The sequence below is a fragment of the Emticicia sp. BO119 genome (assembly GCF_013912375.1).
GTDB lineage: Bacteria > Bacteroidota > Bacteroidia > Cytophagales > Spirosomataceae > Emticicia.
The window spans coordinates 1-57671 of sequence record NZ_JACETV010000004.1 but is presented as its reverse complement, the minus strand read 5'-3'; the positions used below and the strand labels follow the sequence as shown (position 1 = coordinate 57671).

The window sequence follows — 57671 nt, the reverse complement described above, 5'->3', positions numbered from 1 at the left end:
ATGACATGGCTTATTATGCAGGCTCAAAAGGCCCTACAGGTCCTTCGGCAAGTGGTACTGGTCAAGGCGGTTCAATGGCAAGATTTACCATTTATGACGATTTCCTCTATACCGTTTCGCAGAGTGATTTGCTTCTTTTCAATATCAAGGCACCTACTCAGCCTGTTCAGGAGAGTAAGATTAATTTAGGATGGGGTATTGAAACCATTTTCCCTTATAAAGACAAACTCTTTATAGGATCAAACACGGGTATGTATATCTTTGATAATAAAAATCCGGCTAAACCAGAGCGGATAACAATGTTTGAACATGCCCGTGCCTGTGACCCTGTGGTGGTGGCTAATGATATTGCGTATGTTACTTTGCGTTCAGGTTTCTGCGGGGCATCACCTAATCGTTTAGACGTAGTCGACGTAACAAATATATACGCCCCGAGATTACTCAAAAGCTATGAAATGCAGAATCCTGCTGGGTTAGGCATTGATTTTCCAAGTCTGTTTATCTGTGAGGGGCAGTATGGTTTAAAGTCTTTTGATGCATCAAGTGCTATGGATATAAAACTGCAACAGCATATTGAAAAGATAAACGCTTTTGACGTGATTCCCTTAGGCGGAAAACATTTATTAATGGTTGGTAAAGATGGATTATATCAGTATGATACGTCAAATCCGAAAGACATGAAGTTGTTAAGTATCATTCCTGTGAAAAAAGAATCCTAAACCCCTGAACCTACTTCAATATGAAAAACATACTCATATATATAAATAAAATCAGCCTGATTTTCGTGATATTGCTCTTTGGCAGTACTGCCATAAATGCACAAGATGAAAAAGAGGGGTTCTTCCGCAAACATAAGTTTGTGAACATGACCGAATTCGGAGGACTATTTGGTAGACTTAAGTATCAGACCAATTATTACGGAGGATGGTATCCTTACCCTTATCCGGGTAACTATCCTGATCAGTATCAGATAAAGAATAAAGTAAATCTGTCGATGCAGACTTTTAACGGTGTTTATATCGATCGTAAAACGGCGGCAGGGATTACCATAGGGGTTGATGGCTATGGGGAAACTGTATTGATGCCCATAGCTTTAGGGGTACGCAGAAGCTTATTACAGAAAAAGGAGGGGGGAAGCAGTTTACAGGCAGGAATAGATGCAGGTTATTCAACCACCTGGCTGAATGAAGACAATACAGGGTTTCATACAAAGGGAGGTCTTTTAGTAAGCCCTACCATAGGCTATAGATTACCGATGCGAAATGGCTCTGCGTGGTTGATTAATATAGGGTACCGATTCCAACGGGCTGAATATAAGATGGATAGAAATGGAAATGAGGTGTATTGGTCGGAGACGAACGAGGTAAGAAAATATAAGCGGATGGTATTGCGATTGGGGATTGAGTTTTAAAAGCTCCTCTAAGAACTTCCAATAATTGTGTAATTGTTGGAGGTTCTTATGACAGATTTTTACTTTAATGGTATGTTTTTGAGGCATTTGTTTAGGTAGAAACATCTGACAACTCTGAAGCGGTCTTGATTATTGTATATTGCTATTGCCAATGTTTCTGAAAATGAACTTATTCCATTCATCATTAACTCTAAAAGGATTTGAATCTCAGCCTAAAGGTAGTACCTACATTCACAGCACTATCAACTTCAATCGTGCCACCCAGACTCTCTATTTGAGATTTAATCAAATATAGACCTAAGCCCTTGCCGTTAGGACGGTCATGAAAACGCTGATATAAACCAAAAACTTTCTCTTTCTGGCGTTCGGCATCAAACCCAATGCCATTGTCAGCAAAAGAAAGCATTATGCCTTTATCAGTCTTTTGGGTTTCAATCCTAATTCTTAACTTACGATCATTGGCTCTGAACTTAATGGCATTGGTCATGAGGTTCATCAGGATACTTTCCAGATAAGCCTCATTAAACATGACACTTGGTGCATCCACAAACAAGGTTTCGATATCAGGTTGAGCTTCCTGAATCAGAGATTTGAGTTGATTTTTTACCTGTGAAAACATCTGACCAAAACCAATCTCTTTTTGCTCAATAGAATTATTATCTCTGATTATCAGAATTTTTATGAGGTCGTTAACGGTATTATCCAGTTGAATCGTCGATGTTCTAAAGCCATCAATAATGGCGTTCAGCATTTCGTCTTCGATAGGTATATCTTCGAGCAATTGAGTAAATCCTAACAGATTCGATAAAGGTGCTCTCAAATTATGAGATGTAATAAATGAGAAGTTTCTTAAATCATTATTATTTTCATTTAGGTTAATTATCAGTTGTTCACGCTCAAGTTCCTGATTTTTCCGCTCAGTAATATCTCTGAAATTCACCACAATAGCACCCACAGCCGCATCATTCAGCAAATTTTGGCAACTGGCTTCCAGCCATTTGTACAGACCATCTTTGCAAAGGCTACGATACTCAAAGAATCTGGTTTTTTCAGGGTCATTTATCACATCTACAAAGGCTTGAGAAACAAGCTCCAGATCATCGGGGTGAATCAGGTCATATCTGGCCATTCCAATCAATTCACTGTCATCATACCCCAGAATTTTCCTTCCTGTCTGGCTTATATCAAGCATTACACCATCAATACCCAGCAGGCTCAACCCATCATGGCTGTTTTGTAAAAGGCTTCTGAAACGTCTTTCATTATTGCTGATTTTTTCTTCAGCTTTCCTTTTTTCAGAAATATCACGGGCAATTTTTGATACTCCTGTAATATTTCCTTTATTATCTTTAATAGGCGAGGCCGTTAATGATATATCCAGCAATCTTCCCCCTTTGTTTAGCCGTTGGGTTTCATAATGATTGACGGGCTTGCCTTCTCTTATCCTGCCAAAAATTTCCTCCTCTTCGTAATAACGATTAGTTGGAACTATCTGATAAATACTTTTACCGATTACCTCCTTATCGTCATAGCCAAACATCTTTTCTGCTCCCTTATTCCAGCTTAGTATATTTTTATCAGTATTAATACTCACTATGGCATCATCTGAACTATTAATAATTGATACCAGAAGAGCCTGCTGTTCTTCAAATACTCTACGTTCGGTTATATCTCTGAAATTAGCCACAAAGGCATTAATCTCAGGTTTGTGTAGCATATTGGTTATTGTTCCTTCAAGCCAGAGATAATTATTGTCTTTATTAAGTATTCTTAGAGCAACTAAAACCGGAACTTCAGGAATTGTGAAAGCTCTGTTTAAATGCGTCATTACATTTTCTAAATCATCAGAATGAATTCTATCAAGAATATTAGGTATTTCTGTTTCAGCATTCGTGTAGCCAAAAACCTTCTGAATAGCCGGACTGAGAAACTCAATTTTACCACCAGCATCAAAAAGGAACAGCAAGTCATGACTGTTTGCCAGGATAGACCTGAACTTTATCTCCCTTTTCGCTATTTCTTCCTCAGCCACTTTTCTTGCTGTAATATCCCGTCCGGCAATACACATACCTTTTATCTGCCCATTTTCAATGACAGGCCTGATGGTATAATCAATCCATAGCGTCCTATCACCTTGTATATATGGCCGATCATATTGAATAATCTCACCTTGCAATACTTTATTGAAGAATGATTGAATAATAACTTTTCTATCGTCGGCAACAAGATCTAAAATATAACGCCCTTCAATCATTTCATTGTCGGTATTGAGAAAACCAAACAATCGGGCATTAGAATTAAACGCTTTTATCAAACCATCGGTATCTAACAATACAAAGGCTTCGGAGGCATTTTCAAAAATAGCTTTCAGGTTGGCTTCAGATTGTCTGATCAGCTCTGTAGCCTTTTTGCGCTCTGTAACATCTATATAGTTCGAAACAATAGCCTGTACGTTGTCATCATGTAAAAGATTAGTGATATTTCCTTCTACCCATCTATATTCTCCGTTTTTGCATTTTAGGCGGTTTAGCCTTGGTACAGAAAACTTCGGCTGTTTCAATAAGCTTTCAAAAATAGTGTTGGTTTCTTTGACCTGCTCTTCATGCATGAATAACAGGTTCAATTTACCTATCACTTCATCGCTGTCATAACCCGTTAGTTTTTCAAATGCAGGACTCACATAAGAGATGATTCCATCCGGTTTGGTCATGATAATGATGTCCTCCCCTTTTTCAACCAAGGCTCTGAAACGGTTTTCACTTTTAATCAGTTTATCTTCGGCTACTTTTCGTCCACTGATGTCTCTGTAATTAGAAACCATAGTACCTACGTTCTCATCGTGCAGAAGGTTAGTAATAAAACCTTCAAACCACAGATAATGGCCATCTTTATGCTTTAACTTCAACAAGCGGGGAATAGGAACACCCGGCTTTTTGGTAGCTTCTAAAGAAGTTCTTATGGCGTCTTCCTGAAAATCCGGATGTAAGTTTTCCCTTAATAAGTCAGGGTTGTTTTTAGCATCCTCGAGGGTGAAGCCTGTAATTTTTTCAAATGCAGGACTCACATATTGTATAATCCCCTTTTCATTACTCAGAATAATCACATCACTTGCGTTTTCAACCAGTGCCCTGAAACGGTTTTCACTTTTAACAACCTGTGCCTCGGCTATTTTCCGTTCAGTAACGTCCCGATAATTTGAAACTACTGCCCCTACGTTTTCATCGTCCAGCATATTGGTCACAAATCCCTCCAAGTATATAGCATAACCATCTTTATGTTGAAATTGCAAAACGCAAGAGATGGGAACGCCAGGTTTTTCAAGTGCCTCCACAAAAATCTTTCTCGCCTGGTCAGCATAATCAGGATGTAAACGCAAAGAAAATGATTTCGGATTTTGTTGAAGTTCTGAATAGGTAATTCCAGTGATTTTTTCAAATGCAGGGCTTACATATTGTGTAATTCCACTTTTCTCATTTAAAATAAGAATATCAGAAGAGTTTTCTATTAAAGCTTTGAAGCGTCTTTCGCTTAGTTCTAATAGCTTTTCGCTTTTTTTCCTGATACTTATATCGCGAATAAAAGTACCAACCTTTACCTCGTCATTGATTTCCTTATAGGTAACTGATGAAAGTTCAACCGGGAATCGCTCGCCATTTTTTCTTATACCGGTAGCCTCACCATGCATCTTTCCGGTTTTATTCCTTTCCTCTAAATAACGTAAAAACTTTTCATCAGAGTGATCAATTAATACTTTTCTGTTTAATTTCTTAAGTTCTTCTTTGTTATACCCAAACATATCAACAGCAGAATCATTAACATCAAGAGCTTCACCCTCAAGATTACCCAAAAAGAACGCATCTAATGAGTTTTCGATGATTGTCCTGTACTTATTCTCATGCTTTAAGAGTTCTGATTCTGCCTTTCGAATAAAAGATATATCAAAAGCCGAGACAAAAATGCCTACAATTTGCTTCGTTTTATTATAAATAGGTTTGTACTTATTTCTACAGGTAAATATTGTATTATCGGCCATTGGTAAATCTACCTCAATTTCGAGTATTTCACCATCCAAAGCCCGCATATAAAAACTTCTGGCAATTTCTTTTCTGCCTTCGGGTGCATAGTCCAGGATACTATCACCTTTTTTCACTATCCTGCCGAAGTATTTCTGGTATTGTTCTTTAAAATTAAGGCCAAAATTGACTATGATTAAGTTTGTATCTATAATCAAAAAACTGTCTTCAGTGTAGTGGGTCAGCAAATCTTCATAATCGGGATTTTTTAATGAAGAATAAGGAAGACTCTCTTGAAAAGTGTAAGCTTTCATATAAGCAAAAGATTGTTTTAATTATCAACCTTACTAAAACAATGAAGGTGATACGAGTATTTGAGGTTAATTTCTAAGGAAAAAATAATAATAAAATTTCTACTCCCCTAAAGGCAGGGCTTTCAGTGCATGAATAGTTAGAGATTTTGATAAAAAATCAATAACCATCGGATAATTCAGCCCCTTAGCTTTTTCTGATGGCGTAGTAGAAGACGAAAGAATTACAATTCTGGTCTTATTAAACTTTGGATAGTAGTTTGTGGTAAATTCATCCAGAAATTCCCACCCATTCATGACAAGCATATTTAAATCCAGAAAAATCAGTCCAGAATAACTTTCTATGAATGTAGCAGATAATTCTGCTGTAATAATCAATTGCCTCTTTGCTATTCATTATAGTGATTGTTTCTTCAGCGAAAGAGGCCTTTGTTACCACAAGTTTAATAAAAGTTAAAGTAATTTTGTCGTCATCAACACAAAGTAATCTTTTTATTATCTATATATAGTTTAAGTAATATTCAAGCAATAATCTAATGTTTTTCTTAGGAAGCCAGGCTTTAGTAAAATCAGTCGTGGAGTCTTTAAAGAATTGCGTATGAGTTGCAGCGTTTTGGAAAATTAGGCAAATCTTGTGCCATTTACAAAGGAAAATAAGTAAAAATACTTATAAATTATACTCGTTGAAAATAGTTTAGCAATACTGATATTTTATTGCATCAAACTAATATTATTTTATCCGAATTGATGAGACAATAGCCACCTAATATATTAAGAGGGCATGATAAAACGCTGGCTTAGGTAAACAAATTAGCATTGGCATGGATTTGAATCTGGTCGAAAATCAAATATATGGTACTACAGCCTCATAAAAGCACAGATATTTTATCAATAATCTAAGTTTATCAATTATTGGCACCCAAGAGGCTCTCTGGTAAAATCATCATTTTCAATATAATAAATACTGATCTTATTTAAGCCAATGAAAATCTGGAAGAGGCAGCAAGGGGTGAACTTGTAGACGCTTACAGGTCAAAAATGAAATCCATAGAGTACAGAGGTAAAATAGCACTTTGTTGCTCAAAACAAAAGCCTTAGAATCACTTCTAAGGCTTTTACAAGTAATGATATACTGATTCAGAATCAGGCTTCGCCCATCGGGCCGCCGAAATTCATCGGAAACGGCACAGGCTCGTTGGTCTGACGGATGGTGCCAAAATTATCTTCATATTTTGAAATATTATCTTGCAGGGCAGTCAGCAAACGTTGTGCGTGTTCCGGAGTCAGAATCACACGTGATTTTACTTTTGCTTTGGGCACTCCGGGCATCAGACGAATAAAATCAATCACAAACTCAGTGTTTGAATGAGCTATCATTGCCAGATTCGCATATACCCCCTCCGCCATTTCTTCAGACAGTTCGATATTAATTTGTTGTTCCGGCTCTTCCTGAGCATCTTTCTTTTTTGCCATATGCATGAGGAGTGTTAAGTGGTTGGGAGTCATATTCTACTATAAATATAACAAAAGTAAAGAATCTTTCCTGAAAAAAAGAAATACAATTCCTATTTGTTATTTAATGGCCAAATATAGACTCAAAATGAACAATATGGTTATTTTAAGGGTATTTTAATAGCTATTTATTAGTTTTTGCGCACAGCTTCGCGTATTCTGACGAGTTTTTCCAAAAGCCTTTCTAATTTATCTAATGCTAACATATTAGCTCCATCAGACTTTGCAACTGCCGGATTCTTATGTGTTTCAATAAAAATTCCATCAGCTCCTATGGCAATAGCCGCTTTAGCAATGGTTTCTATCATAGCAGGGTTACCACCTGTTATACCTGAAGATTGATTCGGCTGTTGTAATGAATGCGTACAGTCCATTACGACAGGCACATTAAATGCCTGCATTTCGATAATATTCCGGTAATCAACCACTATATCAGAATACCCAAATGAATTTCCCCGGTCAGTTAGCATCACTTGTACATCAGGATTAACGGCATTAATTTTCTCTACGGCAAAGCCCATACCTGAGCCATGCATAAATTGTCCTTTCTTTACATTAACGGCCTTGCCTGTTTGTGCTGCTGCAATCAGCAACTCGGTTTGGCGGCATAAAAAAGCAGGAATCTGCAAAACATCAACATATTGCGCCGCAAGAGCGGCCTCGTCTGACTCATGAATGTCTGTTATGGTTGGGAGTGAGAAAGTGGTGCCTACTTCCTTTAAGATACCCAGCGCGAGTTCGTCGCCGATACCCGTAAACGAATTTAATTTGGTTCTGTTGGCTTTGCGGTAAGAAGCCTTGAAAATATAAGGTATTGCAAGACGGTCGGTAATTGCTTTTACTTTTTCAGCAATTTCAAGTGCCATATCTCTTCCTTCTACCACACAAGGCCCGGCTATAAGGAAAAAATTCCCGGAATTCTGATTTTTTAATTGATTGACTTTCAGCACTTTAATAATTTTTTAAACCTATTATTTAATTGATTTTTCGGAATTAAGTAATTGAATATTTCTATTCTCAGGCGTTTTTCCAAAACTTCTTTCGTATTTATTTGTTTTATAATAAAACAAATACAAAGTTCGGAAGTTTTCTGATACTAAAAAACTTTCGTGTATTTTGTTGTTTTCAGTTAAAAGCATTTTCTTTGCAGTCGTTTTTCACCAAACTACAGTTCAAAATGTCAGCAATTGCATCTAAAGTAACGAAAATTATCGTAGAAAAACTCGGCGTTGATGAGTCAGAAGTAACTCCAGAAGCATCATTCACAAATGATTTAGGAGCAGATTCATTAGACACTGTGGAGTTGATAATGGAATTTGAAAAAGAATTCAACGTATCAATCCCAGACGACCAGGCAGAAAATATCCAGACCGTTGGTCAGGCTATTACTTACTTGGAAGAAAATTCTAAATAATTTTCGAGTTGCAGGTTTCAAGTTTCATGATATTAGCCTGAAACTTGAAACTTTATAACTTTGAAACTTCAAATCTCATTTTATGGCTTTCAAACGAGTAGTTGTAACAGGATTGGGGGCTATAACGCCTATCGGGAATACGGTAGAAGAATTCTGGCATGGATTGTCCAATGGTGTTAGTGGCGCGGCCATTATTACTAAATTTGATGCCAGTAAATTCCGTACGAAATTTGCTTGTGAAGTCAAAAATTTTGACGTAACACAGTTTATACCGAGGCAAGACGCCCGTAAAATGGACTTATTCACCCAGTATGCGATGGTAGCGGCAGACGAAGCTATTAAGGATTCTGGTCTGGATTTAGAACAAATTAATAAAAATAAAGCCGGGGTTATCTGGGGTTCAGGTATTGGTGGGTTAAAAACTTTTGAAGAAGAAGTAATTAACTTTGCCAGTGGAGACGGTACTCCGAAGTTTAACCCATTCTTTATTCCAAAAATGATTGCCGACAGTGCCTCGGGTCAAATCTCTATCAAATACGGATTCCGTGGGCCAAACTACATTACTGTATCGGCATGTGCTTCTACCAACAATGCAATTATAGATGCGTTTAACTATATCCGCTTAGGTAGAGTTCAGGTATGTATTTCAGGAGGTTCAGAAGCCGCTATTACCCAGGCGGGTATTGGTGGTTTTAATGGCTTGCGTGCCATGTCTGAAAGAAACGATGACCCGGCAACCGGTTCTCGCCCATACGATAAAGACCGTGATGGTTTTGTATTGGGCGATGGTGGCGCGGCATTGATTCTGGAAGAATACGAGCATGCCGTAGCCCGTGGAGCCAAAATATATTGTGAAATTGTGGGTGGTGGTATGTCTTCAGATGCCTATCATATTACAGCACCACATCCTGAAGGGTTCGGTGCGTTCCTTTCTATGCAGGATGCGCTTGAAGATGCCAACATGAAACCTGAAGATGTGGATTATATCAATACACATGGTACATCAACCCCATTGGGTGATCCACAGGAAATCAAAGCTATAGAACAATTGTTTGGCGATCATACATACGAAATGAGTATCAGTTCAACCAAGTCGATGACAGGCCATTTATTAGGGGCTGCAGGTGCAGTTGAATCTGTCGCCGCTGTTCTCGCCATACAACATCAAATGGTTCCGCCAACAATAAATCTGTTTAATATCGATGAATCAATCGATTCAAGAATAGATTTAACCCCTAATGTAGCGAAATCTAAAAAAATAGATGTAGTTTTGAGTAATTGTTTTGGCTTTGGCGGACATAATGCTACGCTAATATTTAAGAAAATCTAATTTCGAATCGTGTTGTCGGAGGCTAGTAATTTTTGGGGAATTTTCAAATCAAGTTCTAAAGAACGTGAGTTTAGGAAAGCAGTAGAGCAAATTATTGGTGAAAAGCCGAGTAATCCGTTGCTCTATCAGTTAGCCTTTAGACATACTTCTGCCTCAAAAGAAACAAATATTGGTGGTTTCCGCGAATCTAACGAGCGATTAGAATACTTAGGCGATTCGGTGTTGGGTATGATAGTTGCCGAATATCTATTCAAAAAATACCCCTTTAAAGACGAGGGCTTTCTGACCGAAATTCGTTCAAGAATTGTAAACAGAGAGTCTTTGAATCAGGTAGCCCGTAAAATTGGCTTGGAAAAACTGATCCAGTTTGACGGTCAGCGTATCGCCCATAATCGTACATCGATGTACGGCGATGCCATGGAAGCCTTGATTGGTGCAATTTATTTAGATAAGGGTTTCAGGTTTACAAGGTCTTTCATTCTGAAAAAGCTGATTGCCAATTACTTCGACCTCGATACAGTTATCCAGACTAACACCAATTACAAGAGTATTTTGTTAAGTTGGGCACAACAAGAAGGTAAGAAGATTGCTTTTGAGATTGTGCAGGAAAACGGTAAACATCACCATAAGGAATTTGTGGCTCAGGTAAAAGTAAACGGCGAGGCCATTAGTACCGGTGGCGGTTGGAATAAGAAAAAAGCCGAACAGGAAGCCGCCCGAAGGGCTTGTGAAAGTTTAGAGATAAAATCATCACAATAAAGAAAAAAGACGCATTTCCTTGCGTCTTTTTTCTTTATTAGAGAGACAACAAAAGTTGAGTAAAGAACGAAATCTACGTTAAGCACCCTATTACATGAGTCAGTTACCTACCCTTGTCATAAAATTCGGAACAGCCTCTATTACCCAGAGCAATGGCGAGCCGGACGAAACCATCATTGCCGATATAGCCCGCCAGGTTTCCGAACTCCATGCGCGGTATCATATCGTCATAGTATCTTCGGGGGCCGTTGGGGCAGGTAAGCATTTTATCAGAAATTATTCAGGGGAAATTGCTGAGCGGAAAGCGGCGGCAGCTATCGGGAATCCACTTCTTTTGAATATTTATTCTAAATATTTCTCTCAATACAATATTCAGATTGCGCAGAGTTTGTGTGAGCGCCAGCATTTTGGCAATCGCGAGCAGTTTCTACAACTGAAAGAAACCTATCAGGAATTATGGGCTAATGGCATTATTCCGATTGCTAATGAGAACGACGTAGTAAGTAACCGTGAGTTGAGATTTTCGGACAATGATGAACTGGCAACCCTTATCGCCACTGGCTTCGGAGCAGAAACACTGATGATTTGTACATCGGTAGGTGGTTTATTAGATCAGCAGAAAAACATTATCAGAAAAATAGAAACGATTGATAATCAGATATTAGGTCTGGTAGATAATAGTAAATCGGCTTTAGGTTCAGGTGGTATGGCATCCAAGCTCACCTTTACCAAATTAGCAACCCGTATGGGTATCCGGGTAATTATTTTCGGCATGAAAACCGAAGAGGGAATTCTGAAAGCCATAAAAGGACAAGCAGGGACTGAGTTTTCGGCACAAACAGCCAATTTATCATCCCGTAATAAATGGTTGGCCAGTGGCAGTGTTGCAGTAGGTACTTTACAGGTTGATGCAGGAGCTGTAAAAGCCTTGCAAAAACGGAGTAGCTTATTAGCCGTAGGTATCAAAAAAGTAAAAGGAGACTTTGAAGCTGGCGAGGTAGTAGAAATAACGGATAGTCATGGAATAATGGTGGGAGTGGCCCGCATCAGAGTACCATCAGATGAATTAGAAGCCAACCTGAAAACGCAGAATTTTGAAGTAGCAAATGCCAATGATATTGTTTTAATATAATTCTTGTGGCACGAGCCGGACGACGGTCGCCTCTAACTCGCAATTTTATACTGTATTTGAGAACTTATTTAAAACAAAATTCTTTTCAACTCTTGCCATAATTCCATAGAAATTGTAATTTCATAATCAAAAACCTTATTATTATGAAAAAGATACTTCTACTACTCTTTATCTCTAATCTGACGATGGCACAAACCAAACCTGAACCAACCCTCAAATCTGTTTTGTTAGAGCAATTGAAAACAACACATACCGATAAAGACTGGTTTGTGCCTGTGAATATTGCTTTAGAAGGTGTAACGGCCGAACAAGCCAATTGGAATGATGGCAAAGGCAATCACTCTATCGGGCAATTGGCTCATCACCTGTTATTCTGGAATGGGCGTGTGCTGGCACAATTCAAAGGGCAGGATGTCGCTAAATTCGATGGAGATAACGATAAAACATTCACTAATTTTGATAAAAAAAGTTGGGAGGATGTCGTTAAACGATTAGATGGTGTTATGGTAGATTTAGAGAAATTTGTAGAAACGGCAGATGAAGCCAAGCTGAAAGAATTGTATTCAACTATAGCCCATATCGGTACGCACAATGCCTATCATACCGGACAAATTATTTTTATCCGTAAACAACAAGGCTCCTGGGAGGCTGATAAGGGTGTTAAATAGATAGAATTATGGCTCAAGTAAAAACAGAAATTATAGAGGCACTTCGGCGGACAGCCGATAAAATGCAAAACGGCAGCCAATATATGTGGGGTCACATGGGTAGCTGCAATTGTGGGAATCTGGCACAGGAAGTTACACATAGAACTAAGGCGGAGATTCATGCCTATGCCATGCAGGGGCACGGAGATTGGAACGAACAACTGAACGACTACTGTGAAACCAGTACGATGCCTATTGATCTGATAATCTTTGACCTGTTAACAGCAGGTTTCTCGATTGAAGATTTACAGAATCTGGAGAAACTTTCAGATAAAGAGATTCTCATTCGTCTGCCCGCAGAAAAACGTTATTTACGCCACAATGTTCGTGAAGATGTTATCGTTTATTTACAAGAGTGGGCAAATATGCTTGAAGAACGATTGTTAGAGACCATTAAACTGCCTGATTTTTTACAAGAAACCACAGCATTGACATATGCGTAAATTTTTTTTAACCATTACCCTCATTACTTGTGCATTTATGGCATTTTCGCAGGAAGAAGAACCACAAGAAAAAGAAAAGCCCGAATTTTTTGAGCAACCCAAGCCCGCCTGGAAAGATAAACTACGCTATGGCGGAAATTTCTGGTTAGGCTTCTGGGGAGCATTCTACATAGACGTGTCTCCGATGGTAGGTTATGAAGTAAGTAATAAAGGAACAGTAGTCGGATTAGGGGCAAACATTATATATCAGGGTGTATTTAATGGCGGCGGTGATTTTATCTATGGTCCTAAACTCTTTATTCGTCAGCCAATATTCAGGTCGATTTTTGCGCATGCCGAATATGAGATGATGAATGCCTATTCTAATAATTTTTATTCTTTTAATGCCAATACACCTGTCACTGATATAAAAAAGAAATGGGAGGGCTCACCCCTGATTGGTGCTGGATTTTATCAGGGCAGGCAAGGCCAAAGAGGAAGCTATCTTGCCTTAATGTACAATTTAGGATACCCTAACCGGGGGTTTATCAGTCCACAAGGTTTGGGAGGTAATAATTCGCCTCTTGTAATCCGTTTCGGAATTCTTCTATAAATTATAGTTTCGGTTTTTTCTAATTTGTAATTTTGTGGCTAAAACACTTAGCCACACTTGAAACAGGTTAGAAAATACTCTTTTGCCCTTATTTCATCGGTTTTCTTAACGATTGTCCCTATAGTATTCACATCAATTATTACATTGTGGGTAATTGCCCATGAAAGAGAAATTGGTGGCTATGAAGAAAAATTCTGGGTAATTATAACACTTGCCTGTTGCATTACGTCTACCATAGCAATAACTCCCCCTACATTTTTAGCATTGGTTTTTGGATATTTTCTGGGCTGGCATGCCATTCTGCCACTATTCTTGTTAAATATGGTTGCTATATTTTTAGTGAATATGGTAACCCGATGGTTAGACAAAGACCGTTTTCGAACATATTTGTCAGAGAATCAAAGAGTTCGGGAGATATTGGAAAACATTAAAGAGCAGGAATTAAAGATTATTTTCTTTGCTAAACTATCGCCTGTTTTACCGTTTGCTTTAACTAATTTTGTTTTTGCCCTGTCAGGTGCAAAACTGAAAAATATATTGTTAGGCGGCTTTTTAGGCATGATTCCACGTACGGTTTTAGCGGTCTGGACAGGCCATCAGGCAAAAGAAATCAGAAAATTATTAGAGAATCCGAATGAAGGGAATCTGCAACAAATATTGTTGATTCTACTGTTGGTAGCTTCGGTGGCAGGATTTTTTTATTTTTTGCAGCCGCGAAAGAGGAAGTAATTTAAAGAATAGTGAATCTTAAAAGTGCCTGATTTGGTAGAGACAGGGCATTGCCCTGTCTCTACTTTGTGCGTCTTTAGACTTTTGGTCTAATAACTAAATATTAACTTCTAAAATCCGAATGTCTTAAAATGATTTGGCGATATTCACAAATTCTCTTGATTTCAAAGAAGCACCACCAACTAAACCACCGTCTACATCAGGACAAGCGAAAAGTTCTTGTGCATTAGCACCATTCACGCTACCACCATAGAGAATGCTGATTTCCTCAGCCACTTCTGCACCGTATTGAGAAGCTAAATGATCTCTTAAGATTTTGTGCATTTCCTGAGCCTGGTCGTTAGAGGCTGTTACACCTGTTCCGATAGCCCAGATTGGTTCGTACGCAATTACCACTTTCTTTAAATCGTCGGCTGATAAATGGAAAAGACCATTTGTTAACTGGCCTTTCACGAAATCGAAATGGATACCTTCGTTGCGTTGGTCAAGTGTTTCACCACAACAGAAGATAGGGGTTAATCCGGCTTCAAGGATAGCGTTTGTTTTTTCGGCTAAGAAAGCATCAGATTCATTGAAATACTGACGGCGTTCACTATGGCCGATAATGATATGCCCCACACCTACCGATTGTAACATAGGTACAGAAACCTCACCGGTATAAGCACCAGAAGCTTTTGGATAACAGTTTTGCGCACCCAGAGATACTTTAGGTGTATCAATCAATTTTCCGAAAGTGCTTAGGTAAGGAAAGGGCACACAAAGTACAACCTGTACATTTGGATTAACGACTTCGTCTTTCACCATATTAACTACTTCTGACAAAAGGATTTGGCCTTCGTCGAAAGTTTTATTCATTTTCCAGTTGCCAGCGGCGATTTTTTTTCTCATTGACTTTAGAACTTTGGTTGTTTGAAAGTGCGAAGATAATAGTTTTTCACGAAAAACTATAAGTACATTTCCATCGCTACATCGGCTCTTACATAGGGAGAAGTGAAATTTTTAACCTGCGAAAATCCTAATTTTTTGTACAGATTTAAAGCAGGACTAAGACTGGAATTGGTTTCCAGATACAATCTTTTAGCTCCTGATTCTTTTGCTTTTGTGATAGCTGCCTCTCCAATAGCGTAACCTATGCCCAAGCCACGAGCCGCTTCACTTACTCCCATTTTACATAGTTCTAAGCTATCATCTCCAATAGGTTTTAAGGCGGTAGTTCCTAAAATTTCATCACCACGACAAGCTAATAAAATTGCACCACCTGTGGCTATGAAATACTTTACAGGATTTTCTAAGGAATCCAGATCGCCTTGCTCAACTTTGAAGTATTTGTTTATCCAGTCGTAGTTAATGTCTTTAAATGCCTGATAGTGCTTCAGATTACTGGTATCAAATTCAACTACTTTTATTAAAAGGCCAGTAGCAATATTTACAATAGTGTTGACTAATAAATCTAAATCTTCCAGGCGGGTACGATGATTGGTAATATTGGCACGAATAGCATATTTGCCATGAATAATAGTATAAGATGGTGCGGCAATACCCGACTCGTGCAAGCGCATCAGAATCTCCTTATTCAATTGATTCAATGCTTCTTCAGTATGGGCGCCGTCGTTGAAACGGAAACAGACTATATTCATACTTATCGGAACAAGCAATTCTAAATTCATAGCTTTAGATACTTTTTCTCCTAAATATTCAGCCTGATTGATATTCTGTTGCACCAAACGGCCATATTTCAGGATACCGTGCTCTTTCAACGACATCCATACTTTTAAAGCCTTGAAACTTCTTGATAATTCTATTCCATAATTCGTTAAAGGCTCTGGACCTGCTGCAAGTCCTCTTTCATGGGCTGATAAATAATTAGGCACTGATGAGAACGCTGCCTGATGTAGTTTTTTATCTCTGATTAAAACACAGGCAGATTCATAAGGAACGTGTAGCCATTTATGGAAATCGAAAGCCAGACTATCGGCTTTTTCTATGGTTTTTAGTTTTTCCGAGAATGAAGGGGTAAGCTTTGCCAATGAACCAAAGGCACCGTCTATATGAAACCATAAACCAAATTCCTGGCATATCTGATAGAGTTCTTCTAATGGGTCAATTGCGCCGGTATTAACCGTTCCGGCATTCCCCACTACACAAAATGGTCTGAAACCGGCTTCAATATCCTCTTTAATTTTGGTTACCAGCGCAGGAACATTTATCTGGAAAGTATCAGTTACGGGAATTATTCTTGTACGCTCACTACCAATACCTAATACTTCGGTAGCCTTTATGACACAGATATGGGTTTCTGCCGAGCAATAAACGGTTAATTTGTTGTCGGTTCCTTTTACTCTTATTTGTAAATCTTGTAGTGAGTTTCTGGCAGTTGTAAGTGCCGTGAGATTAGCCATTGTTGCGCCACTTACTAATAAACCACTGGCACTTTCTGGAAAGCCAAACATTTCTTTTGACCATTCTATCACCTGTTGCTCTACGTACATAGCCGCGTGGTCGCCGATGGTAGTATTAGGATTCATACCCGAAGCCAGCATATCAGCCAACATTCCCAACGGTGTCCCATTGCCTTGTACCCATGCGAAAAAACGAGGGTGTATATTACCTTTGTTATAAGGTAGTATATAAGAAAGAAATTCCTGATAGATCTCTTCGGCTGGCTGGCCTTCTTTTGGAAGCGAGCGATTCAATATTTCTTTTACTTCTGCGGTAGGCTGTTGCCATACGGGTTTATTGCTTAATCCTTGCAGATAATCAATCATATCGTCAATCATCTGATGGCCTAAGGCTCTTATTTCATTCCAGTTATTAGGGTCAAGTGTTTCTTCTGTTGGTTGTAAGTTTTCTGTACTCATGCGTTTGTCGATTAAGCTTCAAAAATACATATACTCAGCCTAATATATCAGTCTGTTTTTTGCTTTTTCTGCGAACATAGCAAGATTCGGTTCGACACTTATCAATCATTTACTCATTTTTGCCGAAACAAATACAAGAACATGTCAGAAACAATCGCTCAACGCATAGAAAACTTAGACTGGCCGCGTTATGCCGAAAGTCTTCATGAGAAAGGATATGCGCATTTGCCGGAAATTCTTTCAGCCAAAGAGTGTAAGGCATTAACAGCCTCTTACGATGATAATACACTTTATCGAAGTACTATTAATATGAAACGCTATCAGTTTGGTAGTGGAGAATATAAATACTTTAAATACCCTTTGCCAGATATAATTACAGATTTGCGGCATTCAATATATCCATATTTAGCAAAAGTAGCTAACGACTGGGCGTTTAAATTAGGAATAAATGAGGTCTTTCCCAACCAATTAGAAGAACTCTTAGAAAAGTGTCATCAGGCAGAACAAAATCGCCCAACACCATTAATATTAAAATATCATACAGGTGACTGGAATGCTTTGCATCAGGATTTATATGGAGAAGTATATTTTCCATTTCAGATAGTGTTCTTTCTGACCCAAGCGCAAGTTGATTATACAGGCGGAGAATTTGTGATGGTAGAGAATCGCCCTCGTATGCAATCAAAGCCTGTCGTATTGCAGCCTGATAGGGGTGAGGCTGTTATTTTTACTACTAATTTCCGTCCGGTATTGGGTACAAAAGGTTATTACCGAACAACCATGCGGCATGGAGTAAGTGAGGTAAAGACTGGTGAAAGAATTAATCTGGGAATTATCTTTCATGATGCGCAATGATAAGACACAAAGATGTAGGCAATAAAGCTTTTGCACGTTCAAAGGATTTATTATTAAAGATACAATCTGGAGAAATAGCTTTTGGTGGAAATAAAAACCTGAAAATCTATGGTCGATTAGATTGCAGGGCAGGTAAAAGAATGAAAATAGGAAACAGGATATTTTTTGAAAACGAAGCAGAGGCGATTGATTCTGGTTATCGCCCCTGTGCGGTCTGTATGAAGAAAGAATATTTACATTGGAAATCGCAACATTAAGCCCGCGCCATTTCCCAACCCAAAATTGCCTTTTTGCGGGTTGTACCCCAGCGATAGCCACCAATGCCTCCGACTTTTTGTAGCACTCTATGGCACGGAATAATATACCCTAATCGGTTACTGCCGATGGCGGTTCCTACGGCTCTTTGCGCGGTTGGCTGGCCGATGGTTTGGGCAATCGTTTCATAGCTTACCATTTGTCCGAATGGGATTTTCAATAAAGCCTCCCAGACTTTTATCTGAAAATTAGTGCCTCTTAGCAAAAGGGTGACGGGAGAATCTGTAGACTCAGTTGCGTAGAATATCTGGTCTATAAAAGGTCTGGTAAAAGCATTGTCGAAAATGATTTCAGCATTGAAAAAATCTTCTTTTAGTTCCTGAATTACCCCTTCCTTGTTTTCGTTTTCCAGAAACCGCAAATCGGTAATACCACGCCCGGTAACAGCTATCAGGCATTCGCCGAATGGTGTTTCATGAATACCATAATAAATGGTAAGTCCTTCTCCTTTAGATTTAAATTCGGCTGGAGTCATTGCCTCGTAATTGACAAATAAATCATGCAGACGGCTGGTGCTCGATAAGCCCGACTCAAAAGTAGCAGCTAATAAGTTATCGCTTTGAGCTAACTTTTCTTTGGCAAATTCTTTGGTCAGAAAACGCATGAACCGTTGCGGACTTGTACCTGCCCATTTGCTGAAAAGCCGGTTAAAATGAAACTCTGATAAAGCTACATGGTCGGCAACCTCTTTCAGACTTGGCTGGTTCTGAAAGTTTTCTTCAATAAAATGAATAGCGCGTTCTATTCGGTTATAATCTATAAGTTCCTGATTTTCGATAGTTTCCATCTTTTCTGATTGTTTTGTTATATCAAAATTACGATGGTTTGAGCACCCCTACAATCTGATTATTGCTGACATTATGCACGCCAATCCCATAGTACAACCCGCCATATTTCGTTCAGTTCAGTATCATGAAAATCTTTGATATTCTGAAAACCGATACGTGCATGAGCCTTTTGTGAACGTAGGTTTTTAGATGAAATATCTGTGATACACATGGCATATTTATCAGCTAATTCTTCCCTTAATTTTTTATACATCCCGTCAAAAAGCCCCATACTTCGGTATCCATCACCCACACATACCTGCCCCATTACTACATAATTAAACTCCTTTAAGGGGTGGCCCTCAAATTCAATTAAATCAATAGTATCAAACAGGCTCCTGATTTCAGGCACATCGTTTCTGAATTTTGGCAGCATGGCTAAGCAATACCCCACAACTGTATTACCATCTTTTGCTATCACACTTGGCTGAGCATCGTTCATAGATTTTAAAACCGAAAATTCATGCTCTACGGTTACAAATCCCTGGCTCTCAATTTGCTCAGGCGTAAGATTTTTTTTTAGATTTCTTTGTTGAAGTGCCAGAATGCCTCTCACATTGGCTTCGCTTTGTACGGTAGTAATTATCAGGTTTTGCATATATGTATTTGAAAGCGGTAAACACACAAAAAAACGAAAAAGTATCTATATTTGACAGATTTTATATTCGAAACTATTCAACCTATCTTTAACTATGTTATTCAGGAATATTTGTCTGTCTTACTTGACTTTTCTACTTATTCTATCTTTCAAAGGCTACTCGCAGGAAGGTAATTATTATCTTTTAGTGGGCACCTATACCCATAAAGGAAGCGACGGTATGTATGTCTATAAATTTAATACACAAACAGGAGATTTTTCTGCACTTATAGATAAAACAACAGCACTCAAAAACCCTACTTTTTTAGCGGTTACTCCTGATCAGAAATTTGTCTATACCGTAGGCGAAACACAAGGGGGCGCTGTGCATGCCTTTGGTTTTGATAATAAAACAGGTAAACTGACAAAAATGAATACCCAGTCGGCAGGAGGTGATGGCCCATGTCATGTATCAGTCGATAAAACAGGTAAATGGGTTTTAGTAGGCAATTACGGAGGCGGTAGCCTGAGTGTATTACCCATTGAAAAAGATGGTTCACTGGGTGCACCGACTCAAACAATTAAACATGAAGGAAAGAGTGTAAATGCCACCCGCCAGGAAAAACCTCATGTTCATTCGGTAAATATTGCCCCAAATAATGTAGACGTATTTGTGCCGGACTTAGGTATTGATAAGATTGTGAGTTATAAACTGGATGTTAAAACCGGGCATTTGGCTAACGGAACACCAGCAGCCACCAAAACAGCCGATGGCGCAGGCCCCCGCCACTTTACAATTCATCCGAATGGCAAATGGGCATATGTTATTCAGGAGCTAAACGCTACTGTTACCGCTTATGACTATGCTCATGGTGCTCTCAAAGAAAAACAAACGATTTCTACATTACCACCAGATTATAAAGGCAACAATTCTTGTGCAGATATTCATATCTCCGCCGATGGTAAGTTCTTATATGGCTCTAACAGATTTTATGACCATGTAGTAATATATAGCATCGACCAGAAAACGGGTAAACTGACTTATATTACCAATGAATCGGTTTTAGGCAAAACCCCTCGTAATTTTATGATTGATCCAAGCGGTAAATGGGTATTGGTAGCCAATCAGGACAGCGATAATATTGTACTCTTTAAACGCGATGCAGTAAAAGGAACTTTGACACCTACAGGCAAAGAGATAAAAGTATCAATGCCCGTGTGTTTAAAGATGGTGAAGGCAAATAAGTAATAGAAAGAAATTACTCATAGCTTAATTAATAAGCTAAAACCCATAAGAATAATGTATGGTTAAAACATTATTCTTATGGGTTTTTTGTGCTGTTATTTTATCAGATTTTACTTCTTACAGATATACCCTAACATTCCCGCCAAACAACCAGTTTCTGGCGGGAGCAGGGTTAAAAAACCGATTTCCTACCGGATTCAGGTCATTACCCAGACTATATAGTTTATTCAATAAGTTATCACCGCCTACGTAAAGATTAATAGCCAGAGGTTTGAATGTTTTCTGATACCCGATTCTTGTATTCCATAACCAATAACTATTGGCATAAACAGTATTGGCATCATTCACAGGCAAACGGTCCGTAAAATTAATCGTCGAATTCAGATAAAAACCGGGTTTTGTGGTCATATCCAACCCTGATACCCACACGTTACGCGGCACACCTGTCAGGCTTTTGCCTGATAAATCAGTTTGTAGTTGTTTATAATTTTTAAACTGGTAATCCGCTAAGGTATAACTGGTAAAAAGTCGTACTTCCTGAATCGGCCGTGCTTCGGTATTTCTGATTAACCAGCCATTTAAAGCAATTTCCAGACCGTTCTGTGTCGTGCCTCCGGCATTAGTGAAGATTTCCCTTCCTGCTTCATCTACGCGTCTTACAATGGTATTTTGCAGGCGGAAGGCATAAGCTGTGGCATCAAAAGATAACCGACGATTGAATAGATAGCCTCGTGTACCAATTTCATAATTAATGCCTCTTTCAGATGCCAGCGAAGGTAAAAAACTTGTGCTCTGGTAACCTGCTATAAACTCACTTACCAATGGTGGTGAAAAACCACTGCTCACACTTGCAAAAATGGCTGCTTTATCTTTTATTTTCTTCAATAATGCTACTCTTGGCAAAAACGCAGATGGTAAAAAATTATCAATAGGCTTAATATCAGGGGCATCTGAAATCCGTAGGAAATCATATTTTACCCGATTGTAACTTGCACCTATAGTTAGAATAAAATCTTGCGGCAGGTCTGTTTCTAATTGAGTAAACAGGAAATAACTGAAAGCCCCAACATTATCATTGGTTTGCAGGGTATCTATTTTGCCCCCTCTGTTACCAAAATTACGTATTACCCAATTTGATTTCTGAAATTCTCCGCCCATAGTCAAACGATTCGATAAATTGCCTGTTCGAAAAGCATAAGTAGTACGGGTGCGCCCTCCAAATGTCTGTTCGTTACGGATTTCATAATTAGTAATGAAAGGATTTTGTAATTCCGAAATCATGCCATAAATGGCTGTAACGTTCGTCCAGTGTTCATTAAAGCGATATTCCTGTGAAAGTCCCAGATTAAACAATTTCTGGTAAATTCCTGCTTTTTGTTGGATTGGCCCTGGAATGGTAGCTGTTGGCAAACGGGCTGAACGCGGATTAGCATCCATTTGAGCTTGTGTAAGCCCCCCCGGAGTCTGATAGTGCATATCAGAGTATAAAGCAGATACATTAAATGTGCGGTGAGAAGAGGCAAAGAAATTAGAACGCCAGCTTAATACATCTCTCACCAAAGCACTATTCTCCCGATAACCATCAGACTGTATATGAGCATAGCTTACTACTGAATTCACTTTCTCCGTAGCCAGATTCCACGAAATTGCACGATTCTGCAAGCCATAACTACCCCAACCTAAAGAGCTATTGATATAACTTGCGGGCTTCCCTTTCATATTCTGTGACGCATCTGCTTTATTTCCGCCTAACAAAAGAACGCCACCCGTTCCTGCACCATAGATACTTCCGGCAGGCCCTTTGATAATCTCGATATTACCGACTGTATTCATATCAATGGCATTCAGAAAAGTACTGCCATTACCGTCGGTGAGCGGAATTTCATTCCAGTAAATCTTCACATTACGAACACCGAATGGTGAGCGTATAGAACTACCTCTGATAGAGAGACGATAGCTTCCGGGAGAACGCTCTTCCATGCGTACTCCTGGTAAAGTATTAAAAACAGGCACTAAGGTTGTATTCTGAAATCGCTCAATATCTTTTATGGTAAGCACCCCTACCGAAGCCGCTGTTTCGGTGAGCTTTCTTTCAGTTTCAAAGCCTCTTACAATTACCTCGCTTAGCTGTTTGGTGGTTGTAGTGGTATCAGTTTCCTGAGCTAAAGCAGATAACGAAATAGTAAGAGTGAATAAAAGAAGGGTAAAACATTTAAATTTCATTATATATCTGGGTTAGAGACTTTTAGATTCTTATAAAAGACTTACTAATTACCTATAATAGAATAAGCACCTGTATCTCGCAAGGCAATAAGATTTAAACGCAAACTATCGGCCTGACGTTTCAGTTTTTCTATCAGATAGCTTTTGTTAGAATCATCTATAATAATCAGCTCATTCTGAAAACTACCAAAAGAAGAAGCCAGATTCCTTATGGCATTATTTGATAATAAAACATAATCGGCATTGCCTTGTAAAGTGCCTTTAAAAGGCTTTTGCAGCCAGATAATTTTCTTCCCCTCAAAATCCAGGAACATCATACCTTGCTTATTAGTATGGGCATCTAAATTCAACAGGTTCAGATTAGAAACACCTCGTTTGTCATAATAGTTTTTCAGATGGAAATTATATAATTTCCTGTTGTTAATTACGCCTGAATCCGCAATAAAAGCAACAGATTTCCCATCAATCACACTGATGCCCGTTTGTTTGGGTAAAAAATGAAAAGTCAATTGTTTTTGCCGACTTTGCTGATAATCTTCATAGACATTGACTAAAGCCAGACCAATAAAGAACACTGCCGAAACCCTCAGATACTTTAATTCTGAATGGCGAAAAAATGCAATCACTAAAATGATAATAGCATACCATGCTAATAATTCAGGTATTGAGATAGAAAAGCCTTTGAGTGTTGACAGGGGCAGTTTCTCAATAGCAAAGATAGTTTCATTTAATAAATAACAAGAGCACTTTAAGATGACTGCCACAAAAGTAGAGACAACAGGAACCCAGGAAAAAATGAGTAATAATAAACCCGCAGGCAAAATCCAAAAAGAAAAGAAAGCTACGAAAGGATTCGCAATCAGAAAATAGGTCGGAAACTGATGGAAATAATAAATGCTCAACGGCGCAGTAAATAACTGGGCAGCAAAGCATACAACTGTTCCTTCCCAAAGAACCCGAACGATTGGATTGGTAGGATTAATTAACTGATTTAAATACGGATACAGATAAACAATGCCCAGAATAGCTAAATAAGATAACTGAAAACCAACTTCAGCCAACCAGTATGGATTATACCAAAGCAAAACTAAGGCCGATACCGCCAGGATATTATAAATATTATGCCGTCGGTTAATGGTAGTGCCAATCTGAATAAAAGAAAACATAACTGTAGCCCGAAGCACAGTTGACGATAAACCTGTAAAAACGGCATATGTCCATAAAAGAAGCAAAACAATAATTGTGAAAACCCAGTTGCCGTATTTAATCCTTGTCTTGATGCTTTTTAATAGGGTAGATAGAACCAGAAATAAAATCCCTACATGCATACCCGAAACTGATAAAACATGAATAGCACCGGAAGCCGAATAAGCACTAAGCAACTCATCATCAATATCGTCGCGCGTACCTACTACCATTGCATTGGTAATGGCATATTCATTGACAGTCTTTAAATGAGCTTTAAAAACACTATCAGCATACAAATTGGCCTGATAAGCAATTTTGAGTATGGTAGCAGGAACTTGATGGCCAATCTTCAAATATTCGTTCTGCCATAAAAAATGATGTCCATAAATGCCTTTATTACGCAAAAACTGTCGGTAATCAAATTCTTCAGGGTTTTTTGGTGGGTCTATTTCTGATGGCATATTCTTTATCAGAAAAATATCACCGTATTGTGGTTTTTTTGCTTCTGCCTTGTTGAAGTAAAGCAGTATCTTTCCGGTTGCTTTCTGCCATTTTTCCGAAGTGCGTACCTGTCGGATTTCTGCTTCAACCTTATAGGTTTTGGCTTTTATCTCAGCATTAGAAGTAATAATAGCCTGATAGTAGGAAAAGTTCTTCTGATTAGTAAAATGTTCAGGATTGTTAATGACGGTTTTCTGATAAGCCAGCACCCAGCCAGACAAAAAAAGAAGCAGGCAGGCACTTATACCTCTGAATAAAGGACTGCGAAAGAAAATGCTGGTTAGCAATATTAAAAGCAAACCAGCACCGGTATAATAGAAAACTGTATTGAAATAGTGAGTTTGCAAATACGCCAGTATTCCTGCAATTAAACACAGTAGGTATCTAACTACAGGAAAGGCGTTGAATTTCATTTGGTTATTAGTAATTTATCATATAACCAGTTCATTACCATTTCATTTTCTTCAGGGAACGTCCAATGGCCTGTTTCCTGATACAGTTTTAGAGTTTTGTTCGAGCTGATCACGTTATATGCTGCCCACATAGATGTTGGCGGACAGGTTTCGTCATTAAAACCCATTGAGTAGAAACAAGGTATTTTCATTTGCTTGGCAAAATTCACGACATCATAATAAGACGCTGTTTTGATTTTAGCTTCGGTATTATTATGTGGATTGTTTTTGTCGAAAATATGCGGCCATCCACCTGCACGGCCTTTCAGATAACCAACCATATCAGCTAAAGCAGGGTAGGTAGGGGCAGTCCATTTTACACGTGGGTCAAGGCCTGCCGTAACAATAGATAAGGCTCCCCCCTGACTACCACCAGTAACCGCCAGATTTTTACCATCATATTGCGGCAGACTTACCAGAAAATCATTGGCTCTTACACAGCCTAAATACACACGTTTATAATAATACAGGTCTCTGTTATCTAAATTATAAGTCCAGTAAGAATTTAAAGCCCCTGCGCCTAAATTGGTATAAATATATGGCTCCATTGTTACCGGAATCCCATGAATACCTATTTCAAATGTGATAATCCCTTTTTCGGCTGTTCTTATATCACCTCCATAAGGTCTTACACCTGCACCCGGCACTCTTAATAAAGCCGGATATTTCCCTTCTTTCTTAGGCACACATAAAATACCATATAAGCGTACAGTGCCATACTCACGATAGTTTTGCAGGCTTACATGATACACGTTTACTGTTTCTGTACAACGCTCAGGCAACAAAGTCATTTGGGCATCCATAGGTACTTTGGCTAAGTCGGCTTTAGCTTTATCCCAGAATTGGACGAAGTCAGAAGGCAGCTCTACCGCAGGTTGAATTTTCTCTGGCTCAAAGGCCGCAGTAGCCAGATTTCTGTACTCTTTACCATCTACTTTGGCAATTACGGTGCATCTTAAAAAACCGGCTGTATTCATGGTACCGCCATCTAATTTGATGATACCGTCTTTTAGAACAGTACTGTCTTTTCTGGTTTCAAATTTCTCTGGCCCGATCTGATAAACGATTTTAGCATTTTTTACCGGATTCCCGTATTTTAAAACCATTACCGAGAACTTCACAGGTTCTCCGATTTTATACTTCCAGTCGTCATGCTCAGGAGCAACAATTACTTTAATCAGCTTTTCAGTGGGTTGAGCAAATGCGAGGGTCGCCAGCAAGCTAAGACCCAGAATGAGTAAATTTTTTTTCATGTTAAATAGGGGTTGAAAACAGGTTGTTATTTATTGTTTTTAAGAAGAACAGGTCTTATAACAGAAGTCCACTGCGCATATCCTTTTGGAGTCATATGTAAACTGTCTTTAATAAAATATTCACCATTTACAGTTCCATTCGGTCTATACATCACCGGCACAATGTTCATGTAGGTAAAGTTTTTATGCTTGTCTATATATTCCTTAATTAAAGCATCGGCTTTAGTGGTAAGGTTCCATTTATCTTTTCTCGAAATAGAAGGCTTCATCGAAATATAATACACCTTTGCTTTAGGCAATCGATTCTGAATCAGCGTAGCCAGTTCAGCAAAAGCATCAAATACTTGTTCGGGTGTTTTTTCTTTTCCCGAAAAAAGGTCGTTTTCACAGTAAAGTACAATCTTTTCAGGCTTATAAGGTACCAGCATGCGTTCGGCATAGTAAGTCATTTCAGGGAAAGTAGAACCCCCAAAACCGTGATTAATCACTGGCATTGGCGCAAAATCTTCTTTCAATGACTTCCAGAGACGGATACTTGAACTGCCATAAAAGACGGTCTGTCCTTGTAGTTTATCTAAACCTATAGCCGCATCAGCCTTTTCATAAGCCTCTATTTCTTTTTCAAAACGATTGGCCTCATAATTGAGTGTGAATTTTTCGCCTATTGGGGTGTGGGTTAGCGTTTTATGACAGGCAATGGCCAGAGCAATAAGTGCAACAATTAACAGTAAGGGTTTTTTGTTCATAGTTTAATAGATTATTTTTACGAATTACTTGAAAAATGCAAGAACTATCAATAAAAAAGCAAAAAATTAGGCAAAATACCTGATAGCATAGACAATCGAATCTTTATCAGCAACAGATTGTTATTTATATCAGTTTATTGAAATAGCATTATCGGAAAAATATATATTTGTGCCACATTTATTAAGTTCAGAAAAACAGAATTATGGAAGAAATAGTAGTCCCTCAGCGAAAAGCCCGCAAATTTATAGGAGAAGAGTTTTTGTTGACTTCGTGGGAAGAAGTAAAACCCTTATATGAAAATCTGGTTAACCGAACGATTGCTGATGTGCAGGATTTGCGCCAATGGTTTATCGACCGGAGCGAACTGGAGTCTTATCTCTCTGAAAATATGGCATGGCGCTATATAAAAATGACTTGCGATACAGCCAGCGAAGAGAAACAAAAAGCATATCATTTTTTTGTTGAGCAAATTCTGCCCAACTCGTCTGCTTATGACGACCAATTAAACAAAAAGGCTTTGGAAAGTCCGTATCTGAGCCAATTGCAGGACAGTGGCTTTGATATTACGGTTCGCGGCATGAAAAAAGCCGTGGATATTTTTCGTGAAGAGAATATCCCTCTTGCTACGCAAGTACAAACCAAACAAACCGAGTATCAGGTTACAACAGGCGCAATGACTGTTATTATGAATGGTGAAGAAATGACACTTCAAAAGGCCGGTGATTTTCTGTTATCGCCAGATAGAGCCATAAGAGAGGAAGCATGGACAAAGATTTCAGAACGTCGTTATCAGGATCATGAAAAACTGGATAATCTTTTTAATGAGCTAAGAGACATACGTCACCAGATGGGGGTCAATGCTGGTTTTGCCAATTACCGGGATTATATGTTTGCCGCGATGGGTCGGTTTGATTATACGCCACAAGACTGCTTCAATTTCCATGAGGCTGTTGCTGAAACAGTAGTACCATTGGTTGATAAAATGGCTAAGGAAAGAAAAGAGAAATTGAAAGTAGCAGAATTACGCCCATGGGATTTGAAAGTAGATACAGATGGCAAGCCTGCTTTAAAACCGTTTGCAGGTGGAGAAGACCTCTTAGATAAAACCGTTCAGTGTTTTACAAGTATAGATGTGCGCCTGGCTAATTACATTCGTATTATGCGCACAATGGGGCATTTTGATGTAGAATCAAGAGTAGGGAAAGCACCAGGCGGGTATAACTATCCATTAGAAGAAATCGGTGTACCTTTTATTTTCATGAATGCTACCTCAAATCTGAGAGATGTAGTGACGATGGTTCATGAGGGCGGACATGCTATTCATTCTTTTGAAACCAGAGATTTACCTATCAACAGTTTCCGTAATACGCCATCAGAAGTAGCAGAATTAGCCTCTATGTCGATGGAATTAATTTCAATGGAGCATTGGGATGCCTACTTTACTAACGAAGAAGACCTGAAACGTGCAAAAGTAGAACATCTGGAAGATATTCTCGAAGTGTTGCCTTGGATTGCCACCATTGATAAATTTCAACACTGGATTTATGAGAACCCAACCCATACTATTGAAGAGCGGCAGGAAGAATGGGTGAAAATCTTTGAGTTATTTTCAGATTCCGTTACAAACTGGAAAGGTTTTGAGCGTTTCAAAAAATATGTCTGGCAACGCCAGCTACACGTTTTTGAATTACCATTCTATTATATCGAATACGGTATGGCGCAATTAGGAGCTATCAGTGTATGGCGTAATTACAAACAAGATACCCAACAAGGTCTGGCAGGGTATCTGAATGCACTGAAATTAGGCTATACCGCCCCAATCGGTAAAATCTATGAGGCAGCCAATATCAAATTTGACTTTTCGAAAGAATACATTGCTGAATTGATGGCCTTTGTGGAAAGTGAATTAGAAAAGCTGAAATAGAAAATATATTTAATAAAACGCATAAAAACCTTGCAAAGAGGCTACAGAAAGCCCATTTGCAAGGTTTTTTATGTAAAACACCCCTCTGCATCCAGTTTTTACCCTACTATATTTAGTAGTTTTTTTGAATCTCCTCTCTCTCTACTTTTGAATATCCAAATAGTTTAAGGCTATACGGGCTATCTGGTGTCCGAAAATATCTCTAATTAAACACGGTAATTAATAATGCTTTTAGGCGCTAATGCTTAAATCTAAACTTTATTTTAATCATTTAATGCTATGAAAAAATCTCTTTTACTTCTGCTTTTTCTGGTAACGCTTTCTCAGGTGCAAGCTACAATCCGTCGGGTTAATAATAATCCTGGAGTAACTTTGGTCAGTGGATTAGTTTTTGCCGATTTTAATGCAGCACATACAGCTGCAGCAAACGGAGATACCATTTATCTTGAGCCTTCCGATATTAATTATGGTAGCCTTCTCATTTCGAAAAAAATCACTATGATAGGTCCGGGTTATCTGCTTAATAAAAACCCTAACACACCTTTTGATAAACGCTCGGCAAAAGTAAGCCAAATTACATTTAGTACGAATAGTGCTAATGGCTCTAAATTGTATGGAGTAGAGGTAAGAGGCACTAATGGTGTTTTGGGAGATATATTTTTTAATTCCGTAAGTGGCGATATGGAAATAGCTCATTGTTTATTAAATGACCTTAGAGGGGCAAGTTCGAGTCTTTTTAACTCTATTATTTCAGATTGTTTTATTTTAGGAAGTATAGACAATAGTAGTTTAAGCATAAACAATGTGATTATTTCTAATAATATTATCTGGGGATCGGTAGAATCATCAAGTCATGATAGTATTGTGCGTAATAATATTATTTTTGGAGGTGCAAATTATATCGGACAATTCTATAATAATATTATTTACCAGAGTGGCGATCCGAACTTTGTATTTTCTACCAATAACTCTGTTTACAACAATGTATGTGTAGGTTGTACCGGCTCTCCCGCCAACAATAATTTTTTTACAACTGCTGCTAATACGGTTTTTGTAGTATCAGAACCCCGTACATTAGATGATTTAGAGGATGACAATTTTGTGCTCCACGCCAGTTCGCCTGCAAAAACCAAAGGAGTAGGAGGAATAGATTGTGGTGTTTTTTCAGGACTTCGACCATATATACTATCAGGGATTCCTCCGTTTCCAATGATAACAGCCTTTACACAAGGAGCTCCTTCAGGCGGTAATATACCTATAACAATCAGTATCAAACGCAACTAAAACTGTATTGAAATGAATCATAAAATTAGCCTTTGGGGGTTAATAGTGGGCATTTTAATCACAATCCATACGCTCGGTCAGAATATCAACAAAATTGAGTTTTTTGTAGATACTGACCCGGGCATAGGCTTAGGTACAAATGTTCCGATTAGCCCGGTTTTACAAAAACAAGTAACTAACCTTAAGTTCAATGTACCCACTGGTAGCTTGTCGCCAGGGATACACAAACTCTATATAAGGGCTCTCGGCGACGATGGAAAATGGAGCATAGTATTTGAAAAAACAATTCTGGGAGCCTCTGTTTCTCCACAGCCCGCACTTGTGAAGGCAGAGTACTTTATCAATACTGACCCCGGCTTTGGATTGGGAGTAAATATTCCTGTCTCGGCAGGACAAACGAGTTTATCAAATGTAAACTTCACCATTCCCTCGGGCAGCCTGACGGCAGGCACCGATTATCTGCATATCCGTACTAAAGATGAAAGTGGAAGATGGAGTGAAGTATTGATGAAACAACTGGACAATCTTGTCACCCCACCAACACCTGCGCTTGTCAGGGCAGAGTACTTTATCAATACTGACCCTGGCTTTGGATTAGGAGTAAATATTCCTGTCTCGACAGGGCAAACAAGTTTATCAAATGTAAACTTCACCATTCCCTCGGGCAGCCTGACGGCAGGCACCGATTATCTGTATATCCGTACTAAAGATGAAAGTGGGAAATGGAGTGAAGTATTGATGAAACAACTGGACAATCTTGTCACCCCACCAACGCCAGCGCTTGTCAGGGCAGAATATTTTATCAATACTGACCCCGGCGTCGGATTGGGAGTCAATATTCCTATCTCGACAGGGCAAACAAGTTTATCAAATGTAAACTTCACCATTCCCTCGGGCAGCCTGACGGCAGGTACCGATTATCTGTATATCCGTACTAAAGATGAAAGCGGAAGATGGAGTGAGGTATTCCGGCAACAGTTAGATAATATAGTGAGTACTCCGCCGCCTGCACTTGTCAGGGCAGAGTATTTTATCAATACTGACCCTGGCTTTGGATTAGGAGTCAATATTCCTGTCTCGACAGGGCAGACGAGTTTATCAAATGTAAACTTCACCATTCCCTCGGGCAGCCTGACGGCAGGCACCGATTATCTGTACATCCGTACTAAAGATGAAAGCGGAAGATGGAGTGAGGTATTCCGGCAACAGTTAGATAATATAGTGAGTGCTCCGCCGCCAGCACTTGTCAGGGCAGAGTATTTTATCAATACTGACCCTGGCTTTGGATTAGGAGTCAATATTCCTGTCTCGACAGGCCAAACGACTTTATCGAATGTAAACTTCACCATTCCCTCGGGCAGCCTGACGGCAGGCACCGATTATCTGTACATCCGTACTAAAGATGAAAGTGGAAGATGGAGTGAGGTATTCCGGCAGCAGTTAGATAACATTGTGAGTGCTCCGCCGCCTGCACTTGTCAGGGCAGAATATTTTATCAATACTGACCCCGGCTTCGGATTAGGAGTCAATATTCCTATCTCGACAGGCCAAACGACTTTATCAAATGTAAACTTCACCATTCCCTCGGGCAGCCTGACGGCAGGCACCGATTATCTGTACATCCGTACTAAAGATGAAAGCGGAAGATGGAGTGAAGTATTCCGGCAGCAGTTAGATAATATAGTGAGTGCTCCGCCGCCTGCACTTGTCAGGGCAGAATATTTTATCAATACTGACCCCGGCTTCGGATTAGGAGTCAATATTCCTGTCTCGACAGGGCAGACGAGTTTATCAAATGTAAACTTCACCATTCCCTCGGGCAGCCTGACGGCAGGCACCGATTATCTGTACATCCGAACTAAAGATGAAAGTGGGAAATGGAGTGAAGTATTCCGGCAGCAGTTAGATAATATAGTGAGTACTCCGCCGCCTGCGCTTGTCAGGGCAGAATATTTTATCAATACTGACCCCGGCTTCGGGTTGGGAGTAAATATTCCTATCTCGACAGGGCAGACGAGTTTATCAAATGTAAACTTCACCATTCCCTCCGGCAGTCTGACGGCAGGCACCGATTATCTGTACATCCGCACTAAAGATGAAAGCGGAAGATGGAGTGAAGTATTCCGGCAACAGTTAGATAACATTGTGAGTACTCCGCCGCCTGCGCTTGTGAAAGCAGAATATTTTGTAGATACAGACCCAGGATTCGGCTCTGGTATAAATATTCCTATTACCACAGGGCAAACAACGCTTTCAGGGATTAATTTCAATCTGAATTATGGTAGTCTAAGCAATGGCAAGCATTTGCTTTGGGTGCGGGCCAAAGATGAGCAAGGTAAATGGAGTATAATTGCCATGAAGCAAATTATTAGGGCTGCTCCGCATATTATGGCTGATGCCTCACCTAATCCGGTTTGTTTAGGAGCACCTGTTGCAATTAATTTTACCACCAATAATACAGGGAACTTTACTTATACGGCTTTTATTTCTAATGCCAATGGCTCGTTTTCAGAGAAAATTGCTTTAGGAAATCTTACGACCAATGCTCAGGCGGCTACTTTTAATGGGATAATACCTTCGTACATCTCGAAAGGAGAATATTATAAAGTCAGAATTGAGTCATCGAACGGTGTGGAAGGTATAGAAACAGATTACTTTATTGTAAATGCCTGCACTGCCGATTGTAATCAAACACTTACTTTAGCCAGCCCCACAGATAATTATAATGGGCAATACCTTTTAAAACAGAGTAATCAGGCTATTACGGCAACTAATATTATCGCCGCAGGCTCTAATGTCATTTATAAATCAGCTAAATCTATTTTATTAACGCCGCAGAATGGGGCAGGATTCCTGGTAGGGGGTGGCGCAGTTTTTAAGGCTGAAATAGAAGGTTGCCCTCAGTAAACACAAAAAAGAAAGCCGACGATTACCATCGGCTTTCTTACCATTTATATGCAAGGATTATTAGACCGTTTGTTTTTCAAGATTGAATAAGTCGTTCAGCACATCAATCAGGGTTTCGGCTTCGCCACGCTTACAGGCAGCTTTTAATTGTAATACAGGCAGTTTTATTACCTTCTGCATCATGCTTGCTGTAATTTTCTCCATTTTCTCTGCTTCTTCTGCCGACAGGTCTTTTAAGAAACGAGCCATTTCTTCTTTTCTGATTTGCTCCAATGCTCCTTTCAGTTTCTGTATGGTTGGCGAAACAATCATTTCCTGAGACCAGTTGTTGAATTCAACCAAGGCATCTGAAATAAGGCTACGCACTTGTGGCACAGAGTCCATGCGACGTTGTAAAGCCTCATTGGCACGGCGTTGAATCTCATCTAAATCATAAGATACAATACCTGTCAATTCTTCGACATCAGGGCTGATACTACGAGGAACCGAAAGGTCAATCAGGTATTTAACAGCTAAAGATTTCTTTTTAAGAGTATTTTTGGTAATCAAAGGCTCCTCTACACGTACCGACGAAATCACAATGTCAGCGGCTAATATCTGCTCATGAACCGTCTGGAAATCAGAAGCCCTGAAACCTAACTCCTGAGCCAAAGCCTCAGCTTTAGCGGTAGTACGGTTAGTAATGGTTATATTCTGATAATTTTTATCTGCCAGCGTTCTGCACACATCTTCACCAATTTCACCCGAACCAATCACTAAAATTTTAGGATTAGTCAATAAAGGCAAGAAACTTTCCAATACTTCAACCGTCGCATAAGAAGTAGAAGCTGCTCCATCTCTGAAACCGGTTTCCTGCACGACTCTCTTGTTTGTAAAGAAAATGGTGTGCAACAAACGGTGTAAAAATGGCCCTGCCATTTGCATATCAGCCGACCATTGATAAGCATGCTTCACCTGATTCGGGATTTGCAAATCGCCCACTACTTGTGATTGCAGGCCAATGGCTACTTCAAAAAGGTAATTTACTGCTTCGTTATGGTCGTTTATAAAATCAAAATAGGGAAGAATCTCGTTTGAGTTAAGAACTTTTAAACTGGCTAATAAGCGAATAATTTCTTCGCTGATGTTATTTTCCGAATAATAATATATCTCAGTACGATTGCAAGTAGAAAGAACAAGTGTTTCTGATACCTCAAAAGTTTCACGTATTTTGAGCATCAGATTCTTACATTCCTCTTCATTAAGTGCAATTTGCTCTCTGATATTCAGAGAAGCATTCTTATGAGAAATGGTTATTGCTTTAAAGTGTCCGTACATATCTGTCAATAATTCACTGCAAATTTACTGCGGAAAGGAATATGATTGTTATGAAAACGTATGATTTTCGTCAGTTTTTGTAATTTAGAATAGTTCTAAACTCAAAAGTTTATTTCAGGATTTTTCAACTAAGAAAAATACAAAAGTAGATTTAGTGAATAGTCAGTAAATAACTGTCGGTAATTGATAACGTAAAACCTACTGAAACAATTCAAAATTAGCGTCTAATCTTACACCACACTATTCTTTTTCTACCAATGTACAAAAAAACGATTTGAATTGACGAATTGATATGTTCAATTGATTTTAAGTTTGAGAAATTCACCTCACTCCAACGACAACGACCGACTCCTGAAAAAGGAGAGGGGCTTAAAAATCTTCCTTTCCCACCAGGAGAAGAAGATTTAGAGGGTAAGGCGTAACAGTTTGATTATATTAAAAGCCTTTCTGAATGCTTTGAAAGTACAATTCTAAATCAGAAATTTAGGGGATCATCAGTTGGGGATAATAATCCATAACTAGGCATCTGCACAACAACGATAGATATGGGCAAAAAGAAAGCGAATACAGGGGGTAGAGTACCAGCCGCTCAAATCATATCAGAAAAGGTTCCCACCGTTGGACTACCCCCCAAAAGTTAGACACTTCTTGGAGGTATTTTTATGAGTAAAAGAAACAAATACAATTACGAATTCAGGCTACAATGTGTAGAATTAGTTCTGAAAGAACATCGTTCCATTATTTCAGTAGCCACAGAAAAAGGATTTAATCCATCAAATTTAAGGTTATGGATAATGTTCTACAAACAATATGGCCAATCAGGTCTCCAACAGAGAACTAAACAATGCTATGAAGTATCTTTTAAGCTTAAAGTGTTAGAAACGATCAATAAAGAGTGTTTATCTTTGCTTACAGCGTGTGTTAGATTCAATATACCTACAGAGTCAGTAATTATAGGCTGGCAACGAGAATATGAATCAAAAGGGTTGTCGGGTTTATTAGCTCAACCTAAAGGAGGTTCAAAAAAGATGCAGCATCCTATTAAAAGAAAATCAAGAAAGTCCTCTGCCCCTTTAACAGACTATCAAAAGCTACTGTTGGAGAATGAACGTTTAAAAGCGGAAAACGAACTGCTAAAAAAGTTACAAGCCTTAACTCAAACCAGCAAAAAGCACAAGTCATAATGGAGTTAAGGCATAAGTACGATTTAACTGTGTTGTTAGATTGTATAAATATGGCCAGAAGCAGTTTTTACTATTATGCAAAGAAAACCCAGCATACAGATAAATATGCAGACACTAAAGCTTTAATCCAATAAAGGAAAACAAGGCAAAATCGCCCCTAATCTTTTGAAGAGAGCATTTAAGGCAACCAATCCTAATCAAAAATGGGCAACTGATATAACCGAATTTAATGTAGCTGGCAGAAAATTGTATCTCTCACCTGTAATAGATCTGTTTAATCAGGAAATTATTACCTATGAACTTTCTGAACGTGCTGACTTTAAGTGTGTCATGAATATGCTAAGTAAGGCTCTCAAAAAAGTAGACAGACAAACATCTTTGTTATTACATTCCGACCAGGGTTGGCATTACCAAATGGAACAATATCGGCATCTACTAAAGAAAAATGGAATCATACAAAGTAAGTCCAGAAAAGGTAATTGTTTAGATAATGCGATCATAGAAAACTTCTTCGGTATCCTGAAGTCAGAATTATTTTATCTCAACAAATACAACTCAATTGATGAGTTGAAAAAAGAAATTAAAAAGTATATTCAGTATTATAACATTGAAAGAATTAAACTTAATCTAAAAGGAATGAGCCCCATACAATACCGAGCTCAGCATTCTAAAACTTAATAATAATTTCGTCCAAAATTTGGGGTGCAGTCCAATAGCAGAAACCTTTTTGAATCAGGGTGGGGATTGTATTAAGAAACTCAGAAAAACTGGTAATAAGCCAGTAATAACTACTAAAATGGAGCGGAAAAGGTTACTGATATGGTGGGAACCTTTTTGAGTGAAGATAGACGAGCAAAACAAAATATATTGTTTGAAGAGCATTAAATATAAATCTGAACCTAATATGTAGGTTGACTAATAGAAGCGAATCTTTATATTTGCTATGAATATCAAAGAAAATATGAAAAAATTGCTCTTATTATCTCTCGTTGCTTTAGCATCATGTAAAAATTCTACTGAACTTAAAACAGGCACCTGGCGTGCTACTATTCAGACCACAGGCGGAGAATTACCTTTTGGATTAGAAATACAAAAAGAAGGTGATGGCTACGCAGTATCGGCACTGAATGGTGATGAAGAATTGAAAATGGACAAGGCGTTCATTAAAGATGATTCTTTGCATATCCCGATGGAGATATTTGACGCTGAAATAGTAGCCAAGGCTGAAGGTGAAAAATTAACAGGCTACTGGAAAAAAATGCGTTCGAATTTTACTTTTATACAGTCTGATTTTAAAGCCGAGTATGGCAAAACTTATCGTTTTGCTGAAAACCCCGAATCGCCCGAATCAGGATTAGCCCCTGTCTATGAAGTTTTGTTCGTTTCTGCTGATAAGCAGGATTCGACCGAATCAGTAGGGGTTTTCAAAACCAGCGGTTCACACGTTACAGGTAGTTTCCTGACTACCACAGGCGATTATCGTTATCTGGCTGGTGACATTGTCGGTGATAGTCTTAAACTTTCTTGTTTTGACGGGACGCATGTATATTTATTCAAAGCAAAAATTGATGGCAATAAATTAATAGGTGGAGGGTATTGGTCAGCACCATCAGGTTTTGAATCATGGGCCGGAATTAAGAATGATAGCGCCAGACTACCAGATGCAACAAAGTTAACTTACCTGAAAGAAGGTTATAAAACAGTTGATTTCTCTTTTGTGAATACTGATAATAAAAAAGTATTATTGAATGATGATACCTACAAAGGCAAAGTAGTGGTGATACAGATTATGGGTTCATGGTGTCCGAATTGTATGGACGAAAGCCGGTTCTTGGCTCCCTGGTATAAGAAAAATAAAGACAGGGGAGTAGAAATTATCGGATTGTCTTACGAAAAAAGTGCAGATACTTCTTTTGCCTTCCCTAAAATTAAACGTATGAAAGAGCGTTTCGGGATAGATTATGAAGTGCTTCTGGCAGGAACAAACAATAAAGATGAAGCCTCTAAAACCTTGCCGATGCTTAACAGGGTGATAGGTTTCCCGACAACCATTTTTATTGATAAAAAAGGACAGGTAAGAGAAATTCATACAGGCTTCTCCGGACCCGGCACAGGACATTATTACGACGAATTTGTTAATGATTTTAATCGCCTGATAGATAAACTACTGGCAGAAAAATCTTAAAATTGCCGTGTATTAAACATTTTAGATATAGTTGGTGTTTTGGGTATAATCAAGCAGATAAAATATGAGTGTTGATACAACAGAAATAATAGTAGTGAATGATATAGATGAAGAAGTAGGTAGTGGTGAAAAACTTCGGGTACATCAGCAAGGCTTATTACACCGGGCTTTTTCGGTTCTGATTTTTAATGATAATAATGAGTTGTTGATACACCAGAGGGTTTTTAATAAATACCATTCAGGCGGGCTCTGGACAAATACCTGTTGTGGACACCCTAATGTGAATGAATCGATAAAAACAGCAGCCGAACGACGTTTAGGAGAAGAAATGGGCTTTACCTGCAATTTAGATTTTCTCTATAAGTTTCATTACAAAACTACCTTTGATAATCAGCTCACAGAAAATGAAATAGACCACGTGTTTACGGGCGTGTATAACAATACTTTTGAAGTAAATCCGGCAGAGGTACTGGATTATAAGTGGGTTTCAGTAGCAAACATTGTAGAAGCAATAGCTAATAACCCACAGAATTATACTTTCTGGTTTAAAAAGATTATACAAAGTGAGGCTTTTCAGGAGTTCGTAGCCACTAATCATGTTTTGTCATAAACCTATATAAATACTATTCTACATGGAAAAGCGAGTAATTGGTATTGGAGGCATCTTTTTTAAATCAGAGGATAACGCCGTCTTAAAAGACTGGTATAATAAGCATTTAGGGATTGAATCAGAATCTTGGGGAGCTGTATTTGAATGGAGGAGGAAGGATAATCCGGATGATTTAACTTCTACTGCCTGGAGCATTTTTAAAAAAGAGACTAAGTATCTGGAGCCCAGTAAAAAAGACTTTATGGTTAATTATCAGGTAGAAAACCTCCAGGAACTAATGGCGGCACTCAAAGAAGAAGAGGTAAAGATTGTAGGAGATATTGAAGAGTCAGAGTTCGGTAAGTTTGCTTGGATACTTGACCCAGAAGGCAATAAAATTGAATTGTGGGAACCTCCAAAAAATATTTAAAGCTTTCAATAATTATTGTATTTTTGTGCTTCTATCACTTATAAAAGCATGAAAAAGAGCCAGTTTATTGTTAGTTTTTTGTTGATTACTTCGGTAGCTTTTGCTCAAAAAAAATCTAAAAAGGATTACCTCATTACTCTTAAAACTACCTACGGAACCATGCACATGGTTTTGTTTGACGATACCCCACTACACAAAGCCAATTTTATCAAATTAGTCAATAAGAAATTTTTCGATAGCTTGTTATTCCATCGGGTTATTGAAAATTTTATGATTCAGGGAGGAGACCCCAACTCAAGAACTGCTAAACCTGGCGAAGCACTGGGTAGTGGTGGCGGAGATATGGAGCGGATTCCATTTGAGTTTAAATCTAATCATGTTCATACAAAAGGAGCTTTAGCGGCAGCTCGTGATGGTAACCCCGAAAAAAAATCAAGTGCATGTCAGTTTTATATTGTTCAGGGTAAGAAGTTTACAGATGAACAATTGAATGCCGTTGCGAGCCGGAATCAGATGGCTTATTCTACCGAACAAAGGGCAGACTACATTGGTATAGGGGGTGCTCCGCATTTAGATAATAATTATACCGTTTTTGGCGAGGTTATTGATAATTTAGGTGTGATAGATACCATCGCCCAACAACCAGGAGACGAAGCCAACCGACCTTTGAAAGACGTAAAAATGGCAATGACTGTAAAGAAAATGAAGAAGAAGAAGATAACGAAGTTGTATAGATATAAATATCAATAGCCAGGAGTTAAGGAACAAATTCTATTGATTGGTTTATAGATTAACAATTCATTAGGAAAAGACAGCCATTGGTAGAAACAGAGCATTGCCCGGTCTCCACAACACATATTAGAGTAAAATAACACAAAATTCAGCTTTCTATAATAATTCGATAAAAACAGCTTTAAGCAATAAATACTTGGGGTATGAAAAAGATATTAATTACAGGCTCAAATGGCTTGTTAGGTCAAAAACTGGTAGAGTTGCTCACTAAAACAAACAACTGCGAAATAATAGCCACAGCAAGAGGTGAAAACCGTCTGCCATTTAAGGATGGTTATATTTATACAGCTATGGATATTACCGATAAGGCACAAGTGCAAGAGGTAATCGACCGTACACAACCTGCTGTAATTATTAATACAGCTGCCATGACCAACGTGGATATGTGCGAAACCGCTAAAGATGATTGCTGGAAGCAGAATGTGAATGCCGTAGAATATCTGGCAGAAGCTGCTGAAAGAAACAATTGCTTCCTTCTCCACATCTCAACCGATTTTATATTTGATGGTAAAAACGGACCTTATAAAGAAGATGCCGAAGCCAATCCACTCAGTTTTTATGGTTGGAGCAAATATGCTGCTGAAAAGATAGTAATTAATAGCAATGTCCGATGGGCTATTGCCCGCACCGTTCTGGTGTATGGCATTGCTCATGACATGAGCCGTACGAATATTATCTTATGGGTGAAGAAATCGTTGGAAGACGGTAAAAATATAAAAGTAGTTACCGACCAATGGCGCACCCCTACCTTAGCCGAAGATTTAGCCAAAGGCTGTGCCTTGATTGCCGATCAGGAAGCAGAAGGCATTTTTAACATTTCAGGTAAGGACTTCCTGACGCCTTATGAAATGGCTATTATGACAGCCGATTATTTTGGCCTTGATAAAGCACTTATCTCACAGGCAGATTCCACCACATTTACACAGCCTGCCAAACGTCCGGCAAGAACAGGTTTTGATTTAACCAAATCCCGTGAGATATTGGGCTACGAGCCAGTAAGTTTTACAGAAGGTATCGGTATTTTAGCGGAGCAGATTAGTGTGAGTGCCTGATTATAAATAGAATTTTTTCCATCGGATATATTCCTCGACTACATCGCTAACCATATAACGGATGGGCTTGCCTGATTTGATGCTATTACGGATAAACGTGGCCGAAATATCTAATAGTGGAGCTTCAATGAACTTTACTTTGGGATGGTTCTTAAAGTTATGTTCAGGCGTATTTGGGCGAGGATAAACGTATAGCTCATAATACTCAAGAATCTTGTCGTAATTCTTCCAGTTCTCAAATTGCACCAGATTATCTTCACCCATAATGAGTTTGAATTCATGTGTTGAGTGACGTTCAGTCAATTTTGCGAGGGTATCAATCGTATAGCTCGGTTTAGGCATTGAAAACTCTATATCACTGGCTTTGAGCCGGTAATTATCAGCAATAGCTTTTTCTACCATTGTCAGGCGGTCAAACTCATGCAGAAGTCCTTTGTTTTTTTTAAATGGGTTCTGTGGCGAAACAATAAACCATACCTGCTCCAGGTCGGTAGTATATGCCATAGTATTAGCAATAATCAAATGCCCCACATGAATAGGATTAAACGAGCCAAAAAACAAACCAATCTTCATTATGCTTCCATATTTTTAAAGGCACAAATATACGAGGAAATAAAAAACGGCAGTGATTCTTTCAATAGAACGACTGCCGTCTTAGTAAATATAGTTAAAGAATTATACCGTTACCCAAGCTTGTTTGCGGTGGCTTTCGATGATTCTTTCGCAAATGATTAATTCACGTAACCCGTCGGCGAATGTAGGATACGTCGGGTTTTCTGGTTGTTTACCTTCAGTTACGGCTGCATATACTTCTTTGAACAATTGTTTCGAAGTATCAGGGAAACCTTCGTTATGTCCGCCAGGGAAGCTGATTAAACTGGTTGCTTCACGATAGAATAATGATGGGTCTTTCATCAATACCTGATTAGCACCATCTCGTTTACCAATCCACATTTCGTTTGGTTTTTCAGAACACCACTCAAAATTAGCTTTAGAACCCGAAATCTCGATATTCAAACGGTTTTTACGCCCGGCTGAAACCTGACTAACGGTTACACTACCTTTGTTGCCATTATCAAAACGCAACAATACATTAGCATGATCTTCGGTATTAATAGGCACTTCCTGATAATCAGAAGCCTGTAGCATTTTACCTGAGTAGGTTTCAATGGCTTTCAAAGGTTTCAAACGTGTTTTATGAACCGTTGAGAAATCAGCCATTACTTCAGTGATTTTCAACCCTGTAATATACTCTGTTACATCTAACAAGTGCGAACCAATATCGGCAATAGCTCTTGAATCGCCAGATTTGTCCGGCTCCAGGCGCCAGTTATAATCTGTTTGGTAGAAAAGCCAGTCTTGCAAGTACGACCCTAAGATTGAGTAGATTTCTCCTAAATCACCTTTTTCACGCATAGTTTTCATCTGGCGAACCAAAGGATAATATCTCAGGTTAAAGTGTACGGCATTTACCAGACCAGTTTCAGTAGCAATTTTTACCAGTTCTTCAGCTTCTTCAATTTTAGTAGCTAAAGGTTTTTCACAAACTACATGTTTGCCTGCTAATAAAGCTGCTTTTGATTGCGAATAATGTAAGAAATTAGGTGTACAAACATGGATACACTCAATGTCTTCCTGTTTTAATAAATCATCAAAAATATAAGCTCGTTCGATACCCAAGCTCGCAGCTTTTTCGGTAGCCAGGTCTATATTGGCTTCGCAAAGAGCGGCTACTTCTACATTTGGCAGGCGGCGTAGGGCTTCAATATGAGCTGGCCCGATAAAACCCGTTCCGACAACGGCAACTTTAATTTTTTTCATAGTTGAATAAAAACCCTTATCCCCTGAAAGGGAATTTTTTGGTTAAATAATAACCCCCCTTCAGGGGTGGGGGGGTGACCGTCTCGCGGCATCCTTAGTTAAAACTACTTATTGCGTATTTTTCAGTATTACAATAAATTAGACTATACAGATAAAAACCTTCTTTTGATGTACCATAGCGCCGTAGAATCTGCAAAATTGGTGACTTTGCCTTGGTTTTCAGCAAACCGGCAATTTCTTTGGTAGCAGCAATGGCTCGTACCTCTTGCTGCATACTATTGACATCTACCTGATAACGCATAAAAAGCGTACGGAATAATGAGCCATCAATCAAAGGCTCTTTTGTCAATTCGGAAAGGTTTTCGTTTGGAATGTAAGTTTCTTCAAGTATCACCGGAAATTCCTCTACCGACCGGAGACGCTTCAAAAATACAAATTCTGTATGAAACTCTTGATGAAGTAAATGTTTAAAAATAGGTTCGGTAATCGTCTTTATTACGAGCCCTTCTAAAATAGAGGTAGTTCCATGTCGGTCGCTTGCACCTACTACTTCTGTCCACCCTTTCAGTGAAAGTAAACCCAGAGACTTACGCATGGCAGATACAATACTGCCTTTACCATGCTGCCGGGTAATGTAGCCTTCTTTTACCAACTCGTTCAATGCTTGCCTGACGGTCATACGCGTAGCATTGAACTCTATACAAAGGTCGTTTTCAGAAGGGAGTAAATTGCCTTCTATGTATTGCCCGGAAGTGATTTTCTCTTTTAAATGAGCCTGGATTTGCCGATAAAGCGGTATCTTCATAGTTTTACCCTTGAGCGATAGAGTGTCGGGTGTAAAGATGCAAAAATAATAGGCTTTTGCCTATCAGCACTATTTTCAAGGCTTCTATTTATCAAAAAAGGCACTCAGGATCCCCGAATGCCTTTCCAAGACGAAAATACTTTAACCTATGATGAATACCCCGACGGGCGGGGAACTCAAAATCTTTAATACTTCTGAAAGAAGTTTAATAAATATATTTAAACATTATTATAGTCTTACCTAAGAATACCATACAAAAAAAGAGAAAAAACGTTGTATAGACAAATATTTATCAGGTTTTTTTTGAGGAAGATAATTTTGGAGTAGGTATTGGTCAAAAAAGTATTAGAAATTTTAAAAATTTCATGTTCGGCACTATATTTCTGCTTATTTAAAACAACTATACAGAAATATAAAAAATCTGTTTTTTGTATTTCAAGAGTTATTTGTATGGGAATTTTTAAAAAAAGGTGGTTTTTTTTCTGAAAACTTCAAAAAAAACTATCTTTGCTACACTTTCCTAAAACTTAATGTCCTATGCTTTATTATCTGTTTACTTACCTTGACAAATCCTTTAATTTTCCCGGTGCAGGGGTGTTCCAATACATCACTTTCCGTGCCATGGGTGCTATTGTTTTCTCGCTTTTAATTGCTGCAATCTACGGTAAAAAACTTATTAATTATCTACGGAAATTACAAATTGGAGAAACCATCCGGGATCTGGGTCTGGAGGGGCAGATGCAGAAAAAAGGCACACCAACTATGGGCGGGTTTATCATTTTAGCCTCATTGCTGATTCCGGTTTTGTTATTCGCAAAATTAGATAATGTGTATATCGTATTGCTGATTATTGCTACTGTATGGACTTGTGGAATTGGTTTTGCCGATGATTATATCAAGGTTTTCAAAAAAGATAAAGAGGGTTTGAAAGGCCGCTTCAAGGTGGTTGGACAAGTGGGTTTAGGCTTGATAGTGGGTCTGGCCCTGTATTTTAACGATTATGTAAAAATAAGAGTATATGAAAAAGCTAAAATCAGCACGGCTGTAGGAGAAGTACAGAAGTACGTAGATACACATTCTTTGACAACCACATTACCATTCTTCAAAAATAATGAAATAGATTATCAGCTTCTTGGCAGTTTCCTGCCCGAAAGCCTTGCTTGGATTCCTTATGTAATCATTGTTATTTTTATTATTACAGCCGTATCGAACGGAGCAAATATTACCGATGGTATTGATGGCCTGGCTGCAGGTACTTCTGCTATAATCGGTCTTACGTTAGCAATTTTTGCTTATTTGTCAGGGAATAAGGTGTTTTCACAATATCTGAACATAATGATGATTCCCAATTCCGGAGAGGTGGTAATTTTCTGCACTGCTTTTGTAGGTGCCTGTATCGGGTTTTTATGGTATAATGCTTATCCGGCACAGGTATTTATGGGAGACACAGGGAGCCTGATGTTGGGGAGTATCATTGCAGTATTGGCTCTGGCGCTTCGCAAAGAATTATTGATACCGGTAATGTGTGGGATATTCTTAATGGAAAACCTGTCTGTTATTATGCAGGTAAGTTATTTTAAATACCAGAAAAGAAAGCGAGGTCTGGAGTATGCCCAGAAAAACCGACTATTCCTGATGTCGCCATTGCATCATCATTTTCAGAAAAAAGGTTACCATGAGGCAAAAATCGTTACCCGCTTCTGGATTGTAGGTATTGTGTTGGCAGTTGCTTGTCTGGTAACCTTGAAACTGCGCTAATAGAAATTATTTAAGAATTTCGTCCAGCTTTGCCTGGTATTCTTTAAATTTATCTAAACCCCGATGACGTCCTCCATCTAAAGTAGTGAGAATGTCTTTGGGGTTTTTATTTAAAAACTGAGCTAATTTCAGGCTGTGTTCATAAGGAATAATCTGGTCGTCAGTTCCATGAAATATATATATAGGGCATTTTACCTTTGTGATCCATTCATAAGTAGGCAACTGAAATTCACATGCCTTACTATAAGGGAATAGGGGGGCATGGCTCCAGGCCACATCAGGGATGCAAGTATATGGTGTTTCTAAGATTAACATTTTTACCTCATTATCCATAGCCAATTTAGTGGCTACTCCTGTACCCAGCGAGCGGCCATAAATAATCATATTTCTTGGCGGATAACGTCTCTGAATATCTTTCAGTACAGTTTGTGCATCACTCAAAAGATTTCCTTCGTCTAATCGTCCATTACTTTTGCCAAAACCCCGGTAATCGTACATGATTACGTCATATCCACGCGAGGTAAATTGCTTGGCATATTTGCCCCATACCCGTATATTATGAGAGTTGCCGTGCAGATACATCACTACGCCTTTTTTGGTACTATCTTTAGTCAGAAACATCAGGGCATTAAGGTTAATAGTCTGGTTTGGCGATACATAAAATTCCACGGCATCATCAAACTCAAACGCATAACCTTTTTCTAATTTATCAGGATGCAGGATAATAAAACGTTGAAAAAGGACGGCCAATCCAAAAACGGAAGCGTAAATAATTAGGGCAATTGTTATAATTCTCTTAATCACTGTATCTTTTGTTTTGCAGAAACTATTTCAGAATAGGTTTAAAGGTATTCAAAACACAAATCTATTCTATTCGGAATTGTTTGTCAAAAATTAAATCAAATCTGTCTAATAAAATATCTTCAAGGTGTTTATGGTATTCAGGAAATGAAGGCAGATTATTGTGTCCTCCGCCATAAATAGGCACTAAACGCGTATGCTGTGGCGCCAGTCTTGCTAATTTCACACTTGAACGAAAGGGAATCAGGAAATCTTTCGTGCCGTGGATAATATAAACAGGACATTTCACAAATTTAATGTATTCATCGGTACGGATAGAAAAACGGAGAATCATTGAAACAGGAAGAAAAGGCAAAAACCGGCTGGTTAGTTGTGAGAAACTATAATAAGGTGCATCAAGAATAAGCATTTTGGGATGATTGCGAGAGGCTAATTTGCAAGCAAAACCAGAACCTAATGAACGACCGTAAATAATGATGTGTTTTTCAAGGTAACCTTTTTTCAACATCTGATTATATACCGCTTGTGAGTCTTCATACATAGTATCTTCGTGGCGTTTACCTGTACTTTTACCGAAGCCTCGGTAATCAATCATCAGCACGTCATAATCATGAGCAAAAAAGTCTTTGGCATATTTGGCCCATCCTTTAATGCTTCGGGTGTTGCCATGAAAATAAATGACCAATCCCCGTGTAGATTCGTCTACATCATAAAACAACAAGCCATTGATGCGCGCACCATCGGGCATATCAAAGAATAATTCTTCAAAATGGTCGTCATATCTGAATTTGAAATCAGGTGAAAGTTTTTCAGGCTTAAATATAAAGTATTCCTGTACCTTATAGGCAATAATGCAGATTGCTAGATAAAGAACAACGACTAATATAATGATTTGGGTAACTGTCATGATTCCAGTGTTGGGTTGATTTCTGTCAAAACCAAATATTAAAACAAGCTACTGGTTTTCATCTACTAACATACGTAGTTTTTATTAATTATCAGAGATTCAGCTTTCTGGATTCATCTAATTTTTATCGAAATCATCTAATATCATAGAATCCTTTCTCATCATGGCATGTCTCAGATCATTAGCCTTATTATATTGTGTAGAGGCTTCATAGTGATCTACCAGTTCATATAAAATCTCCCTTAATGTTTCTAATTTATCACTACCTAATATTTCCTTAAACTTCTCATTTACATATTCCATACATCTTTTCCAGTCTATCAAAGCTTGTACCCCTTTTGCTGAATGTCGGACAATGAGTGCTCTGGCATCTGTCAGGTCTTTCTCTACGGTTACATACCCTTCGTTTTGCAGCTCCTTAATCAGTTTACTCATCGCTTGTTTGGTTATACACGCTTTATTAGAAAGCGTGTTAATATTAGTCCCCTCTAAATCTATATGTAATAAGGCGACAGCATGGCCTATTCTGAAATTTTTGTATCCGATGCCTTGCAGATACTCACTTGCTATCTCGCTCATGAAGCGGTAGCTTTTGCTTAAAAGTTTGCCAAAAAGCCTTCCTTTGGTAGCTTTAAAAACTGCCACTTCTTTTAATATATCCTCGTTCATTGTGTTATTAAGATTCAATGCGCTGATTATCAGCATATTGCAAAAGTAGTAAATTCTGTCCAATTCCTTTTCCTGAAACAAAATTAAGTAGAAAAAATAAATTAGTCAATATGCTTGACTAATTTAGTCAACTTAGTTTACCTTTGCATCGTCAATATGGTTGACTAATGAAGGAACAAAGCGAACATTAATATTACCAAAAGAAAAGATGGAAACTCCACAAAAAAAATCTGTTAAGAACTACATTCCCCGTATCATTTTAGTACTAATCCTGTTAGGGGCAGGTATCTACGCTTACCAACGTTATCAGTATAATCAGCACTACGAAACAACAGACAATGCACAGATAGAAACTTATACTGTTCCGGTTGTGCCACGTGTAGGAGGCTACGTGAGCAGTGTAAGTATGAAAGACTTTGAACAGGTAAAGAAAGGCCAGCTACTGGTTGATATTGACGACCGCGAACAACAACTGGCTTTAACTGAAATGGAAGCAACCTACCAGCAATTGCTGACAGACGTTGAGAATGCCAAGGCTAATATCAAAAATACCGGAATGACCATCAACGCCGCCGAAACCAATATTACAGCTACTGTTTTACGCAAAGATAAAGCACAGAAGGATTCGGAAAGAGATGCTAAATTATTTGCTGATAATGCCATTACAAGACGTCAGGCAGATGATAGTAAATCAAATTTTGAAGTATTAACTGCTCAATACGAAGGGCAAAAACAAGACATTGCCGCGTCGAAATCACGTATGGATATTTTATACAGTAATCTTCACAAAGCAGAAGCCTCTTTAGCAGTACAAAAAGCAAAAATTGAGCAACAAAAACTTCGCTTGACTTACTCGAAGGTATATGCTAACGAAAACGGGAAAATAGGCAGAAAAAGCGTTGAACCCGGACAATACATTCAGCCAGGCCAGACCCTTGCCACTATTGTGCAGGATTCTTTGTATTGGGTAGTTGCCAATTTTAAAGAAACGCAAATTGGTCGTCTGGCTATTGGACAGGAGGCGACTATTAAATTAGATGCTTTCCCTGAGCTGGAGTTGAAAGGTAAAATAGCTGATTTTTCTGATGCCACTGGTGCAAAATATGCGCTTCTCCCACCTGATAACGCCAGTGGTAACTTTGTGAAAGTAACGCAGAAAATCCCTGTAAAAATTGCAATTCATGGGGTAGAAAAATATCGTGATAAACTCCGCGCGGGCATGAGCCTTGAAGTAGAGGTAAAAATTAAATAAATCTACGCAGGTATTGAAGATACTATATAAACACGTTTCATGGAAAATCAATTAGAAAACAACGTGTCGGGTGCTTCAAGGTTTATCATCGTTTTGACAACCGTAACTGCCGCTATTATGGAGTTACTGGATACCACGATTGTAAACGTAGCACTCAACCAAATGGCCGGATCCTTAGGAGCAACCATCGAAGATATTGCCTGGGTTATTACATCTTATGCCATTGCCAATGTAATTATCATCCCGATGACAGGCTTTTTAGGAGAGTATTTCGGACGAAAAAATTATTACCTCGGCTCGATGATACTCTTTGGGATCGCCTCTTACCTCTGTGGTAATTCGGGTAGTCTTTGGGAACTGGTTTTATGGCGCTTTATTCAAGGGATAGGCGGTGGTGCCTTGCTATCGACCTCTCAAGCCATTTTATTCGATGCCTTTCCGCCCAAAGACAGAGGAACAGCCTCGGGGCTTTTTGGAATGGGTATCGTATTAGGTCCAACTTTAGGCCCGACTCTTGGCGGATACATCGTAGATAATTATACATGGGGAGATATTTTCTTTATTAATGTTCCTATATGTATTGTAGCTACTATCCTGACTATTTTGTACATTCCTAAAAAAGCCGATGAGGGTAAGCACAAGGATAAAATCAAAATAGACTATTTAGGTATCGCGCTCTTAATGATAGGTATAGGTGCTCTACAATATGTCTTGGAAAAAGGCGAATCGAAAGACTGGTTTCAATCAAGAGAGATTTCGGTTATATCGTTGGTAGCTTTAGTCGGTATTGTAGGTTTTATCAGCCGGGAATTAAACACAGAGCATCCGGTAGTAAACCTGAAAATCTTTGGCAACAGAAACTTTGCCTTCTCCAGCATTTTCGTAATGGTATCCGGGTTTGGTTTATTTACGTCTGTATTCGTTTATCCGGTTCTGGTGCAACGTATCAATGGTTTTACCCCGTACGAAACCGGGCTTTCGTTGTTATTTCCTACACTTACTATATTGCCTATATTCCCGATTCTGGGGCGTCGTATGTCGGCTGGAGCATCGCCGATTCCGTTTGTGGTAGCAGGGATTATTATCTTTGCGGCATTCGGGTTTTATAGCGGAACGGCCACTACTGATATGAGTAAATGGGATTTTTATCCTATGCAATTGCTGCGTGGTTTAGGAACAGTACTTCTGCAATTACCATTAATTAATGCATCGGTTGCAGGTTTGAAACCGAGTGAATTTGGTGCAGGTATTTCTCTCACAAATATGATCCGTCAATTGGGTGGGGCATTTGGCATTGCCCTGGCTAATAACTACGTGGCGTTGCAATATGCCCAGCACCGTTCAGATTTAGTAGCTAATTATGTGCCGAACAATCCCCTGTTTGCTGAGCGATTCAATGCCATCAAGATGTCTTTTTTATCTCGTACAGGCGATGCGATGCAAGCTACTGCTCAGGCATACAGGCAATTAGAGCTGTTACTCGATCGACAGTCGTATTATCTGGCATATCTGGATACATTCCGCATTATCTCGATTTTCTTTATATGTGTGCTGCCTTTAGTGGTATTACTCAGAACAAAAAAGAAAAGTGCTGCCGAATCGGCTGCCGCAGCCAAGGCCGCAGCAGAGTCTCATTAATGATAGATTTTATCAAAAACATTTATGTTTCCGAAAATGAAATTTCAAAAAATATCCATAGCTATCCTATTACTTTTTGGTCAGGTAGCCATTGCACAAAACTCCAATGAGACATTAAATTCATTGGTTAAAATGACCCTTGAAGGGTCGTCGCGCATAAAAGAACAAGTACAGTTATTGAACGTGGGCGACTATCGTATCAAAGTACAACAAAGTGGAACGAAACCTCAGATTAACGGAGAGATAAGCTATACAAGGCTCGACCCTATTGCCGAGGCCGTTATCCCGATTCCGGGATTTGAGGGTAAATTACAGTTTCAGCCGCATAATAATTATAGTACTAATGTAGCAGCTTCATATGTGATTTACGATTGGGGCAGATTCAAAGCAAGCGTACAGAAAACCTTGCTTGAAATGCAACAACAACGCGAAGGTATCGAAAGCCTGAAACAAACTTTGGCTTATCAGGTAGCACAGTTGTATTATGGTATTATTTATCTGCAAAAAGCGATTGCTGTGCAACAGGACCAGGTAAAACTGGTGGATGAAAACAGTAAGATTATCAGCGATAGATTAAAGAGCGGCGATGCCCTTGATTATGATGTAGTACAAGCGCAAGTACGTTACAAAAATGCCGAAATCAGAGTAGTAGATTTACAAGGACAACTGGAGAAACAATACATTTTCCTGAGCGCTTTAATTGGTACTGATGCACATAATCAGATTCCGGCTAATGCCGAATTGCAATATAATTATCCTTATGCAGATTCCCGTGGAGCTATCAGCGAAGCAATCGTTAATAACCTGGATTTAAGAACTGCCGCTGCTCGTGAAAATGCTTTAGCGCAGGAAATCAAGATTTCATCTATGGGTAATTTGCCGCAATTATCTGCCAATGCAGCAGCGGGTATCAAAAATGGTTATCAGCCAAATATTGATGCCTGGCGTTTTAATACTTTGTTGGGTGTCAGATTAACTGTTCCGATTTACACAGGCAAGAGAAGTGCTTACAATACCCAGATCGCCAGAATTAATCTGGATGCTGCCAGAGAAAACACTGCAGCACAGAAAACGCAGATTAATCGTGATATTGAAAATGCTTTTAATGACATTAAAGTAGCTACGCAAAAAAGAGCATTAGCTGAGCGCAATGTCTTTCAGGCAGAGTATGGTTTGAAACTGGCTAAAATCCGTCTGACAAATGGCGTAAGTACTCCTTTAGAAATTCAGACTTCTGAAACAGCCGTAGAAGATGCCAAATTCAGTTTGTTACAATATGATTATCAGATAATATTGTCAAAACTGGAGATTAGCAGATTATCGGGTGTGAAGTTATAAAAAGCAAAATTAAACATAACAGAGACCCATCTGAATAAATTATTCGGGTGGGTTTTCTTTTTGATAGGCTTGCCAAAGCAAAGTAAACCGAAATGAGAATAATTGTGTTGTGTTTATAATTATGGTATAAAGAGGACAACAATACACAAAAGATTTATTCGAACTTATCTAAAATTTCCTCTAATTTTGGCAAAAAATCCCCTTCATCAATCATGAATAATACTATCTTTAAAGTACCTACGCCGGTTAATGAACCGGTTCTGAATTACGGTAAAGGTTCTCCCGAAAAACTCGCACTCAAAAAAGCCATTGCAGAGGCTCGCTCGAAACAAATTGAGGTGCCGATGTATATTGGCAGTGAACAAATACATACCAACAATAAAATCAAGCTTTCTCCTCCACATGACCATCAACACGTATTAGGCTATGCCAGTGAAGGAGACGCCTCTCATGTAGAAAAAGCCATTGAAGCAGCTTTAGCGGCTCGTCCGGCCTGGGCGGCGCTTTCATGGGAGCAAAGAGCCAGTATTTTCCTGAAAGCAGCCGACTTATTAGCAGGTCCATATAGAGCAAAAATGAATGCGGCCACCATGTTGGGTCAATCAAAAAATGCCTATCAGGCGGAGATAGATTCAGCTTGTGAGTTGATAGACTTCCTACGCTTCAATGTGGCTTTTATGGAGCAGGTTTATACTGGGCAACCTGATTCAGTACGTGGTTTATGGAATAGATTGGAATACAGACCATTAGAGGGCTTTGTATTTGCCTTAACTCCTTTCAACTTTACCGCCATTGCCGGAAACTTACCTTCATGCGTAGCCATGATGGGTAATGTAACGGTTTGGAAACCTGCTTATCCGCAAATCTATTCAGCGAATGTAATCATGGAAGTTTTCCGTGAAGCAGGTTTACCAGATGGAGTTATTAACTTGATTTATGTTGACGGCCCTGTAGTAGGAGATATAGTTTTCAAACATCCAGACTTTGCAGGTATCCACTTTACAGGTAGTACCAAAGTATTCCAGACAATCTGGAAAACGATTGGCGAGAATATTCATTTGTATAAATCTTATCCACGTATTGTGGGTGAAACCGGTGGAAAAGACTTTGTAATGGCACATGAATCTGCTGATACAAAGGCTTTGGCAACAGGCCTGGTTCGTGGGGCTTTTGAATACCAGGGACAAAAATGCTCAGCTGCCTCCCGTGCCTATATTCCATCTAATATCTGGGAAGAAGTAAAAGGCTACGTCTTAGCAGATTTGAAAGAGATCAAAATGGGTGGCACAGAAGATTTCACCAACTTCGTAAATGCGGTTATTGACGAAAAATCGTTTGATAAAATTGCTACCTATATAGATAATGCAAAGAAAAGCGATAAAGTAAGCATACTTGCCGGAGGGAACTACGATAAGTCGAAAGGCTACTTTGTTGAGCCGACCATTCTACTCACATCAGACCCTAATTATGTGACGATGTGCGAAGAAATCTTTGGCCCGGTACTCACGATCTATGTATATGAAGCAGCAGATTACGAAAAGACGTTGGAATTGGTGAATGCTACTTCTCCTTATGCCTTAACAGGCGCCATTTTTGCCAAAGATCGTTACGCTATTGATTTAGCAACTAAAAAACTGGTGGATGCTGCCGGAAACTTCTATATCAACGATAAGCCAACAGGTGCCGTTGTAGGCCAGCAACCATTCGGTGGTGCCCGTGCTTCTGGTACAAACGACAAGGCAGGTTCAATCCTGAACTTATTCCGTTGGGTACAACCTCGTACAATCAAAGAAACTTTCGTTTCACCTACTGATTATAAATATCCGTTTTTGGGAGAGGAGTAATAGATATAAACTTATATAAACCAAAAGGTGGCGCCCAGAAGCGCCACCTTTTTCTATATAATTCCTATTCTTCCCAGGCCCAATCAATACGGTGCTTCATATCCTTGATAGTCATGCCGTTTGATTTGAAGTAAGTTCTGATTTCGTCTACTTTGTCATATCTTTGGCTCGACTTATATTCTTTATAAAGAGACAACATCCCGCTCAGAATACCATCGCCTTGTGTTAAAGGCTCCTCTGTAATACCCAGAATCTGCTCCATAAATACCACAAACTTCTCTTGCAACAAGTTGAAAGTATCCTCACCCAAAGTCCTTGGGTCTAGCTGATTCATATAAATCATGTTCACATACTTCAACAAATTGAATAGCTGAGCGATAGCCACGGCTGTATTCAAATCATCATTCATTGCCTCATAAAAAGCCTGCACTGTTTTTTCAATATCCAGTTTTTTCTTTTCATCAATGGCAACCTTAACAACCGGAGCCGCTACAGTTTGCGTAGCTACGTTACCTGCTTGCGTATCGTCAATCAGCTCGCTTGGTATTTTATCAGCTACTTTGTCATTAATGTCTAATGTCAACGTCTTCACAATCCGCAAACCATTAATCAAACGTCTATAACCTTTTTGAGCAGCTCTTAAAGCATCGTTCGAGAAATCAAGTGTACTACGGTACTGCGATTGAAGCATGAAGAAGCGAACAGTCATTGGAGTATAAGCCTGCTCAAGCAATGGGTGACTTCCGGCAAAAAGCTCTGATGGTAAGAATGAATTACCCAAAGATTTTGACATCTTTTGCCCGTTTACTGTCAACATATTAGAGTGCATCCAGTAGCGAACCGGCTCTACGCCTGTAATACCAACACCCTGCGCAATTTCACATTCGTGGTGCGGGAATTTCAGGTCCATACCGCCGCCGTGAATATCAAACTGCTTGCCCAGGTATTTGGTACTCATACAAGTACACTCCAAATGCCATCCCGGAAATCCCATACCCCAAGGAGATTTCCATTGCATAATATGTTCAGGGCTTGCGTTTTTCCAGATAGCAAAATCAAGTGGATTACGTTTTTCAGATTGTCCATCCAATTCACGGGTTTCATTCAGCAAATCTTCCAGGATTCTGCCTGACAGTTTGCCATAATCATTACCTTCTTGATTATATTGATTAATATCAAAATAAACCGAACCGTTAGCTTCATATGCCAAGCCTTTATCAATCAATGTTTTTACCGCTTCAATCTGTTCAACCAGATGCCCTGTGGCAGTAGGTTCTATGCTTGGTGGCAGGAAATTGAATTGCTCTAATACTTTGTGGAAATCGTTGGTGTATCTTTGTACAATCTCCATAGGCTCCAGTTTCTCCAGTTTCGCCATCTTTCCGATTTTGTCTTCTCCTTCATCTCCATCACCCACCAGGTGACCCACATCAGTAATATTTCTTACGTAACGAACCTTATAACCAATTTCAGTCAGGTAACGGAAAAGCACATCGAAAGTCAGGAAGGTGCGAACATTCCCTAAGTGTACATAATTGTAAACGGTTGGTCCGCAGACATACATTCCTACATAAGGTGGACTAAGGGGTTTAAATTCTTCTTTCTGGCGTGTAAGTGTATTATAAATCTTCAGGTTTTGCATATAGGTCGTTCAATATCGTATGTTCTAATTCTATTGTATAACGTTGGTTATCTTATGGTTCATCTATCTTGATAGATGCAAATTTAAAGTTAATTTCTGTATTATATATAATGTATATAAAGGATAGGCTTTTATGCCACCGGAATTTCAAGCAAACAGTCATTCAGTTTTTCTTCATACAATGCCCAGTCTAACTTGGTAGGTGCAATCAGTTCAACCCGACTATCACGGCGATAGGCAATATATTGAACAGTAAACTCTCCACCAACGGCATTGATCAAGACCCAGTCTTTACCTGTTCTGAAAACTCCTTTGGCCCGGTAAACGTCTTTCAAGCTACTAAAAAACTGACGTAGCTTAGGAAGATTGAAAATCTCATCAGGCGAAAAAATCCAGCCGCAACCATGTAAACCTAAACCATGACTTTCCTTTTTAACCGGATTTCCAAGGGTTGGCACTGGTAATTCTCCTTCATGTGCATGATGATGATGAGCTTCATGTGCGAACTGTGCCTTTCTATCGCCAAATGGTTCAATATTTAGCCAGTTAAAATCAATCTCGCCATTGCTTACATGGGCTATCAATAATTTAGGTGGATACAAAGAATCTGCCCAATCCTTAAATTCCTCGGTTAATTCTTCGCCTGCCAGGTCTGTTTTATTCGCTATCAATACATCGGCCAGATTAATCTGGTCCTGAAAAGTCTCATTTGCTCTAACATCAGCATTCGCCCATCGACGAGGATCAACCAGACAAATCGTGGCTCTTACATCTAATATATCTTTCATGAATTTACCTCGAAGCAAATCCAGAATATTCTCAGGATGCCCCATACCCGTAGGTTCAATCAGAATCCGGTCGGGTTTCTGTTGACGTAATACAGTAGTAAGCGTATATTGCATGGGTACATTGGCCGTACAACAGATACACCCCCCGGCTACTTCACGAATCGTCAAGCCATCTTTTTCTTCAATAGCTGTATGATCGATAGAAACAGCGCCAAACTCGTTGATAATAATAGCCCAACGTTCGGCCTGGGGTTTGCTTGCCAGCAAATGTTTGATAGCAGTGGTTTTGCCCACTCCTAAAAAACCTGTAATCAGATTTACGGGAATTTTCATGCAATGTTGTTTAAATGAAAACTATACTCTATATATACTATGAACTTGTTTCGTTTCTTTCAAAAGGGTAGTCACCGTAGTGTCTACCTTTTCTGGTTCCAGTTTAGTAGCTGGTACCTGAAACTATCGCTTCGCTGCTTCGCTACTGTCTCCTTTCAAAAAGGTTCCCACCATAATGGTAACCTTTTCGATTCCACTTTAATTGCGCTTGCAACTCTTTTCTCTTCTTTCATTTCAATTATTACTCTGTGGATGGCGAGTGTGGATGGTTATCCAAGACTGGGTGTCACCTACCAGGCACCCCCTAAATTTCCGACTTACCATTGTGTTCTCAAAGTGTTTGAGGAGATTTCCGGTAAAATCAGACTATTGTGTCATTCTTCGCATGGCAGGGTTGAAAATCATTTGATGCAGGTGTAGTCAAAACAACACATTTTTAAAGAAATAACCCTAAACAACTTTTATAGAATATAACAGTAGGGGCATAACAACAATTTGATTTTTAAAGTTTAGAGTAAATGCGGGAAATATGAAGAACAAATAATAAGGATTGGGTTTTCTATACCATTTGTGACAGCATCGGTTTTTATACTAAATACCTAAGGCAATAGTAAATTCTGAAAGTTCAAGGCATATTAATATAAAGTAGAGAGAGACTATATACTCACAATTTAGAAAGTGATATATAATAGGTACTCTACTAAGCCGATTTAACCACCGTACCAATTTTAACCTTTGATGGTCCCCATAAGTAAATATACCTAAAAGCATAAAGGTAAAATAGTGTTGATAGGACAATTTCAAGAACTTATATAAAGGTTTTTGAGGGGTGAAACTGTAAGTAGTTAGTAGTAAGGAAAATAAGGGAAAGGCGTTAAAAAACTTTGAGGAGAGGTATTGACAAATGTAAAAAAGAGCCTTACCTTTGCAGTCCCAAAAATGAGGAACAGACTGAGCGTTACATAGCAGGAGCATAGTAAAAAGGTGGTAATCAGGAGATTGGGGGAGAGTTAAAA

General features: G+C 38.9%; 48 protein-coding genes and 1 pseudogene (1 of these 49 running past the window's edge). 28 read left to right on the top strand and 21 right to left on the bottom strand.

All coding sequences use genetic code 11. From position 1 onward, the window contains the following. Both H1R81_RS14245 and H1R81_RS14240 read left to right on the top strand, forming a co-directional pair. Positions 1–719, top strand: the 3' portion of a protein-coding gene (locus tag H1R81_RS14245) for an LVIVD repeat-containing protein (protein WP_181841410.1). It extends 574 nt beyond the left edge of the window; 719 of the gene's 1293 nt are visible here — the last part of the coding sequence; the start codon falls outside the window, past its left edge; the stop codon is at positions 717–719. A 20-nt stretch (positions 720–739) separates the two neighbouring features. Then, positions 740–1411, top strand: coding sequence for a hypothetical protein (locus tag H1R81_RS14240; RefSeq protein WP_181841409.1), 672 nt, complete (start codon positions 740–742; stop codon positions 1409–1411). Between the two features lie 190 nt (positions 1412–1601). Here H1R81_RS14240 and H1R81_RS14235 read toward each other — a convergent pair whose 3' ends face one another. From H1R81_RS14235 to kdsA, 4 genes are all read right to left on the bottom strand, one after another. Beyond that, positions 1602–5738, bottom strand: coding sequence for a PAS domain-containing sensor histidine kinase (locus tag H1R81_RS14235; protein ID WP_181841408.1), 4137 nt, complete (start codon positions 5736–5738; stop codon positions 1602–1604). Between the two features lie 99 nt (positions 5739–5837). Continuing rightward, on the bottom strand, positions 5838–6113 hold the full coding sequence (locus H1R81_RS14230; RefSeq protein WP_181841407.1) for a two-component system response regulator: 276 nt from the start codon (positions 6111–6113) through the stop codon (positions 5838–5840). Positions 6114–6878: 765 nt separating this feature from the next. Then, a complete protein-coding gene (locus H1R81_RS14225) occupies positions 6879–7208 on the bottom strand; it encodes a DUF3467 domain-containing protein (RefSeq protein WP_181841406.1) in 330 nt (109 codons plus the stop codon). A 170-nt stretch (positions 7209–7378) separates the two neighbouring features. Further along, positions 7379–8194, bottom strand: coding sequence for a 3-deoxy-8-phosphooctulonate synthase (gene kdsA / locus H1R81_RS14220; RefSeq protein ID WP_220275238.1), 816 nt, complete (start codon positions 8192–8194; stop codon positions 7379–7381). 230 nt (positions 8195–8424) lie between these two features. Between kdsA and H1R81_RS14215 the strand changes: the two genes are divergently transcribed. The 8 genes from H1R81_RS14215 to H1R81_RS14180 all read left to right on the top strand — a co-directional run bounded on the left by H1R81_RS14215 (position 8425) and on the right by H1R81_RS14180 (position 14353). Continuing rightward, positions 8425–8661, top strand: a complete 237-nt coding sequence (locus H1R81_RS14215) for an acyl carrier protein (protein WP_116983079.1) — start codon at positions 8425–8427, stop codon at positions 8659–8661. Positions 8662–8743: 82 nt separating this feature from the next. Further along, a complete protein-coding gene (gene fabF, locus H1R81_RS14210) occupies positions 8744–9991 on the top strand; it encodes a beta-ketoacyl-ACP synthase II (RefSeq protein WP_181841404.1) in 1248 nt (415 codons plus the stop codon). A gap of 9 nt (positions 9992–10000) precedes the next feature. Further along, entirely contained in the window at positions 10001–10750 is a 750-nt protein-coding gene (gene rnc / locus H1R81_RS14205; RefSeq protein ID WP_181841403.1) for a ribonuclease III, read from the top strand. A 94-nt stretch (positions 10751–10844) separates the two neighbouring features. Continuing rightward, a complete protein-coding gene (proB, locus tag H1R81_RS14200; RefSeq protein WP_181841402.1) occupies positions 10845–11882 on the top strand; it encodes a glutamate 5-kinase in 1038 nt (345 codons plus the stop codon). A 143-nt stretch (positions 11883–12025) separates the two neighbouring features. Then, entirely contained in the window at positions 12026–12550 is a 525-nt protein-coding gene (locus tag H1R81_RS14195) for a DinB family protein (protein WP_181841401.1), read from the top strand. Positions 12551–12558: 8 nt separating this feature from the next. Beyond that, positions 12559–13032 (top strand): hypothetical protein, encoded by a 474-nt coding sequence (locus tag H1R81_RS14190; RefSeq protein WP_181841400.1) that lies wholly within the window; start codon positions 12559–12561, stop codon positions 13030–13032. Beyond that, entirely contained in the window at positions 13025–13624 is a 600-nt protein-coding gene (locus H1R81_RS14185) for a hypothetical protein (RefSeq protein ID WP_181841399.1), read from the top strand. Before H1R81_RS14190 ends, H1R81_RS14185 begins: the two co-directional genes overlap by 8 nt. A gap of 57 nt (positions 13625–13681) precedes the next feature. Beyond that, positions 13682–14353, top strand: coding sequence for a TVP38/TMEM64 family protein (locus H1R81_RS14180; RefSeq protein ID WP_181841398.1), 672 nt, complete (start codon positions 13682–13684; stop codon positions 14351–14353). 126 nt (positions 14354–14479) lie between these two features. On the opposite strand, the gene tpiA is transcribed toward H1R81_RS14180, so the two are convergent. Both tpiA and H1R81_RS14170 read right to left on the bottom strand, forming a co-directional pair. Then, positions 14480–15241 (bottom strand): triose-phosphate isomerase, encoded by a 762-nt coding sequence (gene tpiA / locus H1R81_RS14175; RefSeq protein WP_181841397.1) that lies wholly within the window; start codon positions 15239–15241, stop codon positions 14480–14482. Positions 15242–15297: 56 nt separating this feature from the next. Further along, the gene (locus H1R81_RS14170; protein WP_181841396.1) at positions 15298–17211 is read right to left on the bottom strand and encodes a bifunctional aminotransferase class I/II-fold pyridoxal phosphate-dependent enzyme/GNAT family N-acetyltransferase; all 1914 of its coding nucleotides are present in this window, start codon (positions 17209–17211) and stop codon (positions 15298–15300) included. Between the two features lie 141 nt (positions 17212–17352). Here H1R81_RS14170 and H1R81_RS14165 point away from each other — a divergent pair, with 141 nt between their 5' ends. Continuing rightward, the gene (locus tag H1R81_RS14165) at positions 17353–18066 is read left to right on the top strand and encodes a 2OG-Fe(II) oxygenase (protein WP_181841395.1); all 714 of its coding nucleotides are present in this window, start codon (positions 17353–17355) and stop codon (positions 18064–18066) included. Next, positions 18063–18323: an Ada metal-binding domain-containing protein gene (locus H1R81_RS14160; protein WP_181841394.1), complete on the top strand. Its 261-nt coding sequence runs from the start codon at positions 18063–18065 to the stop codon at positions 18321–18323. Before H1R81_RS14165 ends, H1R81_RS14160 begins: the two co-directional genes overlap by 4 nt. Here the strand turns inward: H1R81_RS14160 and H1R81_RS14155 are convergent. After that, complete coding sequence (locus H1R81_RS14155) at positions 18320–19168, bottom strand: methylated-DNA--[protein]-cysteine S-methyltransferase (RefSeq protein WP_181841393.1); 849 nt, start codon at positions 19166–19168, stop codon at positions 18320–18322. The two genes, H1R81_RS14160 and H1R81_RS14155, sit on opposite strands and share 4 nt — an antisense overlap. 71 nt (positions 19169–19239) lie before the next feature. Beyond that, entirely contained in the window at positions 19240–19806 is a 567-nt protein-coding gene (locus H1R81_RS14150) for a GNAT family N-acetyltransferase (protein ID WP_181841392.1), read from the bottom strand. 94 nt (positions 19807–19900) lie between these two features. Here H1R81_RS14150 and H1R81_RS14145 point away from each other — a divergent pair, with 94 nt between their 5' ends. Further along, positions 19901–21034, top strand: coding sequence for a lactonase family protein (locus tag H1R81_RS14145; RefSeq protein WP_181841391.1), 1134 nt, complete (start codon positions 19901–19903; stop codon positions 21032–21034). A gap of 114 nt (positions 21035–21148) precedes the next feature. Here H1R81_RS14145 and H1R81_RS14140 read toward each other — a convergent pair whose 3' ends face one another. The 4 genes from H1R81_RS14140 to H1R81_RS14125 are packed head-to-tail and all read right to left on the bottom strand — an operon-like array spanning position 21149 to position 27394. Next, the gene (locus H1R81_RS14140; RefSeq protein WP_181841390.1) at positions 21149–23254 is read right to left on the bottom strand and encodes a TonB-dependent receptor; all 2106 of its coding nucleotides are present in this window, start codon (positions 23252–23254) and stop codon (positions 21149–21151) included. Between the two features lie 44 nt (positions 23255–23298). Continuing rightward, entirely contained in the window at positions 23299–25356 is a 2058-nt protein-coding gene (locus H1R81_RS14135) for a ComEC/Rec2 family competence protein (RefSeq protein ID WP_181841389.1), read from the bottom strand. Continuing rightward, the gene (locus H1R81_RS14130; protein ID WP_181841388.1) at positions 25353–26648 is read right to left on the bottom strand and encodes an acetylxylan esterase; all 1296 of its coding nucleotides are present in this window, start codon (positions 26646–26648) and stop codon (positions 25353–25355) included. Before H1R81_RS14130 ends, H1R81_RS14135 begins: the two co-directional genes overlap by 4 nt. Positions 26649–26674: 26 nt before the next feature. Next, on the bottom strand, positions 26675–27394 hold the full coding sequence (locus tag H1R81_RS14125) for a hypothetical protein (protein WP_181841387.1): 720 nt from the start codon (positions 27392–27394) through the stop codon (positions 26675–26677). Between the two features lie 203 nt (positions 27395–27597). On the opposite strand from H1R81_RS14125, the gene H1R81_RS14120 reads away from it, so the two are divergent. The 3 genes from H1R81_RS14120 to H1R81_RS14110 all read left to right on the top strand — a co-directional run bounded on the left by H1R81_RS14120 (position 27598) and on the right by H1R81_RS14110 (position 33510). Continuing rightward, positions 27598–29319, top strand: a complete 1722-nt coding sequence (locus tag H1R81_RS14120) for a M3 family oligoendopeptidase (protein WP_181841386.1) — start codon at positions 27598–27600, stop codon at positions 29317–29319. A gap of 279 nt (positions 29320–29598) precedes the next feature. After that, positions 29599–30603, top strand: a complete 1005-nt coding sequence (locus H1R81_RS14115) for a hypothetical protein (protein WP_181841385.1) — start codon at positions 29599–29601, stop codon at positions 30601–30603. A 12-nt stretch (positions 30604–30615) separates the two neighbouring features. Next, the gene (locus tag H1R81_RS14110; RefSeq protein WP_181841384.1) at positions 30616–33510 is read left to right on the top strand and encodes a 3-coathanger stack domain-containing protein; all 2895 of its coding nucleotides are present in this window, start codon (positions 30616–30618) and stop codon (positions 33508–33510) included. A gap of 60 nt (positions 33511–33570) precedes the next feature. On the opposite strand, the gene hemA is transcribed toward H1R81_RS14110, so the two are convergent. After that, positions 33571–34827 (bottom strand): glutamyl-tRNA reductase, encoded by a 1257-nt coding sequence (gene hemA / locus H1R81_RS14105; RefSeq protein ID WP_181841383.1) that lies wholly within the window; start codon positions 34825–34827, stop codon positions 33571–33573. 662 nt (positions 34828–35489) lie between these two features. On the opposite strand from hemA, the gene H1R81_RS14100 reads away from it, so the two are divergent. The 7 genes and pseudogenes from H1R81_RS14100 to H1R81_RS14070 all read left to right on the top strand — a co-directional run bounded on the left by H1R81_RS14100 (position 35490) and on the right by H1R81_RS14070 (position 41059). Beyond that, complete coding sequence (locus tag H1R81_RS14100) at positions 35490–36011, top strand: transposase (protein ID WP_181841382.1); 522 nt, start codon at positions 35490–35492, stop codon at positions 36009–36011. A gap of 141 nt (positions 36012–36152) precedes the next feature. Further along, a pseudogene (locus H1R81_RS14095) lies at positions 36153–36689 on the top strand (IS3 family transposase); the annotation flags it as partial. 283 nt (positions 36690–36972) lie between these two features. After that, complete coding sequence (locus tag H1R81_RS14090) at positions 36973–38196, top strand: peroxiredoxin (RefSeq protein WP_181841380.1); 1224 nt, start codon at positions 36973–36975, stop codon at positions 38194–38196. A 64-nt stretch (positions 38197–38260) separates the two neighbouring features. Then, entirely contained in the window at positions 38261–38806 is a 546-nt protein-coding gene (gene idi, locus H1R81_RS14085) for an isopentenyl-diphosphate Delta-isomerase (RefSeq protein WP_181841379.1), read from the top strand. Positions 38807–38828: 22 nt separating this feature from the next. Then, on the top strand, positions 38829–39215 hold the full coding sequence (locus H1R81_RS14080) for a VOC family protein (protein ID WP_181841378.1): 387 nt from the start codon (positions 38829–38831) through the stop codon (positions 39213–39215). Positions 39216–39263: 48 nt separating this feature from the next. Next, positions 39264–39965, top strand: coding sequence for a peptidylprolyl isomerase (locus tag H1R81_RS14075; protein WP_181841377.1), 702 nt, complete (start codon positions 39264–39266; stop codon positions 39963–39965). A 185-nt stretch (positions 39966–40150) separates the two neighbouring features. Then, positions 40151–41059, top strand: a complete 909-nt coding sequence (locus H1R81_RS14070) for an NAD(P)-dependent oxidoreductase (RefSeq protein WP_181841376.1) — start codon at positions 40151–40153, stop codon at positions 41057–41059. Here H1R81_RS14070 and nadD read toward each other — a convergent pair whose 3' ends face one another. The 3 genes from nadD to H1R81_RS14055 form a co-directional block, all read right to left on the bottom strand. Continuing rightward, a complete protein-coding gene (gene nadD / locus H1R81_RS14065) occupies positions 41060–41632 on the bottom strand; it encodes a nicotinate (nicotinamide) nucleotide adenylyltransferase (RefSeq protein ID WP_181841375.1) in 573 nt (190 codons plus the stop codon). Positions 41633–41734: 102 nt separating this feature from the next. Continuing rightward, on the bottom strand, positions 41735–42880 hold the full coding sequence (locus H1R81_RS14060) for a Gfo/Idh/MocA family protein (RefSeq protein ID WP_181841374.1): 1146 nt from the start codon (positions 42878–42880) through the stop codon (positions 41735–41737). A 94-nt stretch (positions 42881–42974) separates the two neighbouring features. Next, positions 42975–43685, bottom strand: coding sequence for a GntR family transcriptional regulator (locus H1R81_RS14055; RefSeq protein ID WP_181841373.1), 711 nt, complete (start codon positions 43683–43685; stop codon positions 42975–42977). A gap of 537 nt (positions 43686–44222) precedes the next feature. On the opposite strand from H1R81_RS14055, the gene mraY reads away from it, so the two are divergent. Next, positions 44223–45443, top strand: a complete 1221-nt coding sequence (gene mraY, locus H1R81_RS14050) for a phospho-N-acetylmuramoyl-pentapeptide-transferase (protein WP_181841372.1) — start codon at positions 44223–44225, stop codon at positions 45441–45443. 6 nt (positions 45444–45449) lie between these two features. Here mraY and H1R81_RS14045 read toward each other — a convergent pair whose 3' ends face one another. The 3 genes from H1R81_RS14045 to H1R81_RS14035 form a co-directional block, all read right to left on the bottom strand. After that, on the bottom strand, positions 45450–46247 hold the full coding sequence (locus H1R81_RS14045; protein WP_181841371.1) for an alpha/beta hydrolase: 798 nt from the start codon (positions 46245–46247) through the stop codon (positions 45450–45452). Between the two features lie 61 nt (positions 46248–46308). Beyond that, entirely contained in the window at positions 46309–47151 is an 843-nt protein-coding gene (locus H1R81_RS14040) for an alpha/beta hydrolase (protein ID WP_181841370.1), read from the bottom strand. Positions 47152–47268: 117 nt separating this feature from the next. After that, on the bottom strand, positions 47269–47820 hold the full coding sequence (locus H1R81_RS14035; RefSeq protein ID WP_181841369.1) for a MarR family winged helix-turn-helix transcriptional regulator: 552 nt from the start codon (positions 47818–47820) through the stop codon (positions 47269–47271). A gap of 208 nt (positions 47821–48028) precedes the next feature. Here H1R81_RS14035 and H1R81_RS14030 point away from each other — a divergent pair, with 208 nt between their 5' ends. The 4 genes from H1R81_RS14030 (at position 48029) to pruA (ending at position 53892) form a co-directional block, all read left to right on the top strand. Continuing rightward, positions 48029–49072: an HlyD family secretion protein gene (locus H1R81_RS14030; protein WP_181841368.1), complete on the top strand. Its 1044-nt coding sequence runs from the start codon at positions 48029–48031 to the stop codon at positions 49070–49072. A 39-nt stretch (positions 49073–49111) separates the two neighbouring features. Beyond that, the gene (locus tag H1R81_RS14025; RefSeq protein WP_181841367.1) at positions 49112–50710 is read left to right on the top strand and encodes a DHA2 family efflux MFS transporter permease subunit; all 1599 of its coding nucleotides are present in this window, start codon (positions 49112–49114) and stop codon (positions 50708–50710) included. A 36-nt stretch (positions 50711–50746) separates the two neighbouring features. Beyond that, entirely contained in the window at positions 50747–52048 is a 1302-nt protein-coding gene (locus tag H1R81_RS14020; protein WP_181841366.1) for a TolC family protein, read from the top strand. Between the two features lie 212 nt (positions 52049–52260). Beyond that, on the top strand, positions 52261–53892 hold the full coding sequence (gene pruA / locus H1R81_RS14015) for an L-glutamate gamma-semialdehyde dehydrogenase (RefSeq protein ID WP_181841365.1): 1632 nt from the start codon (positions 52261–52263) through the stop codon (positions 53890–53892). A 64-nt stretch (positions 53893–53956) separates the two neighbouring features. Here pruA and cysS read toward each other — a convergent pair whose 3' ends face one another. Next, complete coding sequence (gene cysS, locus H1R81_RS14010) at positions 53957–55534, bottom strand: cysteine--tRNA ligase (RefSeq protein WP_181841364.1); 1578 nt, start codon at positions 55532–55534, stop codon at positions 53957–53959. Between the two features lie 131 nt (positions 55535–55665). Further along, complete coding sequence (locus H1R81_RS14005; protein WP_181841363.1) at positions 55666–56655, bottom strand: GTP-binding protein; 990 nt, start codon at positions 56653–56655, stop codon at positions 55666–55668. Positions 56656–57671: the final 1016 nt, after the last annotated feature.

Coding starts and splice junctions, on each gene's coding strand:
- H1R81_RS14240 (WP_181841409.1), top strand. CDS start 740: ATGAAAAACATACTCATATATATAAATAAAATCAGCCTGATTTTCGTG.
- H1R81_RS14235 (WP_181841408.1), bottom strand. CDS start 5,738: ATGAAAGCTTACACTTTTCAAGAGAGTCTTCCTTATTCTTCATTAAAA.
- H1R81_RS14225 (WP_181841406.1), bottom strand. CDS start 7,208: ATGGCAAAAAAGAAAGATGCTCAGGAAGAGCCGGAACAACAAATTAAT.
- H1R81_RS14215 (WP_116983079.1), top strand. CDS start 8,425: ATGTCAGCAATTGCATCTAAAGTAACGAAAATTATCGTAGAAAAACTC.
- fabF (WP_181841404.1), top strand. CDS start 8,744: ATGGCTTTCAAACGAGTAGTTGTAACAGGATTGGGGGCTATAACGCCT.
- proB (WP_181841402.1), top strand. CDS start 10,845: ATGAGTCAGTTACCTACCCTTGTCATAAAATTCGGAACAGCCTCTATT.
- H1R81_RS14195 (WP_181841401.1), top strand. CDS start 12,026: ATGAAAAAGATACTTCTACTACTCTTTATCTCTAATCTGACGATGGCA.
- H1R81_RS14190 (WP_181841400.1), top strand. CDS start 12,559: ATGGCTCAAGTAAAAACAGAAATTATAGAGGCACTTCGGCGGACAGCC.
- H1R81_RS14185 (WP_181841399.1), top strand. CDS start 13,025: ATGCGTAAATTTTTTTTAACCATTACCCTCATTACTTGTGCATTTATG.
- tpiA (WP_181841397.1), bottom strand. CDS start 15,241: ATGAGAAAAAAAATCGCCGCTGGCAACTGGAAAATGAATAAAACTTTC.
- H1R81_RS14170 (WP_181841396.1), bottom strand. CDS start 17,211: ATGAGTACAGAAAACTTACAACCAACAGAAGAAACACTTGACCCTAAT.
- H1R81_RS14165 (WP_181841395.1), top strand. CDS start 17,353: ATGTCAGAAACAATCGCTCAACGCATAGAAAACTTAGACTGGCCGCGT.
- H1R81_RS14160 (WP_181841394.1), top strand. CDS start 18,063: ATGATAAGACACAAAGATGTAGGCAATAAAGCTTTTGCACGTTCAAAG.
- H1R81_RS14155 (WP_181841393.1), bottom strand. CDS start 19,168: ATGGAAACTATCGAAAATCAGGAACTTATAGATTATAACCGAATAGAA.
- H1R81_RS14150 (WP_181841392.1), bottom strand. CDS start 19,806: ATGCAAAACCTGATAATTACTACCGTACAAAGCGAAGCCAATGTGAGA.
- H1R81_RS14145 (WP_181841391.1), top strand. CDS start 19,901: ATGTTATTCAGGAATATTTGTCTGTCTTACTTGACTTTTCTACTTATT.
- H1R81_RS14140 (WP_181841390.1), bottom strand. CDS start 23,254: ATGAAATTTAAATGTTTTACCCTTCTTTTATTCACTCTTACTATTTCG.
- H1R81_RS14135 (WP_181841389.1), bottom strand. CDS start 25,356: ATGAAATTCAACGCCTTTCCTGTAGTTAGATACCTACTGTGTTTAATT.
- H1R81_RS14130 (WP_181841388.1), bottom strand. CDS start 26,648: ATGAAAAAAAATTTACTCATTCTGGGTCTTAGCTTGCTGGCGACCCTC.
- H1R81_RS14125 (WP_181841387.1), bottom strand. CDS start 27,394: ATGAACAAAAAACCCTTACTGTTAATTGTTGCACTTATTGCTCTGGCC.
- H1R81_RS14120 (WP_181841386.1), top strand. CDS start 27,598: ATGGAAGAAATAGTAGTCCCTCAGCGAAAAGCCCGCAAATTTATAGGA.
- H1R81_RS14115 (WP_181841385.1), top strand. CDS start 29,599: ATGAAAAAATCTCTTTTACTTCTGCTTTTTCTGGTAACGCTTTCTCAG.
- H1R81_RS14110 (WP_181841384.1), top strand. CDS start 30,616: ATGAATCATAAAATTAGCCTTTGGGGGTTAATAGTGGGCATTTTAATC.
- hemA (WP_181841383.1), bottom strand. CDS start 34,827: ATGTACGGACACTTTAAAGCAATAACCATTTCTCATAAGAATGCTTCT.
- H1R81_RS14100 (WP_181841382.1), top strand. CDS start 35,490: ATGAGTAAAAGAAACAAATACAATTACGAATTCAGGCTACAATGTGTA.
- H1R81_RS14090 (WP_181841380.1), top strand. CDS start 36,973: ATGAAAAAATTGCTCTTATTATCTCTCGTTGCTTTAGCATCATGTAAA.
- idi (WP_181841379.1), top strand. CDS start 38,261: ATGAGTGTTGATACAACAGAAATAATAGTAGTGAATGATATAGATGAA.
- H1R81_RS14080 (WP_181841378.1), top strand. CDS start 38,829: ATGGAAAAGCGAGTAATTGGTATTGGAGGCATCTTTTTTAAATCAGAG.
- H1R81_RS14075 (WP_181841377.1), top strand. CDS start 39,264: ATGAAAAAGAGCCAGTTTATTGTTAGTTTTTTGTTGATTACTTCGGTA.
- H1R81_RS14070 (WP_181841376.1), top strand. CDS start 40,151: ATGAAAAAGATATTAATTACAGGCTCAAATGGCTTGTTAGGTCAAAAA.
- nadD (WP_181841375.1), bottom strand. CDS start 41,632: ATGAAGATTGGTTTGTTTTTTGGCTCGTTTAATCCTATTCATGTGGGG.
- H1R81_RS14060 (WP_181841374.1), bottom strand. CDS start 42,880: ATGAAAAAAATTAAAGTTGCCGTTGTCGGAACGGGTTTTATCGGGCCA.
- H1R81_RS14055 (WP_181841373.1), bottom strand. CDS start 43,685: ATGAAGATACCGCTTTATCGGCAAATCCAGGCTCATTTAAAAGAGAAA.
- mraY (WP_181841372.1), top strand. CDS start 44,223: ATGCTTTATTATCTGTTTACTTACCTTGACAAATCCTTTAATTTTCCC.
- H1R81_RS14040 (WP_181841370.1), bottom strand. CDS start 47,151: ATGACAGTTACCCAAATCATTATATTAGTCGTTGTTCTTTATCTAGCA.
- H1R81_RS14035 (WP_181841369.1), bottom strand. CDS start 47,820: ATGAACGAGGATATATTAAAAGAAGTGGCAGTTTTTAAAGCTACCAAA.
- H1R81_RS14030 (WP_181841368.1), top strand. CDS start 48,029: ATGGAAACTCCACAAAAAAAATCTGTTAAGAACTACATTCCCCGTATC.
- H1R81_RS14025 (WP_181841367.1), top strand. CDS start 49,112: ATGGAAAATCAATTAGAAAACAACGTGTCGGGTGCTTCAAGGTTTATC.
- H1R81_RS14020 (WP_181841366.1), top strand. CDS start 50,747: ATGAAATTTCAAAAAATATCCATAGCTATCCTATTACTTTTTGGTCAG.
- pruA (WP_181841365.1), top strand. CDS start 52,261: ATGAATAATACTATCTTTAAAGTACCTACGCCGGTTAATGAACCGGTT.
- cysS (WP_181841364.1), bottom strand. CDS start 55,534: ATGCAAAACCTGAAGATTTATAATACACTTACACGCCAGAAAGAAGAA.
- H1R81_RS14005 (WP_181841363.1), bottom strand. CDS start 56,655: ATGAAAATTCCCGTAAATCTGATTACAGGTTTTTTAGGAGTGGGCAAA.